This window comes from Pseudomonas sp. W5-36 (assembly GCF_046540455.1).
Taxonomy (GTDB): Bacteria; Pseudomonadota; Gammaproteobacteria; order Pseudomonadales; family Pseudomonadaceae; genus Aquipseudomonas; species Aquipseudomonas graminis_B.
This window is the reverse complement of record NZ_JAXCIQ010000003.1, coordinates 1-55,388: the sequence shown is the minus strand read 5'-3', so window position 1 is coordinate 55,388 and position 55,388 is coordinate 1. Positions and strand designations below refer to the sequence as shown.

General features: G+C 60.4%; 55 protein-coding genes, 2 tRNA genes and 1 pseudogene (1 of these 58 running past the window's edge). 36 read left to right on the top strand and 22 right to left on the bottom strand.

The window, feature by feature from the left end; genetic code table 11:
• Positions 1 to 1,090: the 3' portion of a 1-acyl-sn-glycerol-3-phosphate acyltransferase gene (locus SLW74_RS06130; protein WP_410928387.1), read on the top strand. The gene continues 74 nt to the left of window position 1, outside the view; only the last 1,090 of its 1,164 coding nucleotides appear in the window; its start codon lies beyond the left edge, outside the window; the stop codon is at positions 1,088 to 1,090.
• A gap of 170 nt (positions 1,091 to 1,260) precedes the next feature.
• Entirely contained in the window at positions 1,261 to 4,359 is a 3,099-nt protein-coding gene (locus SLW74_RS06125) for an autotransporter domain-containing protein (RefSeq protein ID WP_410928386.1), read from the top strand.
• A 4-nt stretch (positions 4,360 to 4,363) separates the two neighbouring features.
• Here the strand turns inward: SLW74_RS06125 and SLW74_RS06120 are convergent, their stop codons facing one another.
• Complete coding sequence (locus tag SLW74_RS06120) at positions 4,364 to 4,633, bottom strand: hypothetical protein (RefSeq protein ID WP_065991804.1); 270 nt, start codon at positions 4,631 to 4,633, stop codon at positions 4,364 to 4,366.
• Between the two features lie 140 nt (positions 4,634 to 4,773).
• On the opposite strand from SLW74_RS06120, the gene SLW74_RS06115 reads away from it, so the two are divergent.
• Complete coding sequence (locus SLW74_RS06115; RefSeq protein WP_065991803.1) at positions 4,774 to 4,977, top strand: hypothetical protein; 204 nt, start codon at positions 4,774 to 4,776, stop codon at positions 4,975 to 4,977.
• A 103-nt stretch (positions 4,978 to 5,080) separates the two neighbouring features.
• Here the strand turns inward: SLW74_RS06115 and SLW74_RS06110 are convergent, their stop codons facing one another.
• Positions 5,081 to 5,662 carry a YajG family lipoprotein gene (locus tag SLW74_RS06110; protein WP_065991802.1) on the bottom strand — a complete coding sequence of 194 codons (582 nt, stop codon included), beginning with the start codon at positions 5,660 to 5,662 and terminating at the stop codon, positions 5,081 to 5,083.
• 221 nt (positions 5,663 to 5,883) lie between these two features.
• Here SLW74_RS06110 and SLW74_RS06105 point away from each other — a divergent pair, with 221 nt between their 5' ends.
• Positions 5,884 to 6,117: a hypothetical protein gene (locus SLW74_RS06105; RefSeq protein ID WP_065991801.1), complete on the top strand. Its 234-nt coding sequence runs from the start codon at positions 5,884 to 5,886 to the stop codon at positions 6,115 to 6,117.
• Between the two features lie 734 nt (positions 6,118 to 6,851).
• Positions 6,852 to 8,357 carry a malate dehydrogenase (quinone) gene (mqo, locus tag SLW74_RS06100; RefSeq protein WP_410928385.1) on the top strand — a complete coding sequence of 502 codons (1,506 nt, stop codon included), beginning with the start codon at positions 6,852 to 6,854 and terminating at the stop codon, positions 8,355 to 8,357.
• 116 nt (positions 8,358 to 8,473) lie between these two features.
• Here mqo and SLW74_RS06095 read toward each other — a convergent pair whose 3' ends face one another.
• The 4 genes from SLW74_RS06095 to SLW74_RS06080 all read right to left on the bottom strand — a co-directional run bounded on the left by SLW74_RS06095 (position 8,474) and on the right by SLW74_RS06080 (position 10,820).
• Positions 8,474 to 8,935 carry a hypothetical protein gene (locus tag SLW74_RS06095; protein ID WP_410928384.1) on the bottom strand — a complete coding sequence of 154 codons (462 nt, stop codon included), beginning with the start codon at positions 8,933 to 8,935 and terminating at the stop codon, positions 8,474 to 8,476.
• Between the two features lie 230 nt (positions 8,936 to 9,165).
• Positions 9,166 to 9,453 carry a PA4642 family protein gene (locus SLW74_RS06090; protein ID WP_065991796.1) on the bottom strand — a complete coding sequence of 96 codons (288 nt, stop codon included), beginning with the start codon at positions 9,451 to 9,453 and terminating at the stop codon, positions 9,166 to 9,168.
• A 67-nt stretch (positions 9,454 to 9,520) separates the two neighbouring features.
• On the bottom strand, positions 9,521 to 10,006 hold the full coding sequence (locus SLW74_RS06085; RefSeq protein WP_410928383.1) for a hypothetical protein: 486 nt from the start codon (positions 10,004 to 10,006) through the stop codon (positions 9,521 to 9,523).
• A 256-nt stretch (positions 10,007 to 10,262) separates the two neighbouring features.
• Positions 10,263 to 10,820 carry a hypoxanthine-guanine phosphoribosyltransferase gene (locus SLW74_RS06080; protein WP_037018287.1) on the bottom strand — a complete coding sequence of 186 codons (558 nt, stop codon included), beginning with the start codon at positions 10,818 to 10,820 and terminating at the stop codon, positions 10,263 to 10,265.
• 197 nt (positions 10,821 to 11,017) lie between these two features.
• Between SLW74_RS06080 and upp the strand changes: the two genes are divergently transcribed.
• Entirely contained in the window at positions 11,018 to 11,656 is a 639-nt protein-coding gene (upp, locus tag SLW74_RS06075) for a uracil phosphoribosyltransferase (protein WP_065991794.1), read from the top strand.
• A complete protein-coding gene (locus SLW74_RS06070) occupies positions 11,656 to 12,936 on the top strand; it encodes a uracil-xanthine permease family protein (RefSeq protein WP_410928382.1) in 1,281 nt (426 codons plus the stop codon). The genes upp and SLW74_RS06070 overlap by 1 nt, the downstream gene beginning before the upstream one ends.
• Positions 12,937 to 13,168: 232 nt before the next feature.
• On the opposite strand, the gene hemH is transcribed toward SLW74_RS06070, so the two are convergent.
• Complete coding sequence (gene hemH / locus SLW74_RS06065; protein ID WP_192132547.1) at positions 13,169 to 14,197, bottom strand: ferrochelatase; 1,029 nt, start codon at positions 14,195 to 14,197, stop codon at positions 13,169 to 13,171.
• Between the two features lie 14 nt (positions 14,198 to 14,211).
• A complete protein-coding gene (locus SLW74_RS06060) occupies positions 14,212 to 15,114 on the bottom strand; it encodes a TIGR01777 family oxidoreductase (RefSeq protein WP_410928381.1) in 903 nt (300 codons plus the stop codon).
• A gap of 297 nt (positions 15,115 to 15,411) precedes the next feature.
• Here SLW74_RS06060 and SLW74_RS06055 point away from each other — a divergent pair, with 297 nt between their 5' ends.
• The 6 genes from SLW74_RS06055 (at position 15,412) to SLW74_RS06030 (ending at position 20,522) form a co-directional block, all read left to right on the top strand.
• Positions 15,412 to 16,398, top strand: a complete 987-nt coding sequence (locus SLW74_RS06055; RefSeq protein WP_410928380.1) for an NAD(P)/FAD-dependent oxidoreductase — start codon at positions 15,412 to 15,414, stop codon at positions 16,396 to 16,398.
• A complete protein-coding gene (locus SLW74_RS06050; protein ID WP_065991789.1) occupies positions 16,395 to 16,610 on the top strand; it encodes a TIGR02450 family Trp-rich protein in 216 nt (71 codons plus the stop codon). Before SLW74_RS06055 ends, SLW74_RS06050 begins: the two co-directional genes overlap by 4 nt.
• 170 nt (positions 16,611 to 16,780) lie before the next feature.
• Entirely contained in the window at positions 16,781 to 17,761 is a 981-nt protein-coding gene (locus SLW74_RS06045) for a 2-thiouracil desulfurase family protein (RefSeq protein WP_065991788.1), read from the top strand.
• Positions 17,762 to 17,763: 2 nt separating this feature from the next.
• The gene (locus tag SLW74_RS06040) at positions 17,764 to 18,702 is read left to right on the top strand and encodes a MerR family transcriptional regulator (protein ID WP_296306606.1); all 939 of its coding nucleotides are present in this window, start codon (positions 17,764 to 17,766) and stop codon (positions 18,700 to 18,702) included.
• Between the two features lie 9 nt (positions 18,703 to 18,711).
• Positions 18,712 to 20,157 carry a deoxyribodipyrimidine photo-lyase gene (gene phrB / locus SLW74_RS06035; protein WP_410928379.1) on the top strand — a complete coding sequence of 482 codons (1,446 nt, stop codon included), beginning with the start codon at positions 18,712 to 18,714 and terminating at the stop codon, positions 20,155 to 20,157.
• Between the two features lie 53 nt (positions 20,158 to 20,210).
• Positions 20,211 to 20,522: a YkgJ family cysteine cluster protein gene (locus tag SLW74_RS06030; RefSeq protein ID WP_074883972.1), complete on the top strand. Its 312-nt coding sequence runs from the start codon at positions 20,211 to 20,213 to the stop codon at positions 20,520 to 20,522.
• A gap of 184 nt (positions 20,523 to 20,706) precedes the next feature.
• Here SLW74_RS06030 and SLW74_RS06025 read toward each other — a convergent pair whose 3' ends face one another.
• The 6 genes from SLW74_RS06025 to hemA all read right to left on the bottom strand — a co-directional run bounded on the left by SLW74_RS06025 (position 20,707) and on the right by hemA (position 26,089).
• A complete protein-coding gene (locus SLW74_RS06025) occupies positions 20,707 to 21,225 on the bottom strand; it encodes an acyloxyacyl hydrolase (protein ID WP_065991785.1) in 519 nt (172 codons plus the stop codon).
• 113 nt (positions 21,226 to 21,338) lie between these two features.
• Entirely contained in the window at positions 21,339 to 22,139 is an 801-nt protein-coding gene (gene murI, locus SLW74_RS06020) for a glutamate racemase (protein ID WP_065991784.1), read from the bottom strand.
• Positions 22,132 to 22,905, bottom strand: coding sequence for a molybdopterin-synthase adenylyltransferase MoeB (locus SLW74_RS06015; RefSeq protein ID WP_065991783.1), 774 nt, complete (start codon positions 22,903 to 22,905; stop codon positions 22,132 to 22,134). The genes murI and SLW74_RS06015 overlap by 8 nt, the downstream gene beginning before the upstream one ends.
• Positions 22,899 to 23,732 carry a peptide chain release factor N(5)-glutamine methyltransferase gene (gene prmC / locus SLW74_RS06010; protein ID WP_065991782.1) on the bottom strand — a complete coding sequence of 278 codons (834 nt, stop codon included), beginning with the start codon at positions 23,730 to 23,732 and terminating at the stop codon, positions 22,899 to 22,901. The genes SLW74_RS06015 and prmC overlap by 7 nt, the downstream gene beginning before the upstream one ends.
• The gene (prfA, locus tag SLW74_RS06005) at positions 23,733 to 24,815 is read right to left on the bottom strand and encodes a peptide chain release factor 1 (protein WP_065991781.1); all 1,083 of its coding nucleotides are present in this window, start codon (positions 24,813 to 24,815) and stop codon (positions 23,733 to 23,735) included.
• Positions 24,812 to 26,089 carry a glutamyl-tRNA reductase gene (hemA, locus tag SLW74_RS06000; protein WP_065991780.1) on the bottom strand — a complete coding sequence of 426 codons (1,278 nt, stop codon included), beginning with the start codon at positions 26,087 to 26,089 and terminating at the stop codon, positions 24,812 to 24,814. The genes prfA and hemA overlap by 4 nt, the downstream gene beginning before the upstream one ends.
• A gap of 259 nt (positions 26,090 to 26,348) precedes the next feature.
• Between hemA and SLW74_RS05995 the strand changes: the two genes are divergently transcribed.
• The 8 genes from SLW74_RS05995 (at position 26,349) to ychF (ending at position 33,186) form a co-directional block, all read left to right on the top strand.
• Positions 26,349 to 28,076: a tetratricopeptide repeat protein gene (locus tag SLW74_RS05995; protein ID WP_410928378.1), complete on the top strand. Its 1,728-nt coding sequence runs from the start codon at positions 26,349 to 26,351 to the stop codon at positions 28,074 to 28,076.
• A gap of 4 nt (positions 28,077 to 28,080) precedes the next feature.
• Entirely contained in the window at positions 28,081 to 28,698 is a 618-nt protein-coding gene (lolB, locus tag SLW74_RS05990; RefSeq protein WP_410928377.1) for a lipoprotein insertase outer membrane protein LolB, read from the top strand.
• Positions 28,699 to 28,700: 2 nt separating this feature from the next.
• Positions 28,701 to 29,552, top strand: a complete 852-nt coding sequence (gene ispE, locus SLW74_RS05985) for a 4-(cytidine 5'-diphospho)-2-C-methyl-D-erythritol kinase (RefSeq protein ID WP_192132533.1) — start codon at positions 28,701 to 28,703, stop codon at positions 29,550 to 29,552.
• 36 nt (positions 29,553 to 29,588) lie between these two features.
• Positions 29,589 to 29,663: transfer RNA gene (locus SLW74_RS05980), tRNA-Gln, on the top strand.
• A gap of 47 nt (positions 29,664 to 29,710) precedes the next feature.
• The gene (locus SLW74_RS05975; RefSeq protein ID WP_037018241.1) at positions 29,711 to 30,652 is read left to right on the top strand and encodes a ribose-phosphate pyrophosphokinase; all 942 of its coding nucleotides are present in this window, start codon (positions 29,711 to 29,713) and stop codon (positions 30,650 to 30,652) included.
• Positions 30,653 to 30,792: 140 nt separating this feature from the next.
• Complete coding sequence (locus tag SLW74_RS05970; protein ID WP_065991778.1) at positions 30,793 to 31,404, top strand: 50S ribosomal protein L25/general stress protein Ctc; 612 nt, start codon at positions 30,793 to 30,795, stop codon at positions 31,402 to 31,404.
• A 75-nt stretch (positions 31,405 to 31,479) separates the two neighbouring features.
• A complete protein-coding gene (gene pth / locus SLW74_RS05965) occupies positions 31,480 to 32,064 on the top strand; it encodes an aminoacyl-tRNA hydrolase (protein WP_108120616.1) in 585 nt (194 codons plus the stop codon).
• Between the two features lie 21 nt (positions 32,065 to 32,085).
• A complete protein-coding gene (gene ychF, locus SLW74_RS05960) occupies positions 32,086 to 33,186 on the top strand; it encodes a redox-regulated ATPase YchF (RefSeq protein WP_065991776.1) in 1,101 nt (366 codons plus the stop codon).
• A gap of 87 nt (positions 33,187 to 33,273) precedes the next feature.
• Here the strand turns inward: ychF and SLW74_RS05955 are convergent, their stop codons facing one another.
• Together SLW74_RS05955 and SLW74_RS05950 are read right to left on the bottom strand one after the other, a co-directional pair.
• Entirely contained in the window at positions 33,274 to 33,930 is a 657-nt protein-coding gene (locus SLW74_RS05955; protein ID WP_410928376.1) for a class I SAM-dependent methyltransferase, read from the bottom strand.
• A gap of 158 nt (positions 33,931 to 34,088) precedes the next feature.
• Positions 34,089 to 34,781, bottom strand: coding sequence for a methyl-accepting chemotaxis protein (locus SLW74_RS05950; protein WP_410928588.1), 693 nt, complete (start codon positions 34,779 to 34,781; stop codon positions 34,089 to 34,091).
• A 1,797-nt stretch (positions 34,782 to 36,578) separates the two neighbouring features.
• Here SLW74_RS05950 and SLW74_RS05945 point away from each other — a divergent pair.
• The 3 genes from SLW74_RS05945 to SLW74_RS05935 all read left to right on the top strand — a co-directional run bounded on the left by SLW74_RS05945 (position 36,579) and on the right by SLW74_RS05935 (position 39,516).
• Positions 36,579 to 36,655, top strand: a tRNA-Met gene (locus SLW74_RS05945).
• A gap of 434 nt (positions 36,656 to 37,089) precedes the next feature.
• Positions 37,090 to 37,794, top strand: coding sequence for a hypothetical protein (locus SLW74_RS05940; protein ID WP_410928375.1), 705 nt, complete (start codon positions 37,090 to 37,092; stop codon positions 37,792 to 37,794).
• Positions 37,795 to 37,935: 141 nt separating this feature from the next.
• The gene (locus SLW74_RS05935; RefSeq protein WP_410928374.1) at positions 37,936 to 39,516 is read left to right on the top strand and encodes an aldehyde dehydrogenase (NADP(+)); all 1,581 of its coding nucleotides are present in this window, start codon (positions 37,936 to 37,938) and stop codon (positions 39,514 to 39,516) included.
• An 80-nt stretch (positions 39,517 to 39,596) separates the two neighbouring features.
• Here SLW74_RS05935 and SLW74_RS05930 read toward each other — a convergent pair whose 3' ends face one another.
• Positions 39,597 to 40,205: a flavin reductase family protein gene (locus tag SLW74_RS05930; protein ID WP_065991771.1), complete on the bottom strand. Its 609-nt coding sequence runs from the start codon at positions 40,203 to 40,205 to the stop codon at positions 39,597 to 39,599.
• Between the two features lie 182 nt (positions 40,206 to 40,387).
• Between SLW74_RS05930 and SLW74_RS05925 the strand changes: the two genes are divergently transcribed.
• The 5 genes from SLW74_RS05925 to SLW74_RS05905 all read left to right on the top strand — a co-directional run bounded on the left by SLW74_RS05925 (position 40,388) and on the right by SLW74_RS05905 (position 43,847).
• Complete coding sequence (locus tag SLW74_RS05925) at positions 40,388 to 40,525, top strand: hypothetical protein (RefSeq protein ID WP_410928373.1); 138 nt, start codon at positions 40,388 to 40,390, stop codon at positions 40,523 to 40,525.
• Positions 40,522 to 41,274, top strand: coding sequence for a zinc ABC transporter ATP-binding protein AztA (gene aztA / locus SLW74_RS05920; RefSeq protein WP_410928372.1), 753 nt, complete (start codon positions 40,522 to 40,524; stop codon positions 41,272 to 41,274). Before SLW74_RS05925 ends, aztA begins: the two co-directional genes overlap by 4 nt.
• Positions 41,271 to 42,140, top strand: a complete 870-nt coding sequence (locus tag SLW74_RS05915) for a metal ABC transporter permease (RefSeq protein ID WP_065991769.1) — start codon at positions 41,271 to 41,273, stop codon at positions 42,138 to 42,140. Before aztA ends, SLW74_RS05915 begins: the two co-directional genes overlap by 4 nt.
• A gap of 27 nt (positions 42,141 to 42,167) precedes the next feature.
• Positions 42,168 to 43,055 (top strand): metal ABC transporter substrate-binding protein, encoded by an 888-nt coding sequence (locus tag SLW74_RS05910; RefSeq protein WP_410928371.1) that lies wholly within the window; start codon positions 42,168 to 42,170, stop codon positions 43,053 to 43,055.
• A 141-nt stretch (positions 43,056 to 43,196) separates the two neighbouring features.
• Positions 43,197 to 43,847, top strand: coding sequence for an HD domain-containing protein (locus tag SLW74_RS05905; RefSeq protein ID WP_410928370.1), 651 nt, complete (start codon positions 43,197 to 43,199; stop codon positions 43,845 to 43,847).
• 13 nt (positions 43,848 to 43,860) lie between these two features.
• Here the strand turns inward: SLW74_RS05905 and SLW74_RS05900 are convergent, their stop codons facing one another.
• Together SLW74_RS05900 and SLW74_RS05895 are read right to left on the bottom strand one after the other, a co-directional pair.
• Positions 43,861 to 44,142, bottom strand: coding sequence for a BrnA antitoxin family protein (locus tag SLW74_RS05900; RefSeq protein ID WP_410928369.1), 282 nt, complete (start codon positions 44,140 to 44,142; stop codon positions 43,861 to 43,863).
• On the bottom strand, positions 44,102 to 44,374 hold the full coding sequence (locus SLW74_RS05895; protein ID WP_192132518.1) for a BrnT family toxin: 273 nt from the start codon (positions 44,372 to 44,374) through the stop codon (positions 44,102 to 44,104). Before SLW74_RS05895 ends, SLW74_RS05900 begins: the two co-directional genes overlap by 41 nt.
• 216 nt (positions 44,375 to 44,590) lie before the next feature.
• Between SLW74_RS05895 and SLW74_RS05890 the strand changes: the two are divergent.
• The 3 genes and pseudogenes from SLW74_RS05890 to SLW74_RS05880 all read left to right on the top strand — a co-directional run.
• Positions 44,591 to 45,421: pseudogene (locus SLW74_RS05890) on the top strand (MCP four helix bundle domain-containing protein); the annotation flags it as partial.
• Positions 45,416 to 46,279, top strand: a complete 864-nt coding sequence (locus SLW74_RS05885; RefSeq protein WP_410928587.1) for a methyl-accepting chemotaxis protein — start codon at positions 45,416 to 45,418, stop codon at positions 46,277 to 46,279. The pseudogene SLW74_RS05890 and the gene SLW74_RS05885, both read left to right, overlap by 6 nt.
• Before the next feature lie 120 nt (positions 46,280 to 46,399).
• Positions 46,400 to 47,566: a hypothetical protein gene (locus SLW74_RS05880; protein ID WP_410928368.1), complete on the top strand. Its 1,167-nt coding sequence runs from the start codon at positions 46,400 to 46,402 to the stop codon at positions 47,564 to 47,566.
• Positions 47,567 to 47,684: 118 nt separating this feature from the next.
• Here SLW74_RS05880 and can read toward each other — a convergent pair whose 3' ends face one another.
• Positions 47,685 to 48,326, bottom strand: coding sequence for a carbonate dehydratase (gene can / locus SLW74_RS05875; protein ID WP_065991764.1), 642 nt, complete (start codon positions 48,324 to 48,326; stop codon positions 47,685 to 47,687).
• A gap of 160 nt (positions 48,327 to 48,486) precedes the next feature.
• Between can and SLW74_RS05870 the strand changes: the two genes are divergently transcribed.
• Entirely contained in the window at positions 48,487 to 48,900 is a 414-nt protein-coding gene (locus SLW74_RS05870; RefSeq protein WP_410928367.1) for a serine kinase/phosphatase, read from the top strand.
• Positions 48,901 to 48,952: 52 nt separating this feature from the next.
• On the opposite strand, the gene rimI is transcribed toward SLW74_RS05870, so the two are convergent.
• Both rimI and SLW74_RS05860 read right to left on the bottom strand, forming a co-directional pair.
• Positions 48,953 to 49,408, bottom strand: coding sequence for a ribosomal protein S18-alanine N-acetyltransferase (gene rimI, locus SLW74_RS05865; protein ID WP_065991762.1), 456 nt, complete (start codon positions 49,406 to 49,408; stop codon positions 48,953 to 48,955).
• Positions 49,401 to 50,207, bottom strand: a complete 807-nt coding sequence (locus SLW74_RS05860; RefSeq protein ID WP_410928366.1) for an energy transducer TonB — start codon at positions 50,205 to 50,207, stop codon at positions 49,401 to 49,403. The genes rimI and SLW74_RS05860 overlap by 8 nt, the downstream gene beginning before the upstream one ends.
• A 144-nt stretch (positions 50,208 to 50,351) precedes the next feature.
• On the opposite strand from SLW74_RS05860, the gene mksB reads away from it, so the two are divergent.
• The 3 genes from mksB to mksF are packed head-to-tail and all read left to right on the top strand — an operon-like array spanning position 50,352 to position 55,157.
• Positions 50,352 to 51,629: an Mks condensin complex protein MksB gene (mksB, locus tag SLW74_RS05855; RefSeq protein WP_410928586.1), complete on the top strand. Its 1,278-nt coding sequence runs from the start codon at positions 50,352 to 50,354 to the stop codon at positions 51,627 to 51,629.
• A complete protein-coding gene (mksE, locus tag SLW74_RS05850) occupies positions 51,619 to 52,326 on the top strand; it encodes an Mks condensin complex protein MksE (protein ID WP_065991760.1) in 708 nt (235 codons plus the stop codon). The genes mksB and mksE overlap by 11 nt, the downstream gene beginning before the upstream one ends.
• The gene (gene mksF / locus SLW74_RS05845; protein WP_410928365.1) at positions 52,323 to 55,157 is read left to right on the top strand and encodes an Mks condensin complex protein MksF; all 2,835 of its coding nucleotides are present in this window, start codon (positions 52,323 to 52,325) and stop codon (positions 55,155 to 55,157) included. The genes mksE and mksF overlap by 4 nt, the downstream gene beginning before the upstream one ends.
• The last annotated feature ends 231 nt before the right edge of the window (positions 55,158 to 55,388 follow it).

The window sequence follows — 55,388 nt, the reverse complement described above, 5'->3', positions numbered from 1 at the left end:
CAAGGCGTTCCTCGCGATCCTCACGCATTTCCGATTTCCGCGTCTGGCCGGCTCCCTCGGCTGGATTCTGCAGCCGGCCATCGCGCGCAAGCTGCGTCGCCAGTTCGCCGGTATCGATACCGTCGCGGCCTTGCAGGACAAGGTCGAGCATTACGTCGACCACACCATCGAACGCGCCACTGACGGTGTGACCTACACCGGCGTCGAGCAGTTCAAGTCGGGGGTGGCGTACCTGTTTCTGGCCAACCACCGCGACATCGTGATGGACCCGGCTTTTGTCAACTACGCGGTCTACCACGCGGGCCTGCCAACCCCACGCATTGCCATTGGCGACAACCTGCTGCAAAAGCCCTTCGTCAGCGACCTGATGCGCCTGAACAAGAGCTTCATCGTGCACCGCTCGATCATCGGGCGACGGGAGAAGATGGCGGCCTACCAGTTGCTGTCGGCGTACATCAATCATTCGATCCGCAATGACTGCCAGTCGATCTGGATCGCCCAGGCTGAGGGCCGCGCCAAAGACGGCGACGACCGCACCGAATCGGCCATCCTCAAGATGTTCCACATGAGCCGCAAGGACGAGCCGTTTGGCGAGGTCATTCAGTCGTTGAACCTGACGCCGGTGTCCATCAGCTATGAGTACGATCCGTGCGATCACGCCAAGGCGCGGGAGTTGTACATCCGCGCCACCACCGGCAGTTACACCAAAGTGCCGGGCGAGGACGACGTCAGCATTGCGCTGGGGATCACCGGCTACAAAGGCCGCGTGCACGTGAACTTTGCCCCGCCGATCACCGAGCTGTTCGAGGACACCAAATTGCTGGCCATCGAAATGGATCGGCAGATCCTCGGCGGCTATCGGCTGTTCCCGGTGCATTACCTGGCGTACGCGCAGTGGGCCGACGCCGAGCCGGCGCTGAAGGTGCCGAAGGCCGCTGACGTGTTTCCGGCGGACGAGCTGGACCGCGCCGAAGACGAATGGCAGCGCCGCCTCAATGGCTGCCCTGCCGAGCATCGTCCGTTTCTGATTCAGCAATACGCGATGCCGGTCCGCAACCAGTACAGAGTGAAGGCCGGGTTGCCGCTTTAAGCCCCCTTCCCTCCCCCGAATAAACGGCGCCCTCAAGGCGCCGTTTTTCGTTGTGCGCCTCCGTTGCCTTGGCGATATCAGCCTTCACAAATGTGTCACCGCTGACACATTCAAGCGTAAGACTGGCTCGCTAAGGTCGTCGCCTATCCAAACGAGTGAAGGCGTACGCTATGCGATCCAGCAAACCGGTTGCCCATGTGATGGTGTCTTCCCTGGTACTTTCGTTGCTCGCCGTGTCGGTTCAGGCAGCGAGCCGTGCGGGAGACGACACCATCAACGGTGTCGACCTGCTTTCCGGATTCGACACGCTGTGGACGACCGGTGCGACCTGGGACACGGGCACACCCACCGCCCTGGGTCAGAGTCTGCTACGGCGCAACCTGCAAATCGTGGTCGACCGCGCCAACACCCGGACACTCGCCCAGGAAACCGCCGCCTACTTCGACGACCGTCGTGACCAGAGCTATAGCGCAATCAGCGGCCTCGGCTCGTTGAGCGCTGCCTACAAAGCGGGCGCTGGAGCCTTCACGACCATCACCCAGTTCGACGACAGCAACAAAACCGTCAAATACGACGACAAAGGCAACGGCGCAGGCAGTTCGTCTTCGGCACTGGGCAAAGTCGTCGATCTGGTCAGCGCTGTGCGCAACGATGCCTCGACCACGCCCGCCAAATCCCACTATTTGTATCCGCGACCGTGGCGGCAAAGTCTCGACGGCCAGAGTCTGGCCTTTGTGGTTGCGCCCTCCCTGCGCCCGGCAGAAAGCACCACGCCAGCCAGCGACTCGGGATTCCCCAGCGGCCATACCAACGCCGCGTACCTGTCTTCATACGCCCTGGCCTACGCGATTCCCGAGCGTTTCAGCGAGTTGATGCTGCGCGCCTCGGAAATTGGCGACAACCGCATTGAGGCCGGCATGCATTCGCCGTTCGATGTGATGGGCGGGCGCATCACCGCAACCTATTTCGCCATCGATAACCTCTCCAACCCGGCCAACGCCCAACTGCGCGCCGATGCTCGCGCACAGGCACTCAGCTATTTCACGGCGCAGTGCGGCGGTGACGTCAACAACTGCATGGCGACCATCGACCCGGCGACCGATCGCACGTCTCAACACGCTCAGGACAAGGCGCTGTTCACCTCGCGCATGACCTATGGCTTCGATCCGGTGGGCCCGACCAACCTGGCCGCCGTGGTGCCGACCAATGCCGAAGTGTTGCTGGAAACCCGCTTCCCGTACCTGGACGCCACTCAGCGCCGGGAGATTCTCGCGACCACGGAGATTACGTCCGGGTACGCGGTGATCGATCAGTCAGGGGGCTACGGCCGTCTGAATCTGTACGCAGCGGGCGATGGGTATGCGGCGTTCAACTCCAACGTCACGGTCAACATGGACGCCAGCCTCGGCGGCTATAACGCCATCGACGCCTGGCGCAACGACATCAGCGGCAGCGGCGGGCTGATCAAGAACGGCAGCGGCAATCTGATCCTGACGGGCGACAACACGTACTCGGGCGGCACGGTGATCAACGGTGGCGTGCTGACCGGCCATGCCAAGGCATTCGGCAGCGGAACGATCACCGACAACGCGACGCTGGTACTCGATCAGTCGACCAACGACACCCTCGCCAACACCCTCACGGGCAACGGTGCGTTGATCAAACGGGGCGTTGGCTCGCTGAACCTGACCGGCAACAACAGCCTGTCCGGCGCAACGACGGTGCAAGCGGGTCGGCTGGCAGTCAATGGCAACCTGGGCAACTCCATCGTCAGCGTGCAGCAAGGCGCAACGTTGGGCGGCAATGGCACCGTCGGCGGCATCAATGTCGCTCAGGGCGGCGTGGTGGCACCGGGTAATTCGGTCGGGCAGCTCAACGTCAATGGTGACGTGAACCTTGCTCAGGGCTCGGTCTACCAGGTCGAATCGGACGCCAACGGCAAAGCCGACCGCATCGTCGCCAGCGGCCGTGCGACCCTCAATAACAGTACGCTGTCGCTGGTTGAGGGCGGTAACTGGGTGGCCGCAAGCCGTTACTCGATTCTCTCGGCCGCCGGCGGCGTCAGCGATGCATTTGCCAATGTGCAAACAAACTTCGCGTTTCTCACCCCGACGCTGAACTACACGGCAACCGATGTCGGACTGACGCTGGACCGCAACGCACAGACCTTCGCCAGCCTGGCGACGACCCGCAATGCAAGAGCCGTCGCGCAAGGGCTGGACAGCGCCGGGGCTGGCAACGCGCTCTGGGGTCAGGTGGTGCAGGACGACGCGTCGACCGCGCAGGCCACGTTCAAGGCGCTGTCCAATGAGCTGCATGCGTCGACCCAGTCCGCGCTGATCGAAGACAGCCGTCTGGTGCGCAACGCGGTGAACGATCGCTTGCAGCAAGCGCAGTCGGCACCGGCACTTCGCGGCACGACGCAGACCCTCGCCGGAGATGATTCCCGTGGCGTGGTGTGGACTCAGGCCATCGGCGCGACCGGCAAAATCGACAGCACCGGTGACGTTTCGGGCCTCGATACGCACACCAGCGGCTTGTTGTTCGGCGCTGACGTGCCGCTCGACGAGACCTGGCGCGTGGGTGCGCTGGCCGGTTTCAGCAACAGCAGCTTCGACCTGCGCCATGCCTCCGGTTCCACTGACAGCGACAACTACCATCTGGGCGTCTATGCGGGCGCCAAGTGGGGCCAACTGGGCCTGCGCCTCGGCGCGGTTCGCACTTGGCACGAGCTGACGGCCAAGCGCACGCTGGACTTGCCGGGTGCTTCCGAGCGTTTCAAGGAAGATTACAACGCAGCGACCAATCAGGTGTTTGGCGAACTGGGTTACGCCATCGAGCTGGGCAACGCGCAGGTTGAACCCTTCGCCAACCTCGCCCATGTGCGACTGGACACGGACTCCTTCGATGAGAACAGCAGCGCGATCAGACTGGAGAACAAGTCTCAGGACAACAACATTACCTTCAGCACCCTCGGCCTGCGTGCCGCCACGCGGTTGAACGCTGGCACCGTCGCGATCAAGCCCAACGCGACACTGGGCTGGCGTCGAGCCTACGGCGACGTGACGCCAGAAAGCCGTGCGGCCTTCAGCGGCGGCGACACTTTCGAACTCTCCGGCGCACCGATTGCCCGCAGCGCAGCGGTCCTTGGTGCAGGTGTCGATCTGGGCTTGAGCGACACGCTGAGTGTCGGGCTAAGCTACAACGGACAGGTGAGCAACGATGCGTCGGATCAGACGTTGAATGCGCGGGTGACGCTGGCTTTTTAAGCGATCAAAGCTTGGTGCTCACCCACGACAGCAACAGCGCGAACGCCAGGCACGCCGTGCCGAACCGATAGCTCAGGCGGATCATGCGCAAGGTGGGCACATCCATCAGGTGCATGGGCTCGTCGATCGGGGCTTGCTCGGTGAGGTGGTGCAAGTGGGCCATCTCTCGCTGCTCGCGAGTGCGGGTGGTATGGAGCAGCCAGATGCCGGGGCCCGCAGCGAGCAAGGCGCAGAGGTTGATGGCGATGCCGGGGGCGTGATGGATAAGCGACATGGTGCCTCGATGGCGCCTGGTTCTTGGGCGCCGCAGACTCGGTTTGGATCTGCCGCTCACACTAATCGCTGTCACCTTAACGTCACCTGAACCGGGCACTGTGTGGGACCTCAAACCGACCCACCGCCACGGAGAGCGTCATGCTGCACGCCCACAACCAGGACCGCCTTTACCTCATCGCCCCCAGCGACGAACAGGAAGCATTGATCGACGCGCTGGCGTTCAACGTCCAGGACAGGCACTGGCTGGTGTATTGCGCCCTCGGCGGCCATGCGCACAACGACCTGCCGGAAGTGGATCTGCAAACCGGTTTCAGTTTTCTGGATTTCTATCAGGCGGCTTGAATGCGCCGCGATGAAGATCCCGAGTGCCCTCCCGCTGAATGAACAAAAGCCCCGGCTTCTCGCGAAACCGGGGCTTTTTGTTTATCAGCATCAGGCGTTGAGCTTATTGGCCGAGGGTGCGGCCAATCGTCTGATCCTGGAACAGGCGAGTCAGGGCGTCGCTGAGCACGTCGCTGATCAGCTTGGTGTTGGTCTCTTCGTTTGGCGCCATGCCGAAACGTTGATCCATCGAAGCCGCATAACGGCCGCTGTAGTTACGACCGCCATTCTGAACGTCAGCGCGGAACGTGGAACTGATGTTGGCTTCGGTGACGTACAGGCCTTCTTTCGGCGACTGATACTTCAGGTCAGCCAGGGTGACGGTCAACTGCGGACCACTGCCGTTCGGCACGGGCGTGAATCCGAGCAACCGCACACCTGCTTCAGCCTGAGCCTGCAACCTTGGCAGCAACTGCTGACCGTTGACAGTGATCGAACTGGTTTCCGGGTACAGGCCACCACGGGTGCCCAGCTGCTGCGACTGACGACCGTCAACCACGCGCACGACCACTTGCTGGCCGTGACCGACCGGAGCCAGTTGAGCGTTCAGCTTGGGTTCCGGGGTGAGGGATTGCGGGCTGTGGGCACAGCCAGCCAGGGTCAGACTGCCAGCGGCAAGCAAACCGAACAGAACGCGACGCAACATGCTCATTTCTCCATGGGCCAAGGCACAAAATGTGCCGCAGTATAGCGACCTCCCAAGGCCGCTCACTAGGGTAAACATACGACAAAGTGCCATTGCAGCGGTTCCGGCCAGGCAGGAATGCTCCCGCGGTCAAAATGAACACAATTGCGCAATCGCAACGTCACAGCGGTGTCATGCCTGGCGGCCATACTTTTTTCAACTCTCCAGCAAGGAGTCCTGCCATGGACTTTCTTTGGTCGTTGTTCTCGCTGCGCCGCCGTCATCGCCACTATGCACGTCTGGACACCCACGGCATCTGCCTGGCGTTCAAGCACTGCGCCGAAACGCCTTGCGGTCAGGGCTGGGTCGAGGTCCACGAGGCAAACCTGTGCTGGCTGCAGCGCCCGCTTCCTGCGAGCGCCCGCGTGACTTCCCGGTCACGTGCGATTACCGCCCGGCATATGCTCAGCATCTGACCAAAAGCCGAATAAAAGTCATTTTTCCTGGATCATTTCTGCCCGTTTCATCGCTATAATCTTCCCCCGATTATAAGGACGTCTCCTGATCGGGCCTCGCAGCATCGTCGATAACCACTATCGACTCCTCCGTACCGCCCACAGAGAGCCTTCCACACAGACATGTGCAGCCCGATGTGGCCGCGGCGCAGACGCCGGATCGTCGATCCATTCGATCGTCCTGCGCCAGTCCTTGCCTCACATCGCGTATGAACCTGATCTGCCAGAGCTGCCATCGCGCAGCCCTTTTTGAGGTTCGCGTCTCCAAAAGAGCGTGAAAAAAACGGGTTTTCACAACTTCACAAGAGTGTGGCAAGCAAATGAATAGTTTCGCGTTTGTAAATGCACCGTTAGCGTCTGACCCAGCCCCCTTGCAAAGGACCGACCGCAACGCAGTCTCCGTCAAAAGAGCCTGAAGCCTGTCCGCTACGGATTTGGTTGCACAACCGGACGCCTTGACGATAGTCGAATGGCTGCACGGGCCGAAAAATGCGTTCATGCTTGCCTCATAAAAGCATCAACCAGGCTCGTTCGGTGGCGTCCGCTGAAGATGCAAAAAATTGCGAAGAATCGGACATGGCGATCCCGGCCAGGTTGAACGAGGCACTGCGCGAACACCGCGCCGCCCGAACCTGGCGACTGACCACGGGAACGCATGCCGTCAATTTGGTGCTGCAGATTTTGGAGACGCGTTAATGGCGTATAACGAAGCAGTCGACGTAGTGCTGGTCGGGGCAGGCATCATGAGTGCCACCCTCGCCGTACTGCTCAAAGAGCTGGACCCGAACCTCAAGGTTGAAGTCGTCGAGCTGATGGATTCCGGTGCTGCAGAGAGCTCCAACCCCTGGAACAACGCAGGCACCGGCCACGCCGGGCTGTGCGAGCTGAATTACACGCCGGAAGCGGCCGATGGCTCGATCGATACCAAAAAAGCGATTCACATCAACACCCAGTTCGAGGTCTCGAAACAGTTCTGGGCCTACCTGGCCCGCAAAGGCACGTTCGGCTCTTCGCGCTCGTTCATCACGCCGGTTCCGCACCTGAGCTTCGTGCAGGGCGAAAAAGGCATGGCGTACCTGAAAAAGCGTTACGAAGCGCTGCGTACCCACCACGCCTTCTCCTCCATGGAATACACCGAAGACAAAGCCAGACTGGCCGAGTGGATGCCGCTGATGATGCCTGGCCGTCCTGCCGATGAGCCTATCGCAGCGACCCGGGTCATGCACGGAACCGACGTCAACTTCGGCAACCTGACCAACCTGCTGCTCAAGCATTTGGCCAGCGCACCCGATGCGCAGGTCAAATACTGCAAACGGGTTACCGATCTGAGCCGCAAGGGCGACGGCTGGACCGTCACCATCAAAGACGTGAACAACGGCAGCACCCGTGACATCGACGCCAAATTCGTGTTTCTGGGCGCGGGCGGTGCAGCGCTGCCATTGCTGCAGATGTCCGGCATCGAGGAAGGCAAGGGTTTTGGCGGCTTCCCGGTGAGCGGCCAGTGGCTGCGCTGCGACAACCCTGAAGTGGTCAAGCGCCACCAGGCCAAGGTGTACAGCCAGGCGGCGGTGGGTTCGCCGCCGATGTCGGTGCCGCACCTGGACACCCGCGTCGTTGACGGCAAGACCTCCCTGCTGTTCGGCCCGTACGCCGGTTTTACCACCAAGTTCCTCAAGCACGGTTCGCTCATGGACCTGCCGCTGTCGATCCGCGCGGCCAACATCGCGCCGATGCTGGCGGTGGCCCGCGACAACATGGACCTGACCAAATACCTGATTAGCGAAGTGCGGCAGTCGATGGAGCAGCGGCTCGATGCACTGCGCCGTTTCTACCCGGAAGCCAAAGCCGAAGACTGGCGTCTGGAAGTGGCCGGCCAGCGCGTACAGATCATCAAGAAAGACCCGAAAAAAGGCGGCGTCTTGCAGTTCGGTACCGAGTTGGTGTCGGCGAAGGACGGTTCCCTCGCCGCACTGCTGGGCGCCTCGCCAGGCGCTTCAGTGACCGTCTCGATCATGCTGGATCTGATCGAGCGCTGCTTCCCGGACAAAGCCCGTACCGAGTGGGCCGCCAAGCTGAACGAGATCTTCCCGGCGCGGGAAAAGGCACTGGAAACCGATGCGCAGCTTTATCAGCGCGTCAGTGCCCAGAGCGACGCCAGCCTGGATCTGGCGCAGAACAGCGCAGCGGCAACGTTCGCCTGATCGCTGGCCTGCTCTAAGAAAGCTGTAAAACAAAACCCCGCCACATCAGGCGGGGTTTTGTTTTTTGCATTAGGCCGGATTGGCTGTAGCCGCAAAGCAATTTTGCGGCTTGAACATCACTTCATCACGAATCTGACGGAATACGCCTGCATCGAGTTCGTGCCTTTGATCACCGAGGCAATGCACTCGGCTGGGACCTTCCCGATTGATGTGCCCGTTGCAGATTTCTCCGGCGCTGGCGTGATCGAGACCCAACTGAACGTCACTGAGTGGGCCGCCCTGAACTCACAGACTTTGCCCTCCCCGCTCACGCGGAAGCTCGCTGCATCATTGCGCGGATTCTTCAGCGGGATGGACACAGACGCGGTGGGTGCGTCAGCCGAAAAGCCATAGCCGGTGTAATCGGCATTGGCCGACGCCCAACTGGCCCATACCAGCGCGAGGTCGGTGCCAGACTGATTCCACATTTCGATGTTGAGCTGGATTTTGCTGGGATAAGCCGCCTGAGCGGATACTGCCGCAACCATCATGGTGATGACGGCGATGCTGCGAGTGACGTAATTCCCTATCGTTTGCATGTCATGAATTCCCTTTCCAATCATTAAGGCGAGCGTCCTGCTCGCGTCCTTGTGAACGGTGTCACAGGTCTGATTATGGTTTGACGCACGGCTTTCGGTAGTCGCAAACGCCGAAGGCTGCGGTAGGAAGGGTCTTTCGATTACGTAGTGACGGGGTGGAAGCACGAGCCTGCTGAATAACCGGAGGGGAGCATTGGGCGCCGGAGGATGGCGCCCGGGAATTGCATGATTCAGCCTTTAGCGTTCTTGATCAGCTCAATGTATTCCTCGGCGTTGCGTTGATCCTTGATCAGCGTAACGAAGTCATCGCCGTGCTCGTCTTTGCCGTCGAGGTCGTAACCGGCTTCCTTGAAGAACGTCAGAAAACGCCCGAAGTCGTCGACGCGCAGGCCACGGTAGGCCTTGATCAGCTTGTGCAGCGAAGGCGAAGTGGCGTCGACCGGTTCGAAATCGAGGAACAGCTTGATCTGGGCGTCGCCGATTTCATCGCCAATCACCTGCTTCTTATCTTTACGCATTGCTGACTCCAACTGACTTGCGGGACATATCACGGGCGGGCAGTTTACCCCCCGCCCGGCCGCGGGCTCAACGCGCGCGTACGCTGCCGGTGTGCAGGTCAGCCCAGACGTGACCGTTGGCATAGCTGAGGAACTGGCAGTAGACCTTTTCGTTACGCAGCAAATCCACGAGCACGCGGTATTGCGTTGCCGGGTAATACAGCGTCAGCGTGCGCGAAGGTTCGTCGTAGGTCGGTTTTTTCAGGCTTTTGCTTTCGCCGTCGAAGTGGATCAGCACGTCGGCAATGGTCGCCCCCTTGTTCATGGGTTTGCCTTTGAGGCGCAGGATCAGCGGTGAAGTGACCGGGATCGGCTGCTGATTCGACTGCCGCTGGCTGCCGACCACCACCGAATACTCGGTGATCTGCAGCAATTGCTGCTGCTCGGGTTCGCCCTCGCGCACGGACAACTCGTCCGGCGGCAGGTATTGCGCGTGCATGGGTTCAGAGAAGGCGGGGAGTGGCAGCGCCAACAGCAACATAAACGCAGCGGTACTTCGAAACGATAACGTCATGGGCGCCTCCCGAAAAAGTGGGGGGCACTCTAGCATGTGCCGCGCATTGACCCGGACACCTGTAGGAGCGTGGCTTGTCCCGCGATCTGCCGGGAACCGGCAGCAGACCAGACGATTGATGGCATCAGCAAATGCGCCACGGCCTTCACGACGACTGCGTCGCCGATCGCGGGACAAGCCACGCTCCTACAACAGCTCTCCGGTATTCACCAGAATCTTCGGCAGACACAGAAGCTGTAGATCGGTTTGGGGTTCGTTACATGCCCTTCACGGCATAGATCCCGGCCGCGTTGCGCCAGTAGCCTTTATAGTCCATGCCGTAACCGAAGATGTAGCGGTCGATGCAAGGCAGGCCGACGAAATCGGCTTTCAGGTCAGGACGCGCTTTGCGGTCGTGGTCCTTGTCGATCAGCACCGCGGTGTGAACAGCGCGCGCGCCGGCATGTTTGCAGAAGTCGATGATCGCGCCGAGGGTGTGACCTTCGTCGAGGATGTCGTCAATGATCAGCACATCGCGATCGATGAACGAGACTTCGGGCTTGGCTTTCCAGAAAAGGTCACCGCCGCTGGTTTCGTTGCGGTAGCGGGTGGCGTGCAGGTAGGACGCTTCCAGCGGGAAATTCAGATGAGTGAGCAGCTTGCCGGCGAAGATCAGGCCACCATTCATGACGCAAAATACCACCGGGTTACGGTCGGCCAGCACGCCATTGATTTGCTCGCCGACGCGGGCGATGGAGGCCTCGACTTCGGCCTCGTTGTAAAGGCAGTCAGCCTCGCGCATGACTTGACGGATATGCTCGAGATCAGCGGACATGACGCTCTCCAAGGGGGCTGTGTAAGGAAAAGCGGGCAAAGGTACGCATCCGCCGACATCAGGGCAAGTGTTTCTGGACTAATGTTGCACTGCCGTTCCAGAAATGTCGGCGCCCGAACCTAACCGTAAGGACAAGTTACAGCTGAATAGATTAATCTAAGCCGTTTTTTTTGCCCGCCCGCTGGAGCCTTTCCCCTATGCCCATTCGTGAGATCCGCCATCCGCTGATCCGCCACAAGCTCGGCCTGATGCGCCGTGCCGACATCAGCACCAAGAATTTTCGTGAACTGGCTCAGGAAGTCGGCGCGCTGCTGACGTACGAAGCGACCAAGGATCTGCCGCTGGAAACCTACGAGATTCAGGGTTGGGCCGGCACGGTTCAGGTCGAGAAGATCGCCGGCAAGAAGATCACCGTGGTGCCCATCCTGCGGGCCGGCATCGGCATGCTTGAAGGCGTCCTCAGCCTGATCCCGGGCGCCAAGGTCAGTGCCGTGGGCGTCGCGCGCAATGAAGAAACCCTCGAAGCCCACACGTATCTGGAAAAGCTCGCTCCCGAGATCGACCAGCGTCTGGCGCTGATCATCGACCCGATGCTCGCCACCGGTTCCTCCATGGTTGCCACCATCGACCTGCTGAAAAAAGCCGGTTGCCGCGACATTCGCGCGATGGTCCTGGTGGCTGCGCCGGAAGGCATCGCCACGGTCGAGAAGGCCCACCCGGACGTCAACATCTATACCGCGTCCATCGATCAGCAACTGAACGAACACGGCTACATCATTCCGGGCCTGGGCGACGCCGGCGACAAGATTTTCGGCACCAAGCAGAAGGACGCCTGATGAAGCCGGATGAGTTCAACGATCCACTCTGGCGCACGATCTTGTCGGGTGCGCAGATGCTGTTCGTGGCATTCGGCGCGCTGGTATTGATGCCACTGATCACTGGCCTCGACCCCAACGTGGCGCTGTTCACGGCGGGTCTGGGCACCTTGTGCTTCCAGGTGGTGACAGGCCGTCAGGTGCCGGTCTTCCTTGCGTCGAGCTTTGCGTTCATTACCCCGATCATCCTCGCCAAGGGCCAGTTCGGTCTTGCTGCGACCATGGGCGGCGTGATGGCAGCGGGCTTTGTCTACACCTTCCTTGGCCTGGCCGTGAAGGTCAAAGGCACCGGTTTTATCGACCGGCTGCTGCCGCCGGTGGTGATTGGCCCGGTGATCATTTCCATCGGTCTGGCGATGGCACCCATTGCCGCCAACATGGCGATGGGCCGGACGGGTGATGGAGCCGCTGAGCTCATCCCATACAACACCGCCATCATCATTTCGATGGCGGCGCTGCTGACGACGTTGATCGTCGCGGTGTTCGGCAAAGGCATCTTTCGCCTGGTGCCGATCATCTCGGGCGTACTGGTGGGTTTTGCGCTGTCGTTCTATTTCGGCGTGGTCGATGTAGCGAAGATCGCCGCCGCACCCTGGCTGGCCTTGCCGCACTTCACGGCGCCGGAATTCAACTGGCAGGCCATCCTGTTCATCGTGCCGGTGGCACTGGCTCCGGCCATCGAGCACATCGGTGGCGTGATTGCAGTGGGCAGCGTGACGGGCCGTGATTATCTGAAGAAGCCCGGCCTGCACCGGACATTGCTGGGTGACGGCATCGCGACCACCGTGGCCGGTGCCTTCGGTGGCCCGCCCAACACCACCTACGCCGAAGTCACCGGCGCGGTGATGCTCACGAAAAACTACAACCCGAAGATCATGACCTGGGCGGCAATCTTCGCCATTACCCTGGCGTTCATTGGCAAGTTCGGCGCGTTGCTGCAGAGCATTCCGGTGCCGGTCATGGGCGGGATTCTGTGCCTGCTGTTCGGCTCGATCGCGGCGGTGGGCATGAACACGCTGATCCGCCACAAGGTTGATCTGGCCGAAGCGCGCAATCTGGTGATCGTGTCCGTCACGCTGGTGTTCGGCATTGGCGGCGTGCTGATCGGCACCGGCAACGGCCCTGATGATTTCGGCATGAAAGGCATCGCGCTGTGCGCCGTCACAGCCATCGTGCTGAACCTGATCCTGCCGGGCAATGACGCGTGGAAGAACAAGCAACTGGATGATCAGCTGCCGTAGTTCGCAAGCGTTATGAAAAGGGGGCATCACTCACGTGATGCCCCCTTTTTTTGGGATTCTGTAGGAGTAGCTTAGATTTGCGGCGTACACCGAAACTGTGGGAGTGAGCTTGCTCACGAAGGCGGCGCATCGGGTTCATCAATGCCGCTTGAACAGACGCATTCGCGAGCAAGGTGGAACGCCACCCCGGTCGCTCCCACGGGGAATGAACACAACACCTAATTTCAGGTTATTACACCACCATCGCCGGTGCCTTTTCGCACAATGTATTCAGCGCCTTAGCCCAGTTCGGGTCGTCGTTGAGGCATGGAATAAGCACCAGCTCCTCGCCCCCGGCTTCCCTGAACACTTCAGCCCCGCGATCACCAATTTCTTCCAGCGTTTCGATGCAGTCCGCGACAAACGCCGGGCACATGACCAGCAGTCGCTTCACGCCTTGAGCAGCAAGCTCCTCCAGATGCGGTTCGGTGTAGGGTTCGATCCACTTGGCGCGGCCCAGGCGCGACTGAAACGACACTGACCACTTGCCATCGGCAATCCCCATCAGCTTGGCGAACTCTGCCGCTGAGCGCATGCACTGCGCGCGGTAGCAGACCGCCAGGACCTCGGGCGACGCTGTTTCGCAGCAGTTGCCGCTTTTGAAACAGTGATTGCCCGTCGGGTCGAGCTTGGTGAGATGCCGCTCGGGCAAGCCGTGAAAACTCAGCAACAGATGATCGTATTCCTGCTGCAAATGCGGTCGCACACTGGCCACCAACGCGTCGAGGTATTCCTGCTGATTGAAGAACGGTGTCAGCAGCGAGAAGTCGAAATTCAACTTTTTGTCACTGACGACACGTTTGGCTTCTTCAATCACCGTGGTCACTGTGCTGTCGGCGAACTGTGGATACAGCGGCGCCAGGGTGACCTTTTTGATGCCCTGGGCTGCCAGGCGCGTGAGCACGGTCTCGATCGACGGCTCGCCGTAACGCATCGCCAGTTCGACCGGGCCGTGTTTCCATTCCTTGACCATGGCCTGCTGAAGTCGCTTGCTCAGCACCACCAGCGGCGAACCCTCGTCCCACCAGATTGACGCGTACGCATGGGCCGACTGCTCCGGGCGCTTGATCAGAATCAGCGAGACGATCAAGCGACGTACTGGCCACGGCACGTCAATAACGTAAGGGTCCATCAGGAACTGATTGAGGTAGCGGCGCACGTCAGCGACCGACGTGGACGCCGGTGAGCCCAGGTTAACCAGCAATAAAGCGTGATCGGTCATGCAACACCTTGATGTCAGTGGCGGCCCAGAAGATTTTCCAGGGCTGCGCGCAGATCAGTGAATCGGAAAGTGAAACCCGCCGCTTGCAGACGGTCTGGCCGAGCGCGTTGACCGCCCAGCAGCAGGATTGACAGCTCGCCCAGCAATAAGCGAAGTGCTACGGCCGGCATCGGCATGAATGATGGTCGGTGCAGCACGGACGCAAGCGTCTTGGCAAAATCCCGATTGCGAGCCGGTGAAGGCGCGCAGGCATTATATGGACCTCGTGCGTCATCCCGGTTCATCAGAAAATCAATCAGGGCGATTTGATCCTCGATGTGAACCCACGGCATCCACTGGCGTCCGTTGCCGATCGGCCCGCCCATGCCCATCTTGAAGGGCGGCAGCAGGCGTTGCAGCATGCCGCCTTCGTCGGCCAACACCAGACCGGTGCGCACCAGCACCACGCGAATGCCCAGCGTTTCTGCACGTTGCGCGGTTTCTTCCCAGGCAATGCACAGGCGACTGGCGAAATCCTCGCTGACCGGTTGCGCGTCTTCGTCGAGTTCGCGCTCACCGCCATCGCCATACCAACCTACGGCGGAACCGGAAATCAACACGCCGGGTTTCTGCTCGCGGCGTTCAAGCCAGGTGAGCAATTGCTCGGTGAGGGTAATGCGACTGTCCCACAGCAGTATTTTCCGTTTGCGGGTCCACGGGCGATCCGCGATGGGCGCGCCGGCCAGATTGACCACCGCATCGACGTGCTGACTGCCGATGTCATCGAAGTGTGCAATCCCGCGAACACTGGCGCCGCATAGCCGCTCCACTTCCTCGGGTTTGCGACTCAAAACCGTCAGTTGATGGCCCTGCGCGAGCCAGTGTTTACACAAACGACGCCCTATCAAGCCTGTACCGCCGGTCAGCAAGATGTGCATGACTGAGTTCCTTACGTGGCGTTCATCGCAATTGCGGAGTCTATTTCTTCACAAGCCATGAGCTCGTGCGCGGAATGATCACTCAACTTTAGGTCAAGTTACGGCGCTCCACTCCACCGCTGTTCTTTAGGACAGCCCGATCGTGCAGTTGAACGATTGCAGCAAAGCGTCAGACTTGTCAGCGAGCCCTTGGAAGTCCGCGTCCTGCCTCTGCAGGGCGACAACTTATACCGAAAAACGGCATTGTACAGCTTTTGCCCGAGGCGTAGTCTGTGCAGACAAGGTAACGAGGCCCCTATGACTGTCCCCATCGCAATCATCGGTACCGGCATCGCCGGACTCTCCGCCGCCCAGGCGCTGCAAGCCGCCGGGCATAGCATTCATCTCTTCGACAAGAGCCGCGGCAGTGGCGGCCGCATGTCCAGCAAACGCAGCGATGCCGGCGCACTGGACATGGGTGCGCAGTACTTCACCGCCCGCGATCGCCGCTTTGCCGCCGCCGTGCAGCAGTGGCAGGCCGAGGGCTACGTGGCCGAGTGGAAGCCGCTGCTTTACAACTTTCATGGTGGAAAACTCAGCCTGTCGCCCGATGAGCAAGTGCGCTGGGTCGGCGCGCCGCGCATGAGTGCAATCACCCGGGCCATGCTCGGCGACCTGCCGGTGACCTTTTCCTGCCGCATCACCGAAGTCTTTCGTGGCGAACAACACTGGAATCTGCTGGATGCCGACGGCCAAAGCCATGGCCCGTTCAGTCATGTCGTCATCGCCATTCCCGCGCCCCAGGCCACTACCCTGCTGGCCGACGCACCGAAACTGGCAAGCGTTGTGGCGGGCGTGAAAATGGAGCCGACCTGGGCCGTCGCGCTGGCCTTCGACACCCCGCTGGATACGCCACTTGAAGGCTGCTTCGTGCAGGACAGCGCCATCGACTGGCTGGCCCGCAACCGCAGCAAGCCCGGACGCGACAGCCAGATGGATACGTGGATTTTGCACGCCACCAGCGCCTGGAGCCGTCAGCATGTCGACATGCCCAAGGAGGACGTCATCGATCAGTTGCACGGCGCATTTGCCGAGCTGATGAATTGCGCAATGCCGGCCCCGGCGTTCACCCTCGCCCACCGCTGGCTGTACGCTAGACCGGCTGGCGGGCGCGAAGTCGGCGCGTTGTCGGATGCGGATCTGGGCCTTTACGTCTGCGGCGACTGGTGCCTGTCAGGCCGTGTCGAGGGCGCATGGCTGAGCGGCCAGGAAGCCGCACGGCGTTTGCTGGAACACCTCAAATGAATCGACTCAATCCGCGCAAGCTGCTGCTGTCGAAGTGGACGGCAGCATCCCCTCAACATCGTGAGAAGCACTTTCTGGTCACCGAACTTTTTTGTGATGAAGAAGGCACAGTGCTGGAGATTGAGCTGCAGGCGGTGATGACCAAACGCAGCCAGAAGCTGCCCTGGCAGACGCTGCAAAATGACCAGAGCTGGAAGATGGGCTGGAAATAATCCCCTCCAAATCGTCCCACCACCCCGCAATTGCAGCTAAATCCCCGCATCTTGTCGTTTCATTCCGCGATCTTGTACAAATTATTTGACTTGCACTGCCACAAACCTATCATGGGCAAATGTTGTACAGAGAAACGAATCTGTATAAGAAGTCCATCGAGGGTTTGTCCATGTCTGCTGTACTCGATCATTCATCAGATCAAGCCTCCAAACCCAAGTTGGGCGTCAGCGCCTGCCTGATGGGTGTGGAGGTCAGGTTCAACGGCGGGCATAAGGAATCTCACCTTCTGACCCGAGCCCTCACTGAATATTTCGATTTCGTGCCCGCGTGCCCCGAAGTCGCCATCGGCATGGGCATTCCTCGCGAAGCCATCCGTTTGGTGGGTGACCCGGAGCATCCCCAAGCGGTCGGCAGTGTTCACCACGCCATGAACGTGACCGAGCAACTGGCTGATTACGGCGAACACATGGCCACCGAGATGTCCGACATCTGCGGCTACATCTTCATGCAGAAATCGCCGTCGTGCGGCCTGGAGCGCGTGAAGGTTTACCGCGACAACGGCGTGCCGTTTGAAACCGGCGGACGCGGCATTTATGCCCAGGCGTTTTGCGCGCGTCACCCTGATCTGCCGGTGGAAGAAGACGGTCGCTTGAACGATCCGGTCCTGCGGGAGAACTTCATTACCCGTGTGTTTGCCTATGCCGCCTGGCAGACGCTGCTGAAAAACGGCATCACTCGCCGCGCGCTTACCGAGTTTCATGCCCGCTATAAATACCAGCTGATGGCCAACGACCCCATCCAGTACAAGACGCTGGGGAATCTGCTGGGCACCATGGGCCGAAATGACCCGGCCGAGATCGCCCCGCGCTATTTCAGTCAGCTGATGAGCGCGCTCAAGAAACCGGCGACACGGCGCACCCATACCAACGTCTTGCAGCATCTGTGCGGCTATCTGCGCCAGACACTCAGTGCGTCCGACAAGAAAGAAATCCAGGGCCTCATCAATCAGTACCACCAGGGCATCGTGCCGCTGGTTGTACCGCTGACGCTGCTCAAACACCATTTCCGTCGACACCCCGACCCGTACATTGCACTGCAGGTGTACCTGCAGCCGCATCCGGAAAACCTCAGTCTGCGCAACGCGATTTGACCATGACCCCTAATGAGCAACAACCGCCGGAAGGCGACCCGCAGGACCCCGCGAGCGCGTTTGAAAACGGCTGGCTGCCGATTCGCGAAATCGCCCGCCTGACTGGCGTAAACGCTGTGACATTGCGCGCCTGGGAACGCCGCTACGGCCTCATCGTTCCCCACCGCACGCCAAAGGGCCACCGGCTCTACAGCCACGAGCATGTCGACCGCGTGCTGACCATTCTTACGTGGCTGAACCGCGGCGTGTCGGTCAGTCAGGTCAAGCAACTGATCGACGATCAGCAGGCGCCCGCGCCGAGTGTCGAGAACGATTGGGACATTCTTCGCCAGACCCTTCAGGACGCCATCGGCGCCCTGGCCGAGCGACGCCTGGATGATTCGCTCAACCGCGCGATGTCGCTGTATCCACCGCGCACGCTCTGTGAACAACTGTTACTGCCTTTGCTGGCGTCCCTCGAGCAGCGCTGGCAAGGCCAGTTCGGCGCGCAGCTGGAGCGGGTGTTTTTCTACTCGTGGCTGCGCAGCAAGTTCGGCGCCCGGCTGTATCACAACAATCGTCAGGTCAGCGGCGCGCCCTTGCTGCTGGTCAACCAGTCCGATCTGCCGCTCGAACCGCATTTGTGGCTGACCGCGTGGCTGCTCAGCAGTGCCGATTGCCCGGTTGAAGTGTTCGACTGGCCTTTGCCCGCCGGCGAACTCGCCCTGGCCTGCGAATACCTCAAGCCACGCGCAGTGCTGTTGTATTCCAGCAAATCACTGAATGTCGGCCACTTGCCTCGTCTGCTGCACAACATCGAGTGCCCGAAGTTGATCGTCGGGCCCGCGGTGCGCATTCATTCGACGGAATTATCCGCAGCCGAGGCTGAAGTCTCCGGCCTCTCCCTCGCCGAAGACCCTTTGACCGCCCAGGCCGCGTTGCAGCGGCTGGGGCTTCTCTAAGGAATAACCATGCAATTGATATGGCTGCGCAGCGATCTGCGTGTGCACGACAACACCGCGCTGAGCGCTGCCATGGAGCAGGGCCCGACTCTGGCCGTGTACATGATCAGCCCGGGCCAGTGGCAGAGCCATGACGATGCCCCATGCAAAGTCGATTTCTGGCTGCGCAACCTCCGCGAATTGAGCAAGGCACTTGCGGCGCTGAACGTCCCTCTGCTGATGGTCCAGGCAGACACGTGGGCGCAGGCACCCAAGGCGATCCTTACCTTGTGTCAGCAACACGGGGTCGACAGCGTGCACGTCAACGACGAGTACGGCATCAACGAGACCAAACGTGATCGTGAGGTGGAGAGCGCACTCGACGGCGCGGGCATTCTGTTTCATCGCCACCTCGACCAGCTGTTTTTTCAGCCGGGCAGCGTGCTGACCAAAAGCGGCGGTTACTTCAAGGTCTTCACGCAATTTCGCAAGGTCTGTTACGCCCGCTTGCATTACTCCATGCCAGCGCTGGTTGCATTGCCCAAGGCACAGCAGAAGCTGTCCATCAAAAGCGATGTCGTGCCGGACGCGGTCAAGGGTTTCGCCGCGCCGACCGAAAGCCTGCGCTCCCTCTGGCCTGCCGGTGAGGACGAGGCGCGTGATCGCCTGCACAACTTCACCGACGAGCAAGTGCATTACTACGATCAAGAGCGCGACTTTCCTGCCAAGCCTGGCACCAGCCAGCTGTCTGCGTACCTGGCGGCCGGTGTGATTTCGCCCCGCCAGTGTCTGCATTCGGCGCTGCGCAGCAACAATGGGGAGTTTGAAACCGGCAATTCGGGTTCGGTGACATGGATCAACGAGCTGCTCTGGCGTGAGTTCTACAAGCATGTGCTCGTAGGCTTTCCCCGTGTCTCCCGTCATCGCGCCTTCCGGCCGGAAACCGAAGCGCTGAAATGGCGCCATTCGCCGGAGGATCTGGAAGCCTGGCAACAGGGCCGTACGGGTCTGCCGATTGTCGATGCAGCCATGCGTCAGTTACTTGAAACCGGCTGGATGCACAATCGCCTGCGGATGATCTCGGCGATGTTCCTGACCAAGAATCTGCTGATCGACTGGCGTGAAGGTGAACGCTATTTCATGCAGCACCTGATCGACGGCGATCTCGCGTCGAACAATGGCGGCTGGCAATGGAGTTCATCAACCGGCACCGACGCGTCGCCTTACTTCCGGATCTTCAATCCGCAAAGTCAGTCGGAGCGCTTTGACCCGGAAGGTCGATTCATCAAGCAGTGGGTGCCTGAACTGGCCGAGTTGAACAAGCGCGACATCCATAACCCCACCGCGCAGGGCGGGCTGTTCGGGGTGGAAAGTTACCCCGCGCCCATCGTCGATTTGAAAGCCAGCCGCGAACGCGCGCTGCAAGCGTTCAAGTCGCTGCCCCAGCGCAAGGCCGAGACGCAGGAGAATGGGTGAGCATTCGTCACACCGGTTAGCCGTCCGCTGCGCGGTGATTTAAACTGCCGCCCATGACGACTGTGATCCCTTCGCTTCAACTCCCTGCCGAACCCGCTATCACGTGTTCCACCTGTGCGGCCTGCTGCTGTCAGCTGGAAGTCATGCTGATCACCGACACCGGCGTGCCCGAGCGTTACATTGACACCGATGACTGGGGCGGCGAAGTCATGCTGCGCCTGGACGATGGATGGTGCGCAGCGCTGGATCGCGACACGATGATGTGCACGATCTACGACCGTCGGCCGTTGATTTGCAGGGAATTCGAAATGGGTGCGCCGGAGTGCATTGCCGAAAGAGAAGGGATTGCGACGGCCTATTTGTGATGGTCGCGACAAACAGGAAGCCTGGGGGTTGATGTTCGCCTGCACCAGCCGCGTTGGCTGATACATTCCCGGCTAAAGCCGGTCCTACGAGGTGATTTTTCAGTAGGACCGGCCTCAGCCGGGAAGAAGCGGGTGGTACGTTGCAGGTGCGGTTAAACCGCTCGCGCAATACGCAATCAAACGCTTAGAACGGCATCGTGTAGTGAATCGCGTAGCTCTCGATACCGTCGTTGTTGGTGGTCATGCCGCCGTTGGAGTAGTGAGTGGCGCGCAGGCCAACTTCATGTCCGCCGGCGAAGCGCAGACCAAAACCCAGACGGTCTTCAAACTGGAACGCGCTGCCCAGTTTGTTACCTTCCACTTCGGTGCGCTGGAATACAGCGGCGCCGATACCGGCCTCAATGTACGGCTTGACGCTCTCACCCGAGAACTCATAAACGAATACCGGGGAAAAAGACAGGCTGTTATTACTGGAATTCTTGTCGCCTTCCCAGTATGTATAGGCACCGCTCCAGTAGCCGGTCAGGCGACCAACACCGGTTTGCCACCAGCTTTTATCCCAATCAAACTGCGCGCCCAGACGATAAGTCATGGTGGATTCGCCAGTCTGTCCTACGGAAAACTCGACCCCATCAGCTTGTGCAATTGCGCTTTGCCCCAACAAAGCAGCCGCAATCGCAGCCAAACAAAACAGTCGCTTCATCTGAAACATCCTATTTTCGAAAGCAGTTAGAAATTTTTTATATCGACAGAAGTGCTGTAGAAGCCGGCGGCTGAACTTTAGTTCACCCACAGACGAAGCGATTCACGTTTTTTTCACGAAACGAAGCTTCGCACATTGTCGGAGTTGTTACAAAGCACGCGTAGGACGTTTCTGAAATCTTCTGGATCGCCGGTCGTCCAGAACTGGGCAGTCCGAGGATGACCGCTCGCCAGCAGCTCGCGCTCACCCAATAACCGCTGCAACTGCCGGGCTACAGCGGCGCCGGTATCGATGAGCGTAATGGACGCCGGGATCATTTCCCGCAGCAACGGCTTGAGAAACGGGTAATGGGTGCAGCCCAGAATGATGGTGTCGCAGCCCGCGGCGAGTAGCGGCGCGACGTAACCCTGCAGCAGCTGGCGAATCGTTGGGCTGACCAGATCGCCCGTCTCGATCAACTCGACCAGTCCCGGACAAGGCTGCGTGATGACGTGCACGTCTGCCGCGAAGCGATCGAGCAATGCGGCAAACTTGGCGCTTTGCAAGGTGCCCGTGGTCGCCAGCACACCCACGACACCGGTTCGTGTCGCTGCGGCCGCAGGTTTGACCGCCGGCTCCATTCCCACCAGCGGCCAGTCAGGATAGCGGGCGCGCAAGTCAGCGATGCCCGCCACCGTCGCCGTATTGCAGGCGATCACCAGCGCCTTGGCGCGCTGAAGCTGGAAGAACTCGGCAATCGTCGCGCAACGTTCGCGAATGAATTCGGGGGTTTTCTCGCCGTAGGGGATGTGGCCGCAGTCGGCGACGTAGAGCAACGATTCCCGTGGCAGCAACTGCTGTATTTCCGCCAGCACCGACAACCCGCCGACGCCGGAATCGAACACCGCCACCGGGGCATCGCTGTCTCTATTCATGCTCGGCGGCAGCTCGGAGCCCGGTACCGCAGACGCTGCAGCCAGGATCGCGTTTGACTTTCAATTCGCGGAATCGCGTGCTCATGGCATCGATCAGCAGCAGTCGCCCCACCATTGGTTCGCCAAAGCCGGCCAGCAGCTTGAGGGCCTCAAGGGCCTGCAAACTGCCCACCAACCCTACCAACGGGCCGATCACGCCGGCTTCGCTGCAGGTCAGTTCGGTCTCGCTGCCGTGCCCGTACAGGCAGTGGTAGCAAGGACTCTCCGGACGGCGCGGGTCGAATACCGACAGTTGCGCTTCGAGGCGGATCGCAGCGCCGCTGACCAATGGCTTGCACGCGGCGACGCAGGCCGCATTGACCGCCTCGCGCGTCGAGAAATTGTCCGAGCAGTCCAGGACCAGATCGACCCCGGCAACGGCTGCCGCCAGTGAGTCGACATCAAGGGCCGCGCGATGGGCGACCAGTGTGATCTGTGGATTGATGGCGGTCAGCCGGGTGATGGCTGAATCGACTTTGCTTAAGCCCACGCTCGGGGTGTCATGAATGATCTGGCGTTGCAGGTTGGTCAGATCGACGCTGTCGAAATCCGCCAGATGCAACTCTCCAACGCCGGCCGCCGCCAGGTACAACGCTGCCGGCGAACCCAGTCCGCCGAGGCCGACGATCAGCACGCGGCTCTGCTTGAGGCGCAGTTGACCGTCGATGTCGACTTGTTGCAGAAGGATCTGCCGGCTGTAGCGCAGCAGCTCCTCGTCCGTCAGCACGGCACCCGCCCGAAGGTGATGCGTTCGTGGTCGCCCAGATCGCGGCGGGTCTTGATCTCTTCGAACCCGTGCTCAAGCAACAGCTCGCGCACTGCTGCGCCTTGATCGTAGCCATGCTCCAGCAACAGCCAGCCACCGGCTTCAAGGTGCGCGGGCGCTTGCGACACAATCAGACGTAGATCATCCAGGCCATCGGTGCCGGAGACCAGCGCGCTGCTTGGCTCGAAGCGCACGTCACCTTCGACCAGGTGCGGGTCGTTGGAGGCAATATAAGGCGGGTTGCTTAGGATCAGGTCAAAACGCTGACCCTCGACAGCACTGAACCAGTGGCTGTGCAGGACCTTGGCGTTATCGAGGTGCAGGCGCTGACGATTGCGCTCGGCAAGCTCGACCGCCTCTTCAACGCGATCCACCGCCGTGACGTTCCACTGCGGACGATCCTTGGCCAGCGACAGCGCGATGGCGCCGGTGCCAGTGCCGAGATCGAGCAGCGTGTGGGGAATCGCACCGGGCAAAAGCTCCAGCGCGGTTTCCACCAGCATCTCGGTTTCAGGCCGCGGGATCAGCGTATGGGGCGCGACTTCCAGGTCGATATTCCAGAACCCTTGCAGGCCCAGGATGTACGCGACGGGTTCGCCGGTCCGTCGACGCTTGAGATAGCCGTCGAAGGCATGCGCCGCTTCGGTGCTGACAATACGCTCGGGCCAGGTGTGGAGAAAACTGCGCGGCTTGCCCAGGGCAGCGGCCAGCAACAATTCTGCATCCAGACGCGCTGTCGGAGAGTCCGGCAGCTCGGCGCTTCTTAACAAGCTGGCGATGATGGTCATTTAATCACCCAGTGCCGCAAGTTGATCTGCCTGATACTCGGCAAGTAACGGTTCTATCACTGCATCGACCCCGCCGGCCAGAACTTCATCAAGGGAATAGAGCGTCAGGTTCACGCGGTGATCCGTGACTCGCCCCTGTGGAAAATTGTATGTACGAATGCGTTCCGAGCGATCCCCGGAACCTACCAGCAATTTGCGCTCGCTGGCGATAGCGTTGGCCGCCGCAGCGGTCTGCTGATCGTTGAGCTTGGCCGACAGCCAGGACATCGCCCGCGCGCGGTTTTTGTGCTGCGACCGTTCTTCCTGACACTCCACCACGATGCCGGACGGCAAGTGCGTGATGCGGATGGCCGAATCGGTCTTATTGACGTGCTGACCACCGGCGCCGGATGAGCGATAGGTGTCAACGCGCAAGTCGGACGGGTTGATCTCGATGGTCTGCTGTTCGTCAGGCTCTGGCAACACCGCCACCGTACACGCGGAGGTGTGAATTCGGCCCTGGGATTCGGTTTCCGGGACGCGCTGAACACGATGCACACCCGACTCGAATTTCAGCTTGCCGTAGACATGCTCGCCTTCGACCCGCGCGATGACTTCCTTGTAGCCGCCATGTTCGCCTATGTTCTCGGACAGGATCTCGACACGCCATCCACGTCGCTCGGCATAGCGGGAATACATGCGGAACAGGTCGCCGGCGAAAATCGCTGCTTCGTCGCCGCCGGTGCCGGCGCGGATTTCCAGAAACACGTTGCGGCCATCGTTCGGGTCTTTGGGCAGCAGCATTTTCTGCAGATCAGCCTCAAGCACCAGCAACTGATCCTTGGCATCGCGCACCTCTTCGACTGCCATTTCGCGCATGTCGGGATCGCTGTCCTTGAGCAGCGCCTGCGCGCCTTCGAGGTCGGCCTGCACTTTCTGCAGTTGCCGGTACACCTGAATCACGGGCTCGACTTCGGCGTACTCGCGGGAGTACGCGCGAAATTTGGTTTGATCAGAGATGACTTCGCCATCGCCGAGCAGCGCGGTCAATTCCTCGAAACGGTCGCTGAGCACGTCCAGCTTATTAAGCAGTGAAGCTTTCATTGCGGGGATTTATCCGTGGAGCCCTCGTTGAGGGCAAAGAGTTCCTGGGCCATGGCCAGCGCATCGACGCGGCCTTCAGCGGACAGCTTTTTGAGTTGCACGCTGGGGGCGTGCATCAATTTATTCGTCAGGCCTCGTGCCAGCGCCATCAACACGTCTTCGGCGTTGCTGCCATTGGCGAGCATGCGCTGGGCCTTCTGCAGTTCTTCGTCACGCAGGCGTTCGCTCTGCTGACGATACGCCTTGAGCACGTCGACCGCCGCCAGTTCGCGCAGCCGCGACATGAAATCGTCGACGCCCACGCTGACCAGTTCTTCGGCCGCCTGCGCCGCGCCCTGACGGCTCTTGAGGTTTTCGGCGACGACTTCGTGCAGATCGTCCACGGTATAGAGGTAGACGTCGTCGAGCTCGCCGACCTCAGGCTCGATGTCGCGCGGCACGGCGATGTCGACCATGAAGATCGGCTTGTGCTTGCGCAGTTTCAGCGCACTTTCAACGGCGCCCTTGCCCAGAATCGGCAACTGGCTGGCCGTGGAACTGATGACAATGTCGCTGTTGACCAGCTCGGCCGGAATGTCGGCCAACAGCACCGCGTGGGCACCGAACTGCTCGGCGAGAATGTTCGCGCGTTCGAGGGTGCGGTTGGCAACGACGATACGCTTGACCCCGAGATCGTGCAGGTGACGCGCGACCAGAGTGATGGTCTCCCCTGCCCCGATCAGCAACGCCTGACTGCGCTGCAGGTCGCTGAAAATCTGCTTGGCCAGGCTGACGGCGGCAAAAGCGACGGAGACCGGGTTCTCGCCGATGGCTGTGTCGGTGCGCACCTGCTTGGCAGCGCTGAAGGTGGCCTGAAACAGTCGCCCGAGCAACGGCCCAACCGTGCCGGCCTCCCGCGCCACGGCATACGCCGATTTCATCTGGCCAAGGATCTGCGGCTCGCCGAGCACCAGCGAATCCAGCCCCGACGCCACGCGCATCATGTGCCGCACCGCCGCGTCGTCTTCATGCACATAGGCACTGGCGCGCAGCTCATCGACATTCAGGTGGTGATAATCCGCCAGCCAGCGCAACACGGCTTCGGCGGTCAGCTGATCCTGCTCGATATACAGTTCGCTGCGATTGCAGGTGGAGAGAATGGCCGCTTCCCGGCTTCGGGTCAGGCGGCAAAGCTGCTGCAGCGCCTCAACCAGCTGTTCAGGCGTAAATGCCACGCGCTCGCGGACATCGACTGATGCAGTCTTATGGTTGATACCCAGAGCAAGAAAGGCCATTCAAGGTCGCTGATGGTGACGTGAAGCCGGCAATTGTCCTACTTCGATAGAGGGAGGACAACCACCGCAATACATTCAGAACGTCCGCAGCCCGCTATTGTCCCTATACAGATTGCGTATCACCGCGTCCGGCCTGCGGACAAAATGTCCGCGCGCAGGCTGTAGATTGAGCGTATCCAGATTTCGCGCGGGCTGTGGGTTTGCTCCCGGCCTTGTGTCATGATGCTTCCAAACCGCAGGTAAGCCGCCCCTCTTCTATATGAATAAATCCTCCGCGCTGTTCCTTGCCCTTGTCGCTCTGAGTGGCTGCCAGTCTACGGCCTCCGTTTCTACGGAGCCCTCCGCTCCGGCGAAAGAAGCGCCGCCCGCACCCGATGCCAAACCTCAGGTGTACGGCTCGTTTACTCAGGAAACCGTCGTCAGCCTGCTGACAGCCGAACTTGCCGGCCAGCGCAACCGTTTCGACATCGCGCTGGACAACTATGTGACCCAGGCGATTCAGACACAGGATCCAGGGATTTCCGAGCGTGCCTTCCGCATCGCCGAGTATCTGGGCGCCGATCAGGCGGCCCTCGACACATCGATGATCTGGGCGAAAAACGATCCGAGCAATCTCGAGGCACAGCGCGCGGCAGCGATCCAGCTGGCGCGGGCCGGGCGCTACGACGACTCCATGCGCTATATGGAGAAAGTCCTTCAGGGACAGGGCGATACGCATTTTGATTTTCTCGCGCTGTCGGCGTCGGAAACCGATTCCAATACGCGCAAAGGGCTGATCACCAGCTTTGATCGCCTGCTGATGAAGTACCCGAAAAACGGCCAGCTGATCTTCGGCAAGGCGTTGCTCCTTCAGCAGGAAGGCGACAGTGCCGCCTCCCTGAAACTGCTCGAAGACAACCCGCCGGGCGAAGGCGAAGTGGCGCCGATCCTGCTGCGTGCTCGCTTGCTGCAAAGCATGGACCGCGGCAAGGAAGCGATCCCGCTGCTGGAAAAAAGCATCAAGAAATACCCGGACGACAAGCGTCTGCGCCTGACTTATGCGCGCATGCTGGTGGAACAGAACCGCATGGAAGACGCCAAAGTGCAGTTCTCCAGCCTGGTTCAGCAGTACCCGGATGACGACGAGTTGCGCTATTCCCTTGCCCTCGTGTGCCTGGAAAACAAGGCATGGGACGAAGCGCAGGGTTACCTCGAAGACCTCGTCGCCCGCGGCAGTCACGTCGACTCAGCCCACGTCAACCTCGGTCGCATTTACGAAGAGCGCAGCGACCCACAGACGGCGCTGGCCGAATACGCTCAGGTGGGCCCCGGCAATGACTTCCTGCCTGCGCAACTGCGTCAGGCCGATATCCTCATGAGCAACGGCAACAGCGCCGAAGCCTCGAAGCGGCTGGCTCAGGCCCGCGCCGACCAACCCGACTACGCCATTCAGCTGTTTCTGGTCGAAGCCGAGACCCTGGCCAACAACAACCAGAGTGATCGCGCCTGGCAAGTGTTGAGCCAGGCGCTCAAGCAGTACCCGGACGATCTGAATCTGCTCTACACCCGCTCGATGCTGGCGGAGAAGCGCAACGATCTGAAACAGATGGAGAGCGACCTTCGGGCGATTCTCAAACGCGAGCCGGATAACGCCATGGCGCTGAACGCGCTGGGCTACACGCTCTCGGATCGTACGACGCGCTACGCCGAAGCCAGGGAACTGATCGAGCGCGCGCACAAGATCAATCCGGAAGACCCGGCGGTGCTCGACAGCCTCGGCTGGGTCAATTACCGCCTGGGCAATCTGGATGAGGCCGAACGTCTGCTGCGCCAGGCGCTGGAGCGTTTTCCGGACCACGAAGTCGCTGCGCACTTGGGCGAAGTCCTCTGGGCCAAAGGCGAGCAGCGTGAAGCCCGCAAAGTGTGGGCCAAGGCCCTTGAACAACAACCTGACAGCCCGGTCCTGCGCAGCACCATCAAACGCCTGACCGGCGCCGAGACTCTTTGAATTTATGCAATTGCGCCACGTACTCGTATTCAGTCTGATCGCCCTGCTCGCTGGCTGTGCCGGCATGTCCTCCCGCGAAGCCGTACAAGGCAAGGGCGACGCCAATCAATGGCGTGCGAACAAGGAACAACTCAGCAGCCTTGATGGCTGGCAGATCAACGGCAAGGTTGGCATCCGCGCACCAAAGGATTCCGGCAGCGGCACCCTGTTCTGGCTGCAACGCCAGGATTACTACGACATTCGCTTGTCCGGCCCGCTGGGTCGCGGTGCTGCCCGCTTGACCGGTCGCCCTGGCGCAGTCTCACTGGAAGTGGCCAATCAGGGCCGCTACGAAGCGCCGGATCCGGAAACCCTGCTCAAGGACCAATTGGGCTGGAAACTGCCGGTGTCCCATCTGGTCTGGTGGGTGCGCGGCTTGCCCGCCCCGGACAGTAAAAGCAGCCTGACGCTCGACGGTGACAGTCGCTTGTCCAGCCTGGCGCAGGATGGCTGGCAGATCGAATACCTGAGCTACACCCAGCAGAACGGTTTCTGGTTGCCTGAACGCATGAAGCTGCACGGGCAGGACCTGGACGTCACGCTGGTCATCAAGGACTGGCAACCACGCAAACTGGGGCAATGAGCATGTCGCAACCACGACTGACACTGCCCGCCCCTGCCAAACTGAATCTGATGCTGCACATCACCGGGCGCCGCGCTGACGGTTATCACGAACTGCAGACGCTGTTTCAGTTTCTCGATTACGGCGACGAGCTCAGTTTCGCGCTTCGGAATGATGGAGAGGTGCGCCTTCAGACGGAAATCGCCGACGTCCCCCACGACAGTAATCTGATCGTCAGAGCGGCTCGCGCCCTCAAAGAGCAATCCGGTTGCTCGCTTGGCGTTGATATCTGGCTGAAAAAAGTCCTGCCCATGGGTGGCGGCATTGGCGGCGGAAGCTCCGATGCGGCAACGACATTGCTCGGCCTGAATCATCTCTGGCAGCTTGGCTGGGATGAAGATCGGCTAGCGGCGCTGGGCCTCAAGCTTGGGGCAGACGTGCCGGTTTTCGTGCGTGGACATGCCGCTTTTGCGGAGGGCATCGGCGAGATACTGACCCCCGTAACCCCCGAAGAACCTTGGTATCTGGTGCTGGTGCCGCAAGTATCTGTAAGTACAGCAGAAATTTTTTCAGATCCGCTGTTGACACGTGACACTCCGCCCATTAAAGTGCGCCCCGTTCCCAAGGGAAACAGTCGAAACGACTGCTTACCGGTTGTAACAAGGCGGTATCCAGAAGTTGGTAACGCCTTGAATTTGTTAGGTAAATTTACCGAAGCAAAATTAACCGGAACTGGAAGTTGTGTGTTTGGGGCCTTCCCAAGCAAAGCTGAAGCTGATAAAGTCTCGGCCCTTCTTACAGAGACCCTTACGGGGTTTGTAGCAAAAGGCGCAAACATCTCGATGTTGCACCGGAAGTTACAAACGCTGCTCTAAAAGGAACCGAGTGCCAGGCACTCGTGCAACAGATACAGGGGCGTCGCCAAGCGGTAAGGCAGCAGGTTTTGATCCTGCCATGCGTTGGTTCGAATCCAGCCGCCCCTGCCATTTTCCTATAGTCATCCAGGCATACCCTAAGCCTCCAGGTACTGCGCGTGTCCAAGATGATGGTCTTTACGGGGAACGCCAACCCCGATCTGGCTCGGCGTGTCGTACGTCAGCTGCATATCCCTCTCGGTGACATCTCTGTTGGAAAGTTTTCCGACGGTGAGATTACCGCTGAGATCAATGAAAACGTTCGCGGTAAAGACGTCTTCATTATCCAGCCGACCTGCGCTCCGACCAACGATAACCTGATGGAACTTGTCGTGATGGCTGACGCCTTCCGTCGCTCCTCGGCTACTCGTATCACTGCTGTAATTCCTTACTTTGGTTATGCCCGCCAGGATCGCCGTCCGCGTTCCGCTCGTGTGGCTATCAGCGCTAAAGTGGTTGCGGACATGCTCACCGTCGTCGGTATCGACCGTGTGCTGACTGTCGACCTGCACGCCGACCAGATTCAAGGCTTCTTCGATATTCCGGTAGATAACATCTACGGCTCCCCGGTTCTGGTGGATGACATCGAAGACCAACGCTTCGAAAACCTGATGATTGTCTCCCCGGATATCGGCGGCGTCGTGCGTGCACGTGCTGTTGCCAAGTCCCTGGGCGTCGATCTGGGCATCATCGACAAGCGCCGCGAGAAGGCCAACCACTCCGAAGTGATGCACATCATCGGTGATGTCGAAGGCCGTACCTGTATTCTCGTCGACGACATGGTCGATACCGCCGGCACCTTGTGCCACGCGGCCAAGGCGCTGAAAGAACACGGCGCTGCCAAGGTTTTCGCGTATTGCACACACCCTGTTCTGTCGGGCCGTGCAATCGAGAACATCGAAAATTCCGTGCTGGACGAACTGGTGGTGACGAACACCATCCCGTTGTCCGCTGCAGCACAGGCCTGTGACCGTATCCGTCAACTGGATATCGCACCGGTAGTCGCTGAGGCGATGCGTCGCATCAGCAATGAAGAATCGATCAGCGCGATGTTCCGATAAGGGCCCTGCCCTGCCGAACCATCCGTTGACGAAAAGCGCCCCGCCCCGACACTCAATGCCGGGGCGGGGCTTTTTTGCCCATACCGTGTCTGGCGCTGGTCGCAAACGCCGCTCGGTCATGGCTATATTGGAGATGCAAAATGAACGAATTTACTCTGAACGCCCAAGCGCGTACTGACCTGGGGAAAGGTGCGAGCCGCCGCCTGCGTCGTCTCGCCGCCTCCGTCCCAGCCGTTGTTTACGGTGGTGGCCAGGAAGCAACTTCGATCACCATCGAAGCCAAAGAACTGGCAAAAATGTTCGAAAACGAAGCTGCCTACAGCCACGTTATCGAGCTGAACATTGCTGGCGCCAAGCAGAACGTCATCGTTAAAGCGATGCAGCGTCACCCTGCCAAGCAGTTCATCATGCACGCTGACTTCATCCGCGTCGTGGCTGGCCAGAAACTGACCGCTATCGTTCCAGTGCACTTCATCAACGAAGAAGCACCGGTCAAGAAAGGCGGCGAGATCTCGCACACCACCACCGAGCTGGAAGTGACCTGCCTGCCGAAAGACCTGCCTGAGTTCATCGAAGTTGACCTGGGCGCTCTGGAAATCGGCGACAACGTTCACCTGTCCGACGTTAAAGCACCTAAAGGTGTTGAATTCGTTGCTCTGGCGCACGGCAAGGACCTGGACATCGCTAACGTCCACGCTCCTCGCATCGTCCAGGACGAAGAAGAAGGCACCGCAGAAGGCGAAGCAGAGTAATTATTACTCGCTAGCCGGTTGAACCCGTGATGATGCTCGCCATCATCACACTCGACCCAAGGAAGAGCCCCTGACGTGACCGCCATCCAACTGATCGTCGGCCTGGGAAATCCAGGCCCCGAATACGAACAGACCCGGCATAACGCAGGGGCTCTTTTCGTTGAGCGCATTGCCAGCGCACAGCGTGTCAATCTGACCGCTGACCGCAAATATTTCGGCCTGACGGCTAAATTCAGTCATCAGGGCCAAGACGTTCGTCTGCTGATCCCCACCACCTACATGAACCGCAGCGGCCAGTCCGTGGCAGCTCTGGCGGGTTTCTTTCGGATTCCTCCGCAAGCCATTCTGGTGGCCCACGACGAACTCGACCTGCCTCCGGGCGTCGCCAAACTCAAACTGGGTGGCGGGCACGGCGGGCATAACGGGTTGCGCGACATTATTGCGCAGCTCGGCAACCAGAACGGCTTCCACCGCCTGCGGCTTGGCATCGGCCACCCGGGCGACGCCAGTCTGGTGTCCAACTTCGTCCTGGGTCGAGCGCCACGCGCCGAGCAGGAAAAGCTGGATGCCAGCATCGACTTTGCCCTCGGCGTGCTGCCGGATGTACTCGCTGGCGACTTCGCCAAGGCGATGCGCGTCCTGCACAGCCAGAAGGCCTGACATCACTCGAGGGGAAACACCATGGGATTCAACTGCGGCATCGTCGGCCTGCCCAACGTCGGCAAGTCCACCCTGTTCAACGCCCTGACCAAATCCGGTATCGCGGCGGAGAACTTTCCCTTCTGCACCATCGAACCGAACACAGGCATCGTGCCCATGCCGGACCCGCGCCTGCAGGCCCTGGCCGACATCGTCAACCCGAAGCGCATCCTGCCGACCACCATGGAGTTCGTCGACATCGCCGGGCTGGTAGCCGGTGCATCCAAAGGTGAAGGCCTGGGCAACAAGTTCCTCGCCAATATCCGCGAGACCGACGCCATTGCTCACGTGGTGCGCTGCTTCGAAGACGAGAACGTGATTCACGTCTCCAACAGCGTCGACCCGAAGCGCGACATCGAGATCATCGACCTGGAACTGATTTTTGCTGACCTCGACAGCTGCGAGAAGCAACTGCAGAAAGTCACGCGCAATGCCAAGGGCGGCGACAAGGACGCAGTGGTCCAGAAAGGCCTGCTGGAGCAACTCATCGCTCACTTCACGCTGGGCAAACCCGCGCGCAGCCTGATGAAGAGCATGAGCGCCGATGAGAAAGCCGTCATCAAGGGCTTCCATCTGCTGACCACCAAACCGGTCATGTACATCGCCAACGTCGCTGAAGACGGTTTCGAGAACAACCCGCACCTTGACGTGGTTCGCGCGATCGCCGAAGAAGAAGGCGCCATGCTGGTGCCGGTCTGCAACAAGATCGAAGCGGAAATCGCCGAACTCGACGACGGCGAAGAAAAGGACATGTTCCTGGAGGCTCTGGGCCTTGAAGAACCTGGTCTGAACCGCGTGATCCGTGCCGGATACGAAATGCTGCACCTGCAGACCTACTTCACTGCCGGCGTCGAAGAAGTGCGTGCATGGACAGTCCGTGTCGGCGCCACCGCGCCACAGGCCGCCGGCGTGATCCACACCGACTTCGAAAAAGGCTTCATCCGCGCCGAGTGCGTCGCCTACAACGACTTCATCCAGTACAAGGGTGAAGCCGGTGCCAAGGAAGCGGGCAAATGGCGTCTGGAAGGTAAGGATTACATCGTCAAGGACGGCGACGTTCTGCACTTCCGCTTCAACGTCTAACGCCCTCGTGGACCTCCACGAACCTCGTTGAACGTCAAAGCCCGCGTATCACTCAGTGATCCGCGGGCTTTGTGGTTTTAGTGCAACTCAGACAATCGGCTGCGCTACGCGAAACAGCAGCACCACGCCTTCGCGCTTCAGCGTGACCTCGCGAAAGTGCGTCCGCAAATGCGCTTCGAAGCCGGCCTGAGTGTCCCCGCTATTTCCGAAAATGCCTTTCTTGTTGTAGACCGCCATCAGCTTGCGACCGAAGCCGTTGTGCCCCGCCTCGTCCCCTAGAATCGTTGCGCCAAACAAAACGCCGTCCGGGTTCAGGTTGTGCTTGAGCTGAGCGAAGATCGCCGCCTTGGCATCCGTCGGGCCTGGCAGGCAGTGCAGCAGGTAAAACAGCGATATCGAGTCGAAGCGTTCGTTGCCCGGGATCGGCGTCATTACGTCATGCTGAAGGGTGTGCGTGTCTGGCCGGCCGATCCTGCTTTTAGCGGCGGCGAGGCTGCTTGGATTGAGGTCCATGAGGGTGATGCGGGTGTTCGGCGGCAGCTTGGCTTTCGCCAGGTAATAACCCGTGCCGACGCCGATATCCAGATGGTGGGCACGCACACTGGCGCGGAAGAACGGCAAAAGCACCTCATCGGTTGGGCAGCGCCAGGCATACCGATTGGAAATGCCCAACACCCAGGCGTCGTACAACGCTAACGTCAGGGGCGAATAAACCGCCGCACCTGCGGCACTGCTGTCGGTCATGGAGAAATCCCCTACGGCGATGGGTATCAGAAGACGATGAGAAGGCGACGAATCTTATACGTCGCCAGCCGTTCCTCTTTCAACCCACGGCGCAGGGTGCGGCATGATGGCGCGCATGCAATCGCGGGCCGATCACCCTCACGCTTCGCCTGCGCGGCTTACCCCAACCGGAATCTCGCGGTGTTGTCGCTCAAGGCCCGGCTGCCTTTGGTCAGGGTGTCTGCGGCATGATTTACCGCACGCGCACCGTCAAGCAAGCGGCCAGCGGCCTGATCCACCTGCTGAATATTGCCGCTAACCTCGTCCGCCGTCGCGGCCTGCTCTTCGACTGCGGTGGCGATCTGCGCCAGCGTGTCAGTAACGATCTGCACCGCGCTGGCGATCTCTTCCAGCCGCTCGCCCAAGCCGGTCACCGACTGCGCGTCACTCACCGCCTGACCACACGCCGCCTCCATCAGGCTAACGGCCTGGCTGACGGTCGACCGCAGGCTGTCCACGGTCCCGGCAATTTGCGCGGTGGAAGCCTGTGTCCGCTGGGACAAACTGCGCACCTCGTCAGCGACCACGGCGAAGCCACGGCCTTGCTCGCCCGCACGCGCCGCTTCAATGGCAGCATTGAGCGCCAGCAGGTTGGTCTGTTCGGCGATGCCGCGAATGGTGTCCACCACGGACTGGATCTGCTGCCCCTGCTCGCTGACCTTGCTCAACGCATTAGCAGTGTCGGTCAACTTCTGGTTCAGTTGCTGAATACTCGCCGTGGTGCGCTGACTGTCGCGGCTGCTGTCTTCGGCGATGCGTCGGGTGGCCTGGGCGCTGCCGGATGCGGCTTCGCAACTGCGGGCAACCCCCATGGACGTCGCGGCCAGCTCGGTGGCCGCAGCGGCGATCTGGCTGATCTGCTGTTGTTGATCTTCCACTTCGTTGAGCGTGCTGCCGGACTGCGCGTTGAGGGTCAGCACCGCAGAACCCAGTTGCTGGGTTTCGTGGTTGACACCCAAGAGACTGGTGCGCAGTTGCACCACCGCGACGTTGAGGGCAGTGCTGATGGCTGCGAGTTCGTCACGTCCCTGAACGGCGACCTCAACGCACAAATTGCCGTCACGGAGCGACTCGGCAAGGGTCGTGATGCCCTTTGCGCTGCGCTGGATCGATGCCTGGAGGCACATGAAGAGATACAGCGCCGCGAGCGCTAGAATGCTGAAAATAGCAGCGATCGGCACGAACTGCAGAGTGGACTGCTCATGGTAATAATCGAGCCGGCTGGTCAATGATGAGAGCGATTGCTTGCGTAAGGCCGCCAATCCATCGCTGACACCGTCGACGCTGCGCTCGAACGCAGCAGGGTCGAGCTTGATGCTGCCGCCGAACACGCCGTCGTCGAGCACTTTCAATTCGTTATCAAGGCGCTGAAGACTGTCTTCATACTGACGCGTCCAGACCTCCATGCCCGGGTACGCTTTCGATTTCAGCGAGCTCACGGCTTTGACCAGTTGATCACGGGCGTCACCGATGCGACTGCGCAGATCGCGCATCTGAAGACGGCTCTGCAGCGAGAACTGCCCTGATGCGATCGACGACTGGCCGATACTCGCCATCCGCCCTACTCGCTCGACCAGTTCCGGCGCCTGCTGTGTGGCGATTTGCATCAGCAAGTAGGTTTCAAGCCAGGGATCAAGGATCAAGCCGCTGTCCATGGCGATCTGTTCACGCAGACTCTGCAGCGCCGTAAGGGCAGAGGTAAAACGATCGTAGCCGTCCGGCCACCAGCCGACGCTGCGCAGAGATTCCGAATCCATGCCTTTGACCGAGGCCTGCAGCGCTTGATACCGCGTCATGATGTCCGCGCTGGCGTTCTGTGCCTTGAGTTCATCGCCCAAGGACGCCAGGGTGCGGGTCAGGTCAGGGTTGGCGGCATCCAGCGCGTTCATGGCTGCCTTCGCGGCCGGCGTCGGATCACGAAGAATGTCGGCAGCCTTCCAGCGCGCGGCGCGGTTGCGCTGTGCTGTCAGTTGCACATCCAGCGCATCGAGTGCCATGAGCTGGCGCACACCGGCTTGCTCCTGAGAAATCACCTCCAGCTTGCTGCGGTAATCCTGGCCGATCATCCACAGGCTGCCCGCGAGCGGCAAGATGAACAGAAAGAAGAGCACCTGAAACTTGCGCGCGAACCCGAGACGTCCGAGCAGGCGGATGCCTGGCGACAAAAGACTCTGCATAGCCAACCACTCCTCACCGACAGACGCTGCGCGACGAATGATCATCGCTGCGCTGCCTTACATTTTTACCGGCAAAATGCCATGTCTGTGTTTTAAAAACGATAACCGCCCATCTTTTGAACGAGGGCCGCACTCAGACTTATCGAAATCCGCAGCCACCTAGTTCTATAACGGCAGCGTTGCGGCAGGCATAAGCAAGAACCGGACCGATAGCACGAGGCCATCAAACCGGGCATGAGATCGAGGACAGTGCACGCTGAGTGCGCGAAAGTGGGGCGAAAGCACTCAGCGCAAGGAGTGAAACTGTCACCAGCGTGCAGGGGTGAGAAAATGGTAGAAGAGCCGTGAGGCTAACCGATTGATCGCGTGGATAAATTTTTTCAAAGAGACGCTTGACACATATCCGATCTGAGCGAATAATGCGCGCCACTTGGCTACATAGCTCAGTTGGTTAGAGCATAGCATTCATAATGCTGGGGTCCGGGGTTCAAGTCCCTGTGTAGCCACCAAGTACCTCAACAAAGCCCGCCTTGTGCGGGCTTTGTTGTTTCTGGCGTTCTGTGCCTAAGGCGGGATCCCAAATCGCCGATAGCCCTGTACTGCATCTCGCAGTGCACGGAGGCAATATGAAAAAGATCGCTATCGCTGGACTGGTCGCTCTGCTTTCAATCGTTTCACTTTCCGCGTCAGCGTGTCCGAAAGGGACGCATCCAACAGGCGGGACGGGCTCACACCATAAAGGTGGCACCTGCGTGTAAGACTAGCCCGGCAATTGCCGGGCTTTTTGATTCCGTAGTCTGCGCGCATCCAACGCCAATCGCCCTGCGGTCCGGGCGAAGACGGCAATCCGTGACAACGGCGCCCTCGTCCAATAGATTACGCCCCTCGAAACGCCCCGAGCTTTTCGCGCCTCAACCCCAGTTAACGAAGCAGTGGATGTTCAATGTCTGATTCCCATACCGATCCGGCGGCAAACGCCGTGTCGTCGAAGCAAGCCTACGAAGAAGCCATCAACCTTTCACAACATGTGCCACAGGCCAAAACCATCAGCGAGATGGTGCTGGACGCATTCCAGAGCGCCAAGGAAAGCGACCAGATTCGCGATCTGCGCCTGGCTATACGCGCCGCCCATGACCGATTCGATGATGACCAGGCCTACGAGCTGATGGGTCAGCTTAAGCAGCTCAAGGACGCCGAAGCCGCCGACATGGTCGCGCTCGAAGACCTGAGCGCGAAGTTTCCGATCAGCCGGATTCTCTCCAGCTATAAAGACGACCCGAGTTTTCAGGAGCTCGTCTACAGCCTGGCGTTGAAGGTGCTCAATCAGACGCATCAAGCGGTCAGCAACCCGAGCGGCGGCAAGAGCAAAGCGGCGCGGCCGAAGAAGGAAGCCGAGGTTTTCGTCATCAGCAAGGACGGCGCCAGCGTCACCCTGCCCCTGCGCACGCCGCGCTCGAAAGCCAACGCGGACCGCGAAGCCTTTGAATTCCTCGGCTTCTCGTTCATCGGTGAAGGCGATGACGCCGAGCTGCAGAGCGAAGTGTTCGTAGACAAGGACGGCAACCAGCAGCCGGCCACGCGCAAGAACATTGTCAGCGCGATCCAGCAGCAAACTGCGTTTGAGGGATTCAGCGCCGTTCAGCAATAAGCTGCAGCCATAGGCGCGTCCATAAGCTCAACAGCAAGCTCAACACCCGCACCGGTGGCGATCGCAGCGCCATGATGTAACCTCAATGGCTGGCCACAGCGGTACCCACTGGCGGTCGCCGCCCTCGAGAGGTGTTGAGCAATGCAGATTCTTGGTGAAACGATCATCGGACAACGCGCTGTACAAGGTCAGGGCGGAGAAGTTTTCGCCCTCGCCGCCGCCACCGGTGAAACCCTGACGCCGTCATTTGGTGCCAGCACGCTGGAAGACGTCAACGCTGCGTGCGAACTGGCCGAGGCGTCATTCGACCGCTACCGGCAATTGAGTGATGATCAACGCGCCGCCTTTCTAGAAGCCATCGCCCAAGGCCTTCTGGACCTGGGCGATGTGCTCACCGAGCGCGCTCATGTCGAAAGCGGCCTGCCCAAGCCACGCCTGGAAGGCGAGCGGATGCGCACGGTCAATCAGCTGAAACTGTTTGCCAGTCTGCTGCGTGACGGACGCTGGCACGGTGCCGTGGTCGACACTGCGATGCCGGAGCGCCAACCACTGCCGCGCGCCGACCTGCGTCTGCGGCGCATCGGTCTTGGTCCGGTGGCGGTGTTCGGTGCGAGCAACTTCCCCCTTGCCTTCTCGGTTGCCGGCGGCGATACCGCTTCTGCGTTGGCGGCCGGTTGCCCGGTCATCGTCAAGGCGCACCCGGCCCACTTGGGCACCAGCGAATTGGTGGGACGCGTGATCCAGAAAGCGGCGCGCGACACCGGCATGCCGGAAGGCGTGTTCTCACTGCTGATCGACAAGGACATTGCTGTCGGCCAGGCGCTGGTCAGTCATCCCTTGATTCAAGCAGTGGGCTTCACTGGCTCGCGTCGTGGGGGTTTGGCGCTAGTGGCGGCCGCCCAGGCGCGTCCGGTGCCGATCCCGGTGTATGCCGAGATGAGCAGCATCAACCCGGTGTTCCTGCTGCCGGCTGCTTTGCTGGCCCGCGCCGAAACCATCGCCAAGGGGTTTGTCGAGTCGCTGGTCATGGGCGCCGGGCAGTTCTGTACCAACCCGGGCATCCTGCTGGCACTGGAAAGCGACGCGCTGGAAACATTCGTGTCGGCCTCGGCCAAGGCGCTGTCTGACAAGCTGCCGACCACCATGCTGACGCCGAACATCCACGGCGCTTACTGCAACGGCCTGAATAACCTGCACAGCGCATCCGGCGTGACGCTGGTGGCTGAAGGTCAGGAGGCCGACGGTTCATTCCAGGCCCGCCCGGCCTTGTTCCGCACCGACTCAGCCACGTTCCTCGCCAACCCCGCGTTGGAGGACGAGAACTTCGGCCCAAGCGCGCTGCTGATTGTCTGCTCCGACGTCGCCGACCTGCAGAAGGTTGCTGCCAGCTTCGATGGGCAACTGACCGTGGCGCTGCAGTTCGACGACGGCGACGAGGCGACAGCCCAGTCGCTGCTGCCGATCCTGGAACGCAAGGCGGGACGGATTCTGTTCAATGACTTCCCGACCGGCGTCGAAGTGAGCTATTCAATGGTCCATGGCGGCCCGTTCCCGGCAACCTCCGACAGCCGCAGCACTTCGGTGGGCGCAACGGCCATTGATCGTTTCCTGCGCCCTGTTTGTTATCAGAACGTGCCGGACTCGCTGCTGCCTCCTGCGTTGAAAGCCAGCAATCCGTTGAAGACTTGGCGTCTGGTCAACGGCGAGCTGTCAAAGGACTGAGCGGCATCAACGCCGGCCATTGAAGCTGCTTCACCGCGCGCCTTCCAATCCGGGGCGCGCGCTTCCAAGCCGGGCGTGGGTCAGTCAGCGGATCGCTGCAGCACCTTGCCGTCCACCCCATCACCGATTACCAGAAAATGCCCGCCCGCCACATGGTGAAGGGTGCGCAGCGCGTCATGCCCCTCGAAATGCCAGTGCCCTTCGGAGAACACGCGTTCATCCGCCCACGCCGCAACCACTTCGCCGATGAACAGGTCGTGGGCGCTCTGATTATGTGGCTCGGGAATCAATCTGCACTCCAGCCAGCCTGCGCAACCTTCCAGCAGCGGCGCTTCAACGTGGGAGCCCGCGAAGGTCTCCAGTCCATACGCTTTGAATTTATCCAGGCCTTGCTCATGGGAGATGTCCAGCCCTGAGGTCGAGCCAACCGTTTCAACAATATCGATCTGGCTGAGGGTCGGCACGTTGATTACAAACGTCCCGGAGCCCTCGAGCAACTGCCGCGTCCAGACGGACTTATCCAGCACAACCGTGACTTTCGGCGGCTGGAAATCCAGCGGCATCGCCCACGCTGCCGCCATGATGTTGCGTTGCCCGTCGTGGGCAGCGCTGATCAAGACCGTCGGGCCGTGGTTGAGCAGGCGGTAGCATTTGGCGAGGGGTACCGGACGCCGGTGAGAAACAGTCATGGCAATCATCCTGGCAAAGAGAAAATTCATCGAAAACTACAGGGTTTCTCGTGCCGGGGAAACGCCACCCTCCCCAGCGCGATGGAAACTGTCGCCTCCCTGAACTTCACCCAAATCACACTTTGCAGATCACGCTAAAGGTGATGTAATACTATAACAAATTATTTCAGGCAGTCCTTGTTGTGAAACGCGATCCCCGGCTTCCTCCCTCCCTTGCAACGTCCGCACTGGCTCAATCGGCCAGCAAGCGCGTGATGATTTCCCTCGCCGTGCTGGTCGTGCTGTGGATCGGCGTTATCTGGGCGGTGGCGATTCCATGAGCGCTGCCATCGACCTCCACGACCTGACACTGACCTACGAACGCCGGCCAGCGGTGCATCACGCCAACGGCCGATTCGCGGCGGGCAGCCTGACGGCGATCGTCGGCCCCAACGGCGCCGGTAAGTCCACGCTGATCAAAGCCATCGCCGGCACGCTCAAACCCGCGGTCGGGCGCGTCGAGCGCAACCAGTTGGCAACGCGGCACATCGGTTATCTGCCCCAAGCCGCCGAGATCGACCGCAGCTTTCCGCTCAGCGTGGCCGACACCGTGATGATGGGCGCCTGGCGCAGCATCGGCGCGTTCCGCGGCGCCACGCGCCAGCACGCTCAACAGGCCAAGGAGGCGCTGGGTGCCGTGGGTTTGGCGGGATTCGAGCAACGCAGCATCAGCTCGCTGTCGTCGGGGCAGTTTCAGCGCGTGCTGTTCGCCCGGCTGTTATTACAGGACGCTTCGGTGATTCTGCTCGACGAGCCCTTCACCGCCATCGATGCACGCACCACGCGGGACTTGCTGGAATTGATCCGCACCTGGCACGGCCAAGGGCGCACCGTCATCGCCGTCCTGCATGACATCGAGCAGGTGCGTCAGCACTTCCCGAGCACGCTGCTGCTGGCCCGGGAAATCATTGCCTGGGGCGACACCGCCGACATCCTCAACGACGAAAACCTGCGCCGCGCCAAGAACATGGCCGAGCACTGGAACCCTGACGCGCAGCCGTGCGACGCCGATGCGGAGCAAACCCTGTGACGCTCTATAGCCTGTTGATCCAGCCCTTTGTCGATTTTGGTTTCATGCGCCGCGCTTTGGTGGCGTGCCTGGCGCTGGGCATCGGCTCCGGCCCGGTCGGCGTGCTGCTGATGCTTCGCCGCATGAGTCTGGTGGGCGACGCCATGAGTCACGCGGTCTTGCCGGGTGCCGCCGTGGGTTTTCTGTTTGCCGGGTTGTCACTCCCGGCGATGGGCTTTGGCGGCCTGATCGCAGGCCTCGCCGTGGCGTTGCTATCGGGGTTGGTGAGCCGTTACACAACACTGCGTGAAGACGCCAGCTTCGCCAGCTTTTACCTGACGTCGCTGGCTGCCGGCGTGCTGATCGTTTCCCTGCACGGCTCCAACGTTGACCTGCTTCATGTGCTGTTCGGCACCATCCTGGCGATCGACGATCAGGCGATTTTCATGGTCGGCGGCATCGCCTCGTTCACCTTGATTCTGCTGGCGCTGATCTATCGCCCGTTGATCCTCGAATGCTTCGACCCGGGTTTCCTGCGCGCAGTGGGCGGTCGAGGTTCGCTGTATCACGTGCTGTTTCTGCTGCTGGTGGTGCTCAATCTGGTGGCGGGGTTTCAGGCGTTGGGCACGCTGATGGCCGTCGGCATGATGATGCTGCCCGCCACGGTCGCACGATTCTGGGCTCGCTCGCTCACCGGCATGATCGTGGTTTCGACCGCAGTGGCGACGCTTTCGGGCTTCATCGGGCTGATCGTTTCCTACCACGCCAGCGTTGCGTCGGGCCCGGCCATCGTGCTCACCGCCAGCGCCTTTTACGGGTTCTCACTGTTCTTTGGACGCAGCGGTTTTGTACGCCGACTGTTCCCGAGGGTTCATCTGTCCGGCTGATCGTCCTCTTACCGCAAGGAAACCACCATGAAACGTTTTACGCTTCTGACCGCCGCGCTGGCGTTGTCGGGCCTGGCCAACTTCGCCCAGGCAAAAACCCTGGAGACTGTCGCTTCGTTCACCGTTATCGCCGATATGGTGCACAACGTCGGTGGCGATCACGTGCACGTGACCTCGCTCATCGGGCCCAATGGCGACCCTCATGTCTACGAGCCCACGCCCAATGACGCCCAGGCACTGAAAAAAGCCGACGTCGTGTTCGTCAGCGGGTTGCATCTGGAGGGTTGGCTGGATCGGCTGATCACCGCCTCCGGCTACAAAGGCCAACCCGTCGTGCTGTCTGACGGGATCATGACCCGCAGCATGGAAGAAGACGGCAAGAAGATCACCGACCCCCATGCCTGGAACAGCGCGGTAAACGGCGTTGTTTACGTCAGAAACATCATCAAGGCCCTGCAGAAAGCCGACCCTGAAAATGTCGCCGATTACCAAGCCAACGGTGACAAATACATCGCCCAACTGCAGGACATGGACGCCTACGCCCGCTCGCAGATCAGCACTATCCCGGTCGCACAGCGCAAGGTGCTCACGTCCCACGACGCCTTCGGCTATTTCGGCGATGCCTACGGCGTGACCTTCCTCTCACCGCTGGGCTTTTCCACTGAAACCGAGGCCTCGGCGGCTGACGTTGGCAAGCTGATTAATCAGATCAAGCAGGAGCACGTCAGCGCCTACTTCTTCGAGAACTCTGGCGACCCGCGCCTGGTGCAACAGATCGCCAAAGCCAGCGGCGCGCATCCGGGCGGCGAGCTGTATGTGGAATCGCTGTCGCCCGCAGACGGCCCGGCGGCGACGTACGTAACGATGTTTCGCTACAACGTGGACAAGCTGGCGGCGGCCATGAAAGGCCAGTGATGCAACGTCGCAACGGCTGACTGATCTCTGCTGCACGACGTGCGTGGCAGGGATCAGCAACCCGGCTCAGCGAACCGGCAGCACTGATGCGGGTCAATCTGTATGCTGGCGCCCCGTTCGCCGACATCGACAGGATGATCCATGACCGCCCTCTCCTTCGCGCCTTTTCAGCCCCTCGCCGACCTCCTGATTCCCCACACCGTGGCAGAGAGGCTCGACGGCTCCCACGACGTATCCCATCTGCACCGGGTCTGGAGCAACGTCTCCGCCATTCGTGACACAGAGGGAGGCGATCACCAGATCCTGCTCGCCGCCACCCTGCTCCACGACTGCGTCTCCGTGGAAAAGAACTCGCCCTTTCGCTCAAGCGCCTCACGCCTGGCCGCGGCGAAGGCGACCGAACTGCTCGCAGAAATGGGCTGGGACGAAGAGCGGACCCAGGCCGTCGCCCACGCCATCGAGTGCCACAGCTATTCGGCCAACATCACGCCCACCTCGCTGGAAGCGAAGATCCTGCAAGACGCCGACCGTCTCGACGCCCTTGGCATGGTCGGTGTGGCGCGGCTGTTCTACGTGTCCGGGCGCATAGGCACCCACCTCTACGACCCGGTCGATCCGCAGGCGCAACAGCGCGATCTGGACGACAAACGCTTCGCCGTCGATCACTTCACAACCAAGATCTTCACCTTGGCGCAGGGCTTTCAAACGGTCACGGGGCGCCACATGGCGCAGGTCAGGCACGCACGGGCCGAGCGGTTCTTGCGGGAGTTTATGGAGGAGATTGGTGCGTAGGGTGCGTGGAAGGTCATAGCGATATTTCGGCCGGCTCATGGGTTTTTAGCCAGTCGACCAGTGCAGCATTCATACGCGTTTGCCAGCCGGGTCCTGATGCCCGGAACTGCTCCACCACGTCGTGCTCCAGGCGAATGGTAATTCGCTCCCGCACAATCACAGAACGTGGTCGGCCACGCTTGACCAATTGGTCACCCACATATTCATCAGCATGATCGAAGTATGCATCTGACAATTCGGGTGCATCGCCGGGATCAACCCAGTCGGTGCCGGTAGAGGGTTTGTTCACGCTCATTGGCCTTTCTCATGGAAATGATACGGCGAGCCGCGCCGCGCGGTTTCCAGACCAGGACAACCATACGTTCTGACAACGCTCCAACCGTGATATATCGGGTTTCCCCGTAGTCCTGCCGGCAATCTTCGAGGGTCAAATGCCTGCCGGCGAATACCAAGCCGGCATCCCTAAAGTCGAGGCCACGCTTCAGAAAGGTGATGTCGCGTTTTGCAATGTCGAAGATTATCTGCATTGAATTATTGTATGTACAGCAAATAACGGAGCAAGGCCGCCGAGGCTTGCAAAGACGTATCCCACAATCAGCACTGACAATGCCCACTCGTATCCCTGCTGACGTCACGCTGGCCTCCAGCATCTGACCGTACCGCAACAATTCAGAAACATCTCCAACAATGTCACAAAGACATCACGGAACACCTCTATAACCATCTCTCCGGTGTTTTCGTCGATGGGATGGGTGGCAGTGAAAAGGTTATTGCGTCGTGTGGTCCGTCCTTCTTCCAGGCCTGCTTTCCTGCGTCGTTTCAGGATTACCCAGCGGTTGGTGCTGTGCTTCGGCGTGACTGCGCTGTTGCTGGTGGCGCTCGGTGTGTTCTGCCTGTTGCAGATGCAGAGCATCCGCGATCAGGGGGAGGCGGTTGAGAGTGGATCGCTGCCCAGTATTGCCATGGCCGACGCGGTCGCCATCGACCTGATCAAGTTGCGTGGCGAGAGCGCCAGGCTGATCGCCAATGCCGACGACCCCGGCGCGGTAGTGACCAGCAAGATCAATGTCGAGCAGCTGAAGAACGAAGTCGAAAAAGGCTTCGCCGATTACCTTGCCCACGCCACCGACAGCACCGAGCGAGACTCCATCAAAGCCCTTCAAGATGCCTATGGCGCTTTCATGCCGGGGCTGCACGACGAAATCGCTTTGGTCGAGCAACGCAAACTCGACGACGCGCGCATGCTGCTCAACACCACGCTGAGCCTGCAGGGCGACCTGATGGACATGCAGGTGCAATTGCTGCGCGAGCTGAACAAGCAAAGTGCGGCGGGCACCGTCGAAGCGGCCGGCGCGCGGTTCCAGCAGACCCGAATCATCGCCGTCAGCGCCATCGTGGTGGCGCTGGTGCTCACCTTGTTACTCGCATGGCGGCTCAGCCTGAGCATCATCCGCCCCCTGCGTCAGTCGCTGCACATTGCCAGCACCATTGCCCAAGGCGATCTGAGCCCGCAGCCGATTCCGGAAGGCAAGGATGAAACCGCTCAATTGCTCAAAACCCTGGGCCTGATGCGCGCCAATCTGCACGGCACGATCGATCAGATTTATGCCGCAGCTCGCCAGCTAAGCCAGTCCGTCCAAGAGATGGGGGCGATTGCCGATGCCAGTGCCAAAAACCTGCAACTGCAGAACGATGAGATCGAGCAGGCGGCAGTTGCCGTGAACCAGATGAGTCAGGCTGCCGGGGAAGTCGCCGACAATGCCAGCAGCACGTCGAGCGAATCGAAGGCGTCCAACGAAGCGGCCGCCGAAGGGCGTATGCGCCTGACCGGCACCATCGATTCGATCAAGGAGCTGACCGACAACGTTCTTGATTCCTCTCACCAGGCCGACGGTCTCGCCGAGCGCACGCTGAGCATCAGCAAGATTCTCGAGGTCATCCGGGCGATCGCCAACCAGACCAACCTGCTTGCACTGAATGCCGCCATCGAAGCCGCACGGGCGGGTGAAGCGGGCCGCGGGTTCGCGGTGGTGGCTGATGAAGTCCGCTCACTCGCCCAACGCACCAGCGCGTCGACCACCGAGATCGAGACCCTGATCAACGATGTGCAGAAAAGCACTCAGGAAACCGCGCAAACGTTACGCGTCACCGCGGCCCAGGCCAATCTAACCCTGGAGCAAGCCGCTGCCACTGGTCACGCACTGACCGTCATCATCAGCGCAACCTCGACCATCAGCGACCGGAACATGCTGATCGCCAGCGCCGCCGAACAACAGGCGCAAGTGGCTAACGAAGTTGATCGCAACCTGAGCAGCATTCGTGACCTGTCGACGCAATCGGCGTCGGGCGCTCAGCAAACCACGGTGGCGAGCAATGCGCTGTCGATGCTGGCAACCGACCTGAACACGATGGTTCAGCGGTTTGTGCTGTAAGACGCGCGCCATTAAAAAACAGCCCGCAGTCATCGCCGCCCATTCCCAGCCCTGTCCAAGTGTTTCATGATCGAAACACCACCCACGCAGAGGGGTGTCTACGCCAACAAGGACATGAGCATGAAAAAAACAGCCGTATTGAGCATCGCCCTGACCGCATTGACGCTGAGCATCACCGCCCAGGCTGACGTCAGCGTAAAACTGGGGAGCAAGGAACGCGTCACACACCTGTTTGCCTACCCGAATAACTGCAATGTCATCTGCTTCCGAAACTGGACGCTCGAACAGACCGTCGAGCACTACCTCACACAAAGCGTGCAGCGTGACGGGTACGGCGTGGCCAAGGTTGCGGTACACAACGACAACGACGTGATCTACGCCGACATCAGCGGGGTGCCGGAAGGCTACGACAAACCACTTTCAGCGCTGCTCGACGCCGGCGACCTGGCCTACGCCGGCGCGAGCAAACTCAACGCCGATAACAAATTTGCCTACAACTGGTATCTGTTTCTGCCGCTGGGCATGGCGCTGGAAAATCGCAAGAGCGTCGAGCTGCTGCATTTCCCGCCGGACTACTCCCTGACTCAGGCTCAGGACTATCTGTTCTCGGCCACAACCGACCGCTGGTCCGAGCTGCTGACGGATAACGGCATCCCCAAAGAGCAGACGCCGGCTTATCAAACCATCATCGACATCGCGCCCATTGCTGCGCCCTCGAACGCCGGTAAGGACCTCGAAAACGTTTACAGCTACTTTACCGATTACCAGACGAACATGGTCAAGCAGCTGACGCAAAGCGCGGCGGGCTCATCGCTGCCGATGGTCGCGTTCGGTGCGCCGGTACGCGCCTGGCTCAAGCAGCAGTACAACGTGACGGTTCCGGTGTTAGGTCTGGCGAGCATCAGCCCGGCTGGCGGGCAAAGCGTCGCGGTGCTGGGTTCGAATCACCCGAGCTATATCTGGAATGCAGCGGACAAAAGCAATTACGGCGGGGACGAAGCCAAGGCGGATGAAGCCGGTTTGAAGGTCATGGGCCAAGACCTGAGCGCGGCGTGCTGGCAAGCGGGCATGGGCCAGAAACCAACGACCGACCCGGCGGCGCTGTTGAACCAGTGCACGACCCACTGGCAGGTGACCAACAAGGTTGAAACCTGCAAGTTGTTCTTCAACACGGTCCGCAAGTTGACGCCGGATCAGGCGGCAGCGAAGTGCCGGACAGGCGAGGTGTCGCGGCAGATCAAGCAGCTGCAGAAGCCGCTGCCCCAGATGAAGAGCGCTCAGCTTTAACGCATCGATCCTAGGAGTGAGCTTGCTCGCGTTGTCTTCAACTCACATAGATGAGCCTGACTAACGCTATCGCGAGCAAGCTCACTCCTACCATTGGATGGACGCTTGCCCTACCCGATCACTCTCCCTGCGGACGCAGACGATACTGCGGCGGCAATTGCTCCGGGCCGCTGATGGTCGCGTTCAGACTCTTCCAGCGCCCATCCTTGATGCCGTAGATGCAGCCGTGGACCGACAACTTCTGCCCACGGTGCCAGGCGTTCTGCACAATGCTGGTGTGGCCGACGTTGGCGACCTGCTGAATCACGTTCAGCTCGCACAGCCGGTCGACTTGTTCTTCTTCCGTCGGCAGCTTGGCCAGCAGCTCACGGTTTTCGTAGTACAGATCGCGAATGGTGCGCAGCCAGCCATCGATCAGGCCGAACTGGCGATCCTGCATCGAGGCGCGCACGCCGCCGCAGCCGTAGTGACCGGTGACGAGAATGTGTTTGACCTTGAGCACATCGACGGCGTACTGAATCACCGACAGGCAATTGAGGTCGGTGTGCAGCACGACGTTGGCCACGTTGCGGTGCACGAACAGATCGCCCGGCAGCATGCCGACGATTTCATTGGCGGGTACACGGGCGTCCGAACAACCGATCCATAGGAATTCTGGCGTCTGCTGGCGCGCCAGCTTGGCAAAGAACTCGGGGTCTTCTTCCTTGATGGCGGCAGCCCAACGTTCGTTGTTGTCGATCAAGTCTTGTAGTTCGTTCATGCGTTGATGCCTCGGAAATGATGCTCAGCTATGACTGGGGCTCGGCGCTTCAAGTCACGCGCAGTGATCGACCGATGTGCGGCACCGATCAGGAACTGAATGGAATCTTCGCCATGTCGTCCGGTCCACCCATTAGGCCCGACATTATTGAGGATTTGCCATGAACGATTCACGCCGTCCATTCGATGCCACTCAACCTGAGCCCATCGATGACAACGAAGACCGCATGGGATCGATGGAAGAGCTTAACTTCAACGACAACAATGAGCCGAGCGGGCGCATTGGCGACGTCATCCCTGAAGATGAACTCGACACGTTGATCCCTGATGAACGCGTACGTGAAGCCGGGCTGACCGGTGCTTCCACCGAAGATCACAACCCGACCGACGATGACATGAGTCCTGAAACGTTGATCCGGGAAGACGGAGCGCGTTCGCCTCGTGAAGCCGGCGAAGACGGCCCGGCTGATCTGGACCTGAGCATTGTCGATGAAGATGACATTGGCGGTGGGGATGGCTTGGACGAAGAAGAAATGGCCATTCTTGATCCGCTGGACGGCAAGCCTGGCATCTGATCAGCGCATTCAGTCTCGTGGGAGCGAACCCGGTTCGCCCCATGAAGGCCATCTACTCTTCGAACAGCGTGCAGGCCATGACGATTGCGTCTTCACGTCCGCCCACTGCAGGGTAGTAGTCCCGACGCCGGCCTATTTCGTTGAAGCCATAACGTTCGTATAAACGGTAGGCCGATCGGTTACTGTCACGCAGCTCAAGAAAGCATTCCCGACCATTCATCTCATAGGCGCGCTTCATCAGTTGCTCAAGCAGCACCAGCCCCAGGCCGCGCCCCTGACTCTCCGGCTTGACGGTGATATTGAGCAAGTGCGCTTCATCGATGATCACGTTGATCACCCCGTGCCCCACTTGTTGACTGCCTTCGAACATCAGCCAGACTTCGTATGACTTCAGCGCATCAAGGTAAATGCCCCGCGTCCAGGGATGGCTGAATGCGGCGTATTCGATCTTTAGGACGGCATCGAGGTCAGCTTCGGTCATTCGGCGAAACGTTACTGCATCATTCATCTACGGTCTTCCAACGGCCCATCAACCGACGCATGGAGCGCCACACTTCGGCCTTGCGCTGCGGCTCGTCCATCAATAGTTCCAGACCCGGCAGCGCCCAGGCCAAGCCCAGGCCGTCAACCTGGAGTTCGAGATTGAAGGATTCCGCATCCGTTTCAGCCGCAAAGCGCAGCGCCGGAAGTCCGATCAGCCACAGGCAGGTGCAGGGTTGTTCTTCGACCCGGGCGTACAGAAAACCCTGAACGAAATCGCGCGCCGCTTCTGGACCTTGATCCATTTGCCCGCGCACCAGCAGCGGCCAGCGCACAGGCTCGCCGATGATCTGCGGGCTGTCCGGCAAACCGGCGGCGCGCAGCATGTCTTTGAGCAACAGATAGGAAGGGTCGCGGCTCTGAAACGGCTCGCCGGTCACCAACTCCACCAGCAACAGGCAACTCCCGGCGCGCAGCAGTTGCAGGGCAAACCGTGGCGGCGGCGCAACAGGCGCTTTGACCACGACCGGTGCGGCCTCTTCTTCCTGCACAGGCTTTGGCTTGGGCGCACTGGATGGGCGGGGTATATCGATCTTCGGCCGCTCGACGGTACGCACAACGGGTGTCGGCGCGACGGAGGGCGAATCGCGATCCGGCGCGCGAGGCGCATCCGCCTGAACCATCGGCGCAGGCGCCTCCTCAATCTGCGGTACGGGCGCAAGCAGCTCGGGACGCGACGGCGCGGCGAAAGGCAATTCAGTGCGCGGCAGCCAGCTGACCACCTGCATGGCGGTCAGATAAGCGCGACGGCGAGGCTCGTTGAGCAAAGGTCAGCTACCTGTGGATAAAGTCAGGCGGGAGATTCTACAGGCCTTCATCGCTTCCCGCCGCTGTTGATCGACTGAGGGTGAAAAACGATCCCGGCGATGCAGTACAATCGCCGCTTTTATTTGCCAGTCAGCGACCATCCGATGATCGAACCTAAGCGCGTCCTGCGCGCCCTTGCCGAACACTGGGCGCTTCTCGAGCCACTCTGCGAGCATTTCGACCAAGGCACTCTGAGCCTGAGCGAACTGCGCTTGCAGCTGGCGGCCCAGCAACTGGAGAGCACGCCCCAGGACATCACCACTCTGCTGGACGTCTGGATTCGGCTCGACATTCTGGTCCCGGTCGCGAAAAGCCCGAACCGTTTCGAGCTGAACGCGCAGATCCACGATTTCCTGTCGTACCTGCGGCGCGAGCATCGGCTGGGCCTGTGCCTGGAAATCGAAGCGTACCTGCGCCACCTCGAACGGCTGGCCGGCTACATACAGGAAGCCTTCGACGCCCGCGACGCCAGTGACCTGGCCCGGCAACTGCGCCTGCTCGATATGCGCGTGCGCGATGTACTGAAGAAGCTCGCCAACGATGAGCAGGCACTGGTAGCCGTGGCCGAACGCGCCAAGACCAGTGATCGACAGATTCCGCTGCGTCAGCGTTACGCAGAGGTGCTGGCGACCTGGGATGAATACGTCGAGCCGATGATCCAGTTGGTGAACGCCGATGGCGCCTTCGAACAGGGCGTGCGCAAGGTAGAGAACGTGCTGCTGCGCATGCTCACCGACCAGCAGCGTCTCGGCCATCTGGTAGACGACGATATGCTGCTGCGCACCCATGCGCGCATCCTCGAAATGCAGACCAGCGCGCAACTGACCTTGCGTCATGCGCGTGAACTGCTGCTGCCGCTGCGTGAAGAAGCGCGTCGCCACAACGCCGTGACCCGCGGTGCGGCACTCGCGCTGTCGGCGATTCGTCGACGAGGCCTGGACGCTGTGCCGCAAGCAGCGATGCCAATGTTCACCCGCCCGCAAAGCACCTTCCTCGGCAGTGCCGATCAGGTTGAAGCGTACGTGTATGCGCTGGCGCGCTTCGAGCCCAAGCCCGCGCGGTTCCCCAAGGCCAACATCACCCGAAAGGGCGAGCCGCCGCGCGCGCCGCGTACGGTCAAAGAGATGGTGGAGCGCTGCGAAGACGCCCTGCCAATGCCGGATCTGATGATCTGGCTGTTGGAGCAGGAGCCCACCGGCGCGACCGACGAGTTGCTGTATTGGTTTTCGCGCCTGTCGCGGGACAAACGCTTCAAGCGCGAGCGCCTGGAGCGCCGCGAATACCTGACCCGGGAGCACCGCGTCAGCCTGCGCTCCTTCGCCCTGCTCTCGAGCAAAGACGCCACCCCAGAGAATTCCGAGGGCACCGCCCATGCATCTTGATCTATCCGAAATGACCCAGCTGGCGCCGATCTTCCGCGAGCTGTTCAAGGGCTACCACGTTAGCCGCCGCGACCCCGAACTGTACGCGCAGCTGTCCAATCTGCAGGATCAGTACCGCGGCCTGTTCAAGGCGCTGGGCTTCGAGCTGGTCTGCGACACCCGTGGTTTCTACTACTTCGTGCCTGATCTGGCGGCCGCACAGGTCAACAAGACGGCCCAACGTCTGGCGCTGTTCACGTTCATCCTCGTCGAGCACCTGGCCGATCAGGGCCGCGACCCGGTCGCTGTGCTCGATGGCGGCAGCCTGGGCCGTGACGAGCTGCCATCGCTGCTGGAAAAGTACCGCGATCTGTTCCTGCAAGCTGAAGTCCAGACCCAGGAAGAGCTGGAAGAAAAAATCATGCGCCGCATGACCCAGCTGGGATTCGCCGCAGAAGAAGTCGGTATCTATCGCTTCCTGCCGCCCATGCATCGCTTCCTCGACGTCTGCCTGTCCGTACAGCAAGACCGTGATCTGGCGGCCAGCTTGCATAGCGCACTGCCGTTGCCAGCCCCGGTGTTGATCGACGATGACAGCGATGAGCGACTGCTGGAAACCGACGATCCGCTGGACCTCACCGAATTCGATGAACCCGCAGAAACCGAAGAGCAAGCGCTAGCCCGGGCGATCGCTGAAGAACAGGAGCATGACGCATGAGCCAGGAACGCTACGGCATACGCCGTTTCGCGCTGCTGAACACGGCCGGTTACAGCCTCGGGTTGTTCCCACTGGAGCATCCGCTGTCGGTCTACGGCGCGAACAACCTGGGCAAGAGTGCGTCGATCAACGCTTTGCAGTTCCCGATTCTCGCGCGCATGTCGGACATGAGCTTCGGCAAATACAGCCTTGATCAATCGCGCCGCTTCTATTTCGCCTCTGATACCAGCTACATCCTCGTCGAGGTCTCCCTGCCCCACGGCCCCCATGTGATTGGCGTGGTCGGTCGCGGCCCGGGCGGCGGTTTCGGTCACCAGTTCTTCGCGTATGCCGGCAAACTGGACTTGGCTCACTACCAGAAGAACGACACCTGCCTGCGCCAGAAGGAGCTGTTTGCCAATCTGGAAAGCCAGGGCGTGAAAGCCTATGAGCTGAAGCCCGATGAACTGCGCCGTTTGCTGGTCGGTGGCCACACGTCGATTCCGCTGGACCTGACGCTGATTCCCCTGCGCTCAACCAGTGAACAAAGCCTGAAGACCTTCCGCGCACTGTTCATCAACTTGCTGCACATGCGCGAGATCACTGCTGCCAAACTCAAGCAGCTGTTCCTCGACGCCTTCGAGCACAGCCTGCGTTCCGGCAGCGTCGATTACATAGCAGCGTGCGAAGAAGCGTTCCGTGACGTACGACGCATGGAGCAAGACTACAACGCCCTGGTGCTCGCCGGGCCGCTGGTCGAAGCGTTGGCCAATGGCGTCAGACAGCGCGACATCCTGCGGGGCAAGCTGCATCGCCTGTCGCCATTGCTCGACTCGTTGCTGGGCACATGGCAGGACTACTCCAATGCGCGCAAAGAAGAGCTGGTCATCCAGAGCGAGCACTACCGTAACGAACAGGATTCGCTGCAGAACGATCAGCGCGGCGGCACGCAAGAGCTGATGCGGCTGGAGCGCGAAATCAGCAACATCCAGCGCTGGATCGGCGAACTGGCGGTCCTGAAGAACCGCTTCGCGCTGGTCGACGACGTCAGGATTCTGGAACAGCAGCTACTGGCTGCAAAAGATGCTCATGATGAACTGGCCGGTGCCCTTGCGCAGTCGCGCCAATTCAGCGCCGAGGATCTGGATGAGCGTCTTCGTGATCTGGAAAAACGTCTGAAGTCAGTGAAGCAACAGCTCGATCATGCGGACAACAACAGCTATGCCCGCCTGCGCGAAGAGTTCTCGCAACCTGATGTCGAGCGCCTCATGCGCCTGTTCAACAGCGCGCTGTTCAGCTTGCCACTGGGCGAGCAAGGCATCGCGCTGGATGATGGCGACGCGTGGGTCAAATCCCTCGAAGCGATTCTCGATGGTTTCAAGGGCGAGCGCTTCGAAGTGCCCGGCCTGACGGTCAATCTGTCGAACATCGAGCCCCCTGCCCTCCAGGCGCTGGCCGATCGCGCCGCGCTGCGGGATCAGAAGGAGCGCCTGGAGAAAGAGCTCAAGCAACTCAAGACGCAGCAAGCCGTAGCAGCGGACCGTGCGGCGAGCAAAACCCAGACTGAAGCGCTGTACCAGCAGGTGCTGGATGCGCAGAAAGCGCTCGAAGACTTCCGCCGCGCTCAAACATTGAGCGCTGAAGAAGGCGAGAAGCTTGAGCAGCTGGCTCAGATGGAAGCGGCGCAAGACGAGCTCAAGCGCGCCAGTGATGCTTTCACCGAGCGTGTTCAACAGCTGTCAGCCAAGCTGCAGCTGATCGGTCGTCAGATCGGCGATCTCGAATCCAAGCAACGCACGCTGGATGACGCGCTGCGTCGTCGACAGCTGCTCCCCGCTGATCTGCCCTTCGGTACGCCGTTCATGGAGCCGGTGGATGACTCGCTGGAGAACTTGCTGCCGCTGCTCAATGACTACCAAGACAGCTGGCAGGGCCTCTTGCGCTGCGATGGTCAGATCGAAGCACTGTACGCGCAGGTTCGTTTGAAAGGCGTTGCGAAGTTCGACAGCGAGGACGACATGGAGCGGCGTCTGCAATTGCTGATCAACGCCTATGCTCATCGCACTGATGAGGCCCTTACCCTGGGGAAGGCGCGGCGTGCTGCTGTGACCGACATCGCGCGGACGCTACGCAACATCCGCAGCGACTACGACAGCCTCGAGCACCAATTGGCGTTATTCAACCGAGAGATCAATCGCCGGCAGGTTTCCAACCTGGAGAGCTTCCGCATTGTTCTCGCGCCGAACAAGGAAGCACTCAAGCACATCGATCAGATCATTCACAGCGCCGGTCAGTACGAAGAGGGCGAAACACTGTCGGTGTTCGATCTGAGCCAGAGCGCCGAGCAGGACAACAAGAACGAGGAGGCCAAGGAGTATCTGGCACGCCTGGTTGCGGCTAACCACAACCAGCTCGGTCTGAAAGACTTGTTTGAACTTGCATTCGAGATCACCAAGGTCAACAGCCAGCCGGTTATCCACACCGACATTGATGGCGCCGCGTCCAACGGCACGACCATGACCATCAAGGCACTGACCAACATGTACCTCTTGCTGCACCTCATGGATCGCGAGCAGGCCGGGCGAATTCGTCTGCCCTACTACCTCGACGAAGCCGCTGACATCGATGAAAGAAACCAGGCAGCACTGCTGGAAACAAGCTTGCAGCTGGGCTTTGTCCCCATTCTGGCGAGCGTTAAGCCCCAAGTCTCGGCCCATGTGGCGATTGACCTTGAAGGCGGCAGTGGGCCTGCCGGGATCTACATCGACGAGGCGGACTGGAAATACATTCAGCGTCGTGACGAGGTTGCTCCGGTGAAAGTAACCCCAGCCACTGAAACGCTCAGCGAGTAACTAAGTCGCCAGGTAGTAGAAAGCCCTGCAGTGATGCGGGGCTTTTTTATGGGCGTGAGTTGGCCGACTGTTGGCTGTTGGCTGTTGGCTGTTGGCTGTTGGTACAGCCTGAAACTTTTTCGCGCGCAAAAACAAAACCCCATCTGCTTTCGCAAATGGGGTTCTGGAATTTAATCTTGACGATGACCTACTCTCACATGGGGAAACCCCACACTACCATCGGCGATGCAT

What these genes read in the sequence shown, in the direction of transcription:
- mqo (WP_410928385.1), top strand. Translation starts at nt 6,852, where the DNA reads ATGGCGTATAACGAAGCAGTCGACGTAGTGCTGGTCGGGGCAGGCATC.
- SLW74_RS05900 (WP_410928369.1), bottom strand. Translation starts at nt 44,142, where the DNA reads ATGAGCGTGAACAAACCCTCTACCGGCACCGACTGGGTTGATCCCGGC.
- SLW74_RS06055 (WP_410928380.1), top strand. Translation starts at nt 15,412, where the DNA reads ATGACTGTCCCCATCGCAATCATCGGTACCGGCATCGCCGGACTCTCC.
- SLW74_RS05905 (WP_410928370.1), top strand. Translation starts at nt 43,197, where the DNA reads ATGACCGCCCTCTCCTTCGCGCCTTTTCAGCCCCTCGCCGACCTCCTG.
- SLW74_RS05870 (WP_410928367.1), top strand. Translation starts at nt 48,487, where the DNA reads ATGAACGATTCACGCCGTCCATTCGATGCCACTCAACCTGAGCCCATC.
- SLW74_RS06120 (WP_065991804.1), bottom strand. Translation starts at nt 4,633, where the DNA reads ATGTCGCTTATCCATCACGCCCCCGGCATCGCCATCAACCTCTGCGCC.
- SLW74_RS06110 (WP_065991802.1), bottom strand. Translation starts at nt 5,662, where the DNA reads ATGTTGCGTCGCGTTCTGTTCGGTTTGCTTGCCGCTGGCAGTCTGACC.
- lolB (WP_410928377.1), top strand. Translation starts at nt 28,081, where the DNA reads ATGCAATTGCGCCACGTACTCGTATTCAGTCTGATCGCCCTGCTCGCT.
- SLW74_RS06105 (WP_065991801.1), top strand. Translation starts at nt 5,884, where the DNA reads ATGGACTTTCTTTGGTCGTTGTTCTCGCTGCGCCGCCGTCATCGCCAC.
- SLW74_RS06040 (WP_296306606.1), top strand. Translation starts at nt 17,764, where the DNA reads ATGACCCCTAATGAGCAACAACCGCCGGAAGGCGACCCGCAGGACCCC.
- hemH (WP_192132547.1), bottom strand. Translation starts at nt 14,197, where the DNA reads ATGACCGATCACGCTTTATTGCTGGTTAACCTGGGCTCACCGGCGTCC.
- prfA (WP_065991781.1), bottom strand. Translation starts at nt 24,815, where the DNA reads ATGAAAGCTTCACTGCTTAATAAGCTGGACGTGCTCAGCGACCGTTTC.
- SLW74_RS06070 (WP_410928382.1), top strand. Translation starts at nt 11,656, where the DNA reads ATGAAGCCGGATGAGTTCAACGATCCACTCTGGCGCACGATCTTGTCG.
- SLW74_RS06115 (WP_065991803.1), top strand. Translation starts at nt 4,774, where the DNA reads ATGCTGCACGCCCACAACCAGGACCGCCTTTACCTCATCGCCCCCAGC.
- ychF (WP_065991776.1), top strand. Translation starts at nt 32,086, where the DNA reads ATGGGATTCAACTGCGGCATCGTCGGCCTGCCCAACGTCGGCAAGTCC.
- SLW74_RS05930 (WP_065991771.1), bottom strand. Translation starts at nt 40,205, where the DNA reads ATGACTGTTTCTCACCGGCGTCCGGTACCCCTCGCCAAATGCTACCGC.
- mksF (WP_410928365.1), top strand. Translation starts at nt 52,323, where the DNA reads ATGAGCCAGGAACGCTACGGCATACGCCGTTTCGCGCTGCTGAACACG.
- SLW74_RS05910 (WP_410928371.1), top strand. Translation starts at nt 42,168, where the DNA reads ATGAAACGTTTTACGCTTCTGACCGCCGCGCTGGCGTTGTCGGGCCTG.
- prmC (WP_065991782.1), bottom strand. Translation starts at nt 23,732, where the DNA reads ATGACCATCATCGCCAGCTTGTTAAGAAGCGCCGAGCTGCCGGACTCT.
- rimI (WP_065991762.1), bottom strand. Translation starts at nt 49,408, where the DNA reads ATGAATGATGCAGTAACGTTTCGCCGAATGACCGAAGCTGACCTCGAT.
- SLW74_RS05940 (WP_410928375.1), top strand. Translation starts at nt 37,090, where the DNA reads ATGTCTGATTCCCATACCGATCCGGCGGCAAACGCCGTGTCGTCGAAG.
- SLW74_RS05995 (WP_410928378.1), top strand. Translation starts at nt 26,349, where the DNA reads ATGAATAAATCCTCCGCGCTGTTCCTTGCCCTTGTCGCTCTGAGTGGC.
- phrB (WP_410928379.1), top strand. Translation starts at nt 18,712, where the DNA reads ATGCAATTGATATGGCTGCGCAGCGATCTGCGTGTGCACGACAACACC.
- murI (WP_065991784.1), bottom strand. Translation starts at nt 22,139, where the DNA reads ATGAATAGAGACAGCGATGCCCCGGTGGCGGTGTTCGATTCCGGCGTC.
- mksB (WP_410928586.1), top strand. Translation starts at nt 50,352, where the DNA reads ATGATCGAACCTAAGCGCGTCCTGCGCGCCCTTGCCGAACACTGGGCG.
- SLW74_RS05970 (WP_065991778.1), top strand. Translation starts at nt 30,793, where the DNA reads ATGAACGAATTTACTCTGAACGCCCAAGCGCGTACTGACCTGGGGAAA.
- SLW74_RS06045 (WP_065991788.1), top strand. Translation starts at nt 16,781, where the DNA reads ATGTCTGCTGTACTCGATCATTCATCAGATCAAGCCTCCAAACCCAAG.
- SLW74_RS06085 (WP_410928383.1), bottom strand. Translation starts at nt 10,006, where the DNA reads ATGACGTTATCGTTTCGAAGTACCGCTGCGTTTATGTTGCTGTTGGCG.
- mksE (WP_065991760.1), top strand. Translation starts at nt 51,619, where the DNA reads ATGCATCTTGATCTATCCGAAATGACCCAGCTGGCGCCGATCTTCCGC.
- ispE (WP_192132533.1), top strand. Translation starts at nt 28,701, where the DNA reads ATGTCGCAACCACGACTGACACTGCCCGCCCCTGCCAAACTGAATCTG.
- SLW74_RS05955 (WP_410928376.1), bottom strand. Translation starts at nt 33,930, where the DNA reads ATGACCGACAGCAGTGCCGCAGGTGCGGCGGTTTATTCGCCCCTGACG.
- can (WP_065991764.1), bottom strand. Translation starts at nt 48,326, where the DNA reads ATGAACGAACTACAAGACTTGATCGACAACAACGAACGTTGGGCTGCC.
- SLW74_RS06095 (WP_410928384.1), bottom strand. Translation starts at nt 8,935, where the DNA reads ATGCAAACGATAGGGAATTACGTCACTCGCAGCATCGCCGTCATCACC.
- SLW74_RS06080 (WP_037018287.1), bottom strand. Translation starts at nt 10,820, where the DNA reads ATGTCCGCTGATCTCGAGCATATCCGTCAAGTCATGCGCGAGGCTGAC.
- SLW74_RS05895 (WP_192132518.1), bottom strand. Translation starts at nt 44,374, where the DNA reads ATGCAGATAATCTTCGACATTGCAAAACGCGACATCACCTTTCTGAAG.
- hemA (WP_065991780.1), bottom strand. Translation starts at nt 26,089, where the DNA reads ATGGCCTTTCTTGCTCTGGGTATCAACCATAAGACTGCATCAGTCGAT.
- SLW74_RS05880 (WP_410928368.1), top strand. Translation starts at nt 46,400, where the DNA reads ATGAAAAAAACAGCCGTATTGAGCATCGCCCTGACCGCATTGACGCTG.
- SLW74_RS06025 (WP_065991785.1), bottom strand. Translation starts at nt 21,225, where the DNA reads ATGAAGCGACTGTTTTGTTTGGCTGCGATTGCGGCTGCTTTGTTGGGG.
- SLW74_RS06060 (WP_410928381.1), bottom strand. Translation starts at nt 15,114, where the DNA reads ATGCACATCTTGCTGACCGGCGGTACAGGCTTGATAGGGCGTCGTTTG.
- SLW74_RS05885 (WP_410928587.1), top strand. Translation starts at nt 45,416, where the DNA reads ATGCGCGCCAATCTGCACGGCACGATCGATCAGATTTATGCCGCAGCT.
- SLW74_RS06090 (WP_065991796.1), bottom strand. Translation starts at nt 9,453, where the DNA reads ATGCGTAAAGATAAGAAGCAGGTGATTGGCGATGAAATCGGCGACGCC.
- SLW74_RS05950 (WP_410928588.1), bottom strand. Translation starts at nt 34,781, where the DNA reads ATGGGGGTTGCCCGCAGTTGCGAAGCCGCATCCGGCAGCGCCCAGGCC.
- SLW74_RS06030 (WP_074883972.1), top strand. Translation starts at nt 20,211, where the DNA reads ATGACGACTGTGATCCCTTCGCTTCAACTCCCTGCCGAACCCGCTATC.
- SLW74_RS06125 (WP_410928386.1), top strand. Translation starts at nt 1,261, where the DNA reads ATGCGATCCAGCAAACCGGTTGCCCATGTGATGGTGTCTTCCCTGGTA.
- SLW74_RS06050 (WP_065991789.1), top strand. Translation starts at nt 16,395, where the DNA reads ATGAATCGACTCAATCCGCGCAAGCTGCTGCTGTCGAAGTGGACGGCA.
- aztA (WP_410928372.1), top strand. Translation starts at nt 40,522, where the DNA reads ATGAGCGCTGCCATCGACCTCCACGACCTGACACTGACCTACGAACGC.
- SLW74_RS05935 (WP_410928374.1), top strand. Translation starts at nt 37,936, where the DNA reads ATGCAGATTCTTGGTGAAACGATCATCGGACAACGCGCTGTACAAGGT.
- upp (WP_065991794.1), top strand. Translation starts at nt 11,018, where the DNA reads ATGCCCATTCGTGAGATCCGCCATCCGCTGATCCGCCACAAGCTCGGC.